Genomic DNA, 57,671 nt, shown 5'->3' with positions numbered 1-57,671 from the left:
GTTTTGTGTATTTGGGTTGCATTACACCAAGTTCAGCGAGCTTATGGGTGTTTGATTTGAAGTTTATACAGTCGCCACTTTGTAAAGCGTGGCCATGAAATCCACCAAATTGTGCCTGTAAGTCGGTAGAGTATGAATCCAAAGCGGGTTTAAGCTCAAAGCCTCCTTGAATGGCTAAATAGGTGCGTTGTGCATTGGCACTGGTTGCAAACGTCAGTCTATCTCCCGCAGAGGCAAAGTAGCGCCAGCCGGGGTAGACGGGGGTACCTGCTAATTTGGCGTTGAGGTGGCCACCTGTCAGTGCAAAGTTACATGGTTGAGTAAATTCAAACTCCGCTAAGCCAATGGTGATTTCTATAACTGCATTATGGGGTTCGTTATCAAGTAAAAAGTTTGCTAGACAGACCGCAAAAGGGTCAAGTGCGCCGCTGCGACCAACGCCATAATGACGGTAACCAAATCGACCGATATCTTGAATACTGCACATAACGCCGCTTTTGATGACTTTTAACATACCCCCTCCTTAGTTGGGATAAATTTAATCTCATCGCCTGGCGCAAACAGGCTTGGAGGGTTTTTCGTCGCGTCAAATAAGACATTGGTGCAGTTTGCTATCAAATGCCAACCACCTGGGGAGCTACTTGGATAAATCGCGCTAAGATCTTCGGCGATGGCAACCGACCCTTTGGGCACTTGTTTACGCGGTATAGATCTCCTTGGCAATTGTAAGGCTTGGGGGAGTGTGCCTAGATAGGCAAAACCGGGTAAAAATCCTAAAAACTCTACTTGATAAGTACAATCACTGTGTAACTCAACAACTTGTTTTGGGCTTATTCCTAATTTAAGGGCGACGTCATCCAAATCAGGTCCAAATTCACCACCATAAGTGACATGGATTTCGTGCCTTGTTTGCCTTAATGCGACCTCTGCTGCTTCTTCCCACAACAACATCGCTTTTTTAAGCCAGTATTGATATTGACTAGGGTCCGCTAAATAAGCGGTCACTGAAGATTTTGCAGGCACAACATCGATGAAGGCTCCACTGTGTTGCAAACTGATTGTTAGAGCGAAAAGCCGTCGCTGCTCACTGGGAGAGGGCTTATCGGTTTGCAAAGCCACGACAATGGCTGTTTCGCCTAAAAGGTAACTATACGCATCCATCATAACGATTTTCTTTTTTATTATCTTGCCCCTAGTATAGCTAACCAATAAGGGGGCTATGCAAGAGATATAAAAAAGCCATGCATTGCATGGCTAAAATGTTAGTTGTTAGACAACAACCATTCACTTAACAAACGCACACCATATCCGGTGCCTCCTGTTGCAAGTTCACCTTTAGGTAACTCGTTCAAGGCATTACCCGCAATGTCAATGTGTACCCAGCGAGTGTCCCCAGCAAAATGTTGTAAAAAAGCAGCTGCAGTTGTCGCACCAGGGCCTTCATATGCCACATTGGTAATGTCAGCAATATTCGACTTAAGTAAGTCTTTGTAGCCAAGAGGTAAGCGCCAAACCTGCTCGTTGACTTGTTTACCAGCAAGCGTCAGTTCTTTAATCAGGTGCTCATCGTCAGAGAAAATGGCGCTATAGCGATTACCAACGGCGCGTATTTTTGAGCCTGTGAGAGTTGCAACATCAATCATGATCTCAGGTTTGAAGTGCTTTCTTGCATACCACATCGCATCACTGAGCACTAAACGGCCTTCAGCGTCGGTATTAAGTACCTCAACACTGATGCCTTCAGCGGTACGCAGAACATCACCGGGCGCGATTGCATTTTCAGATACCATGTTAGCGGCCATGCCCATAACGGCAACGACATTTACATCAGCTTTACTTAAAGCCATCGCCTTAACCGTACCAAGTACAGCAGCTGCACCAGCCATATCAGACTTCATGCGGGCAATAGATTTTCCGGTTTTAATGCTATAACCACCGGAATCAAACGTGATCCCTTTACCAATGAGTGCGATTGGTGCGTCATTGTTACCTTGATAGTGTGCAACAACCAAACGCGCACCATCTTTACTACCGCGGCCTACGCCTTCAAGTGCACCCATACCTAGTTCTTTGATTTGTGCAGGTTCAAGAATGGTGACTTTCACACCATACTGTTCAAGCGATTTAGCTGCATTGGCAAAATCGACGGGCGTCATTTCACTGGCAACTTCCGACGTTAAATCACGGGCTAAAAATACACCTTGCTGCACATGCTCAAGTGCACGGTATGCTTTGCTAGCGGCCTTGCTATTGTCAACTTCAACCGCATAACTGAGCGTGGATGTATTCGGTGACTTCTTGTAAACCTCAAACTCATGATCGCGTAGGTTCGCGCCATGAGCAAATTGTGCGGCGAGTTCGCTGTTATCAATCTGGCCTTTGACATTTTCAAATGCGATAGCCACTTTATTGGCTTTGATATTCTCTAAATGTGCGTGAATATCGCCACCAAGCTCAGCCATTTTTGCGCTATTCAGCTCATCCGTTTCACCTAACCCAACAACGACAATACGTGCATAGTCGCTATCAACTGGTGCGAGTAACTCGATGTGAGCGCCGAACTTTGCATCAAATTGCGCCGTTTTAAGCGCCTTTTCTAGCTGTTTACGTGTGTCTTTATCAAGAAATCGATATTGCTCGTTGTTATTTTTGCTTTGTAACAACAGTAAGGTATCGCCTTTGAGTAACTTATCTGTAAATTGAAATTCTGCTGCATTCACATTGCTTATGCTAAGCGCTGTGAGTGACAGCGCAGCAAATTGCGTTAATCTTTTCATAACGGTGTCCTGTGGTCATTTTTATGCATGCGTTTTACCCTAAATCTGTTTGCAAAGTAAGAAGAAGTCGTTAAAGCGCCAATTATTGTCGTTCAGTTAAAATCTGAAATTTGTTTCAAACGTTTAAGGTCTACTAACGTACAAAGCTTATAAAAATTGAAAGGAGCAGATACATGTCGTTTCTGTACAAGTGTATGGGTGTGGTATTGATTGTTGCAGCGGCTTCATGGTCGTTTGCACAAACACCACCAGTAAACAAAGTTGAACAAGCAAGCATACATGTCAAAACCTTAGTGCTCGGCTCGGGCTGTTTTTGGGGCGCAGAAAAGCGTTACGAACATATGGAGGGCGTTTTAGATGCAGTATCTGGTTATGCGGATGGTCATGGCTTTTCACCTACCTACAAAGAGATCACAAAGCACCACAGACGTTTTGATGAGAATAATTATGCGGAAGTGGTCAAAGTCACATACAACGCTAACGTGATTAGTACAGAGCAGTTATTAAAAGGTTACTTTGAGAGCCATGATCCTACGCAAAAAAATCGACAAGGCAATGATGTGGGCACGCAGTACCGTTCGACCATTTTATTTACCGATGACGAACAAAAAACGGCTGCGCTCAAACTCAGAGATTTATATCAGGTTAAATTAACACAAGCCGGCTTTGCTGAAATTCAAACCAAGATAAAGAAACTGGATACTTTTCACCCCGCCGAAGCATATCACCAAGATTATTTAGCGAAAAATCCCAATGGATATTGTCCTGACCACGCAACGGGCGTTGTTTTTGATATGCAGCAGCAAGAAGAAATTGCAAATAAGGCTTTATTGGCGGGTAAGCATATTGTTATCTTGGATGCCAAAGGATATTGCCCTTATTGTGAAAAGCTAAAAAAGACAGTGATAAACGACTATGAAGGCACTATTGCGCTTCATTTCAGACATGCTGACCAACTGCAATCGCTCGAGATAAAAACACCCACTTGGGCGACACCCACCATTATCTTTATTGAAAATGGTAAGGAGGTGTATGCGCACCAAGGGTTTATGGACAAGCCAACTTTTTACAAAGCACTTGGCGCGTTCAAACTCGGTGATTCAGAAGCATTTCGCGTGGCTTTTAACAGCTCAACCGATGCGCCATTTTGTAAGCAGTATGATTTGTTCAAAAAAACGGGTGAGGGTGTGTTTATCGACAAACTCAGTGGCGCTCCTTTGTTTGATACCAAGGATAGGTTTAACTCGGGTACCGGGTGGCTGTCATTCAAGCATCCAGTTGAGGGCAGTGTGACTTACCACCAAGACAATAGTCATGGTATGCGTCGCACTGAGATCCGCTCAAAATCCAGTGGTATTCATTTAGGACATGTGTTTAAAAATGAAGGACCAAGAGGGGCTGACCGTTATTGCATTAATGCAACCGTATTGGAGTTTGTTGCCAGATAAACAACTTCTTCTGGATAAACGATATCCAAACTCGAAATTAAATAAAAAAAACCCCTCGTGAGAGGGGTTTTGGGTAACTCAGCGCCAATGGCACTGGGAATGAGGTCGGTACATTGTGTTAGGCAAATTGCATTTCAGGGATATCGCCTTCGACGATTAGCTTACCCGCTGTTTTGCTTATGATTTCATCAACACTAACACCCGGCGCGCGTTCTAGCAAATGGAATGCGCCGTCTTTTACTTCTAACACGGCTAAGTCAGTTACAATCTTTTTAACGCAATTCACGCCCGTTAGTGGCAAAGTACATGCTTCTAACAGTTTTGAATCGCCGTGTTTACTAGCATGGGTCATAGTAACGATAATGTTTTGTGCGCCGGCGACTAAGTCCATCGCACCACCCATGCCTTTGATTAATTTTTTCGGGATCATCCAAGAGGCAATATTGCCTTGTTGATCGACTTCAAATGCACCTAGAACCGTTAAGTCTACATGACCACCCCTGATCATGGCAAAGCTATCTGCACTATTAAAAATTGCCGCACCTGTGGCAGCTGTCACGGTTTCTTTACCCGCGTTGATCATATCTGCGTCAACTTGGTCTTCTGTTGGGTACGGACCCATCCCTAATAAGCCGTTTTCCGATTGCAGCATAACTTCAATACCTTCTGGTACATAGTTAGCAACCAAGGTTGGAATGCCGATACCTAAATTAACGTAATAACCGTCTTGAAGCTCTTGAGCTACGCGCATTGCAACTTGTTCACGTGATAAAGCCATAGTGTTCTCCTTATTTACGCGTTGTCACACGCTCAATGCGTTTTTCAAAGCTGCCTTTGATAACGCGGTTAACGTAAATACCTGGGGTATGAATTTCGCTAGGCGCTAATTCACCAGGCTCGACAATTTCTTCAACTTCTGCAACTGTGATCTTACCCGCTGTTGCTGCCATCGGGTTGAAGTTCATTGCTGTGTGACGGAATACAAGGTTACCGTAACGGTCAGCTTTCCACGCTTTAACAATGGCGAACTCGCCAGTGATAGACTCTTCCAAAATATAAGGGCGGCCATCAAACTCTTTTACTTCTTTACCTTCTGCAACAGGCGTACCGTAGCCAGTAGCTGTGTAGAACGCAGGAATACCGGCACCGCCGGCACGCATTTTTTCAGCAAGCGTGCCTTGTGGAGTTAGTTCAACATCAATGATGCCATCTAGTAGTTGCTGTTCAAATAAAGCATTTTCACCAACGTAAGACGCAATGATTTTTTTAATTTGGCGATCATGTAACAAGATGCCAAGACCAAAATCGTCAACACCACAGTTGTTTGATACAACCGTTAACTCTTTTGTTTGTTTACGCTTAATTTCGCTGATCAAGCCTTCTGGGATACCACATAACCCGAAGCCGCCTGCAATGATGGTATCGCCATCTTTCAATCCATCCATCGCTTGCGCGTAGCTTGTAACAACTTTATCGAAACCGGCCATGAGCCCACTCCTAAAGATTATTTATTGTTCAATATGCATGAAACTATAATGCATATATATTATGTATACTTTTTAATCGCACTTCGCTTTTAAAGCCAAAGAAACTTTACTCACTGGGGGCTTATTGAGCGCCTCGCAAATTGCCCAGCCAGCTTTGGCTAGTCTTTCTAAATCAATTTGGGGGTCAATGCCAAGTCCTTGCAGTAAGTAAACTACATCCTCAGTGGCAACATTTCCTGACGCGCCCTTAGCATAGGGACAGCCACCCAGCCCAGCAACGGCACTATCTACGGTAGCAATTCCCATCTCAAGGGCTTTACTGATGTTTGCAAGTGCTTGGCCGTAAGTGTCATGAAAGTGCACCGCAAGCTTGTCAGCGCTGATATGTTGCAGTAATAAGTTAAGCAATTTATCGACTTTATTTGGCGTGCCGACACCAATCGTATCGCCTAGGCTAATTTCGTAACAACCAAGAGCCAACAATTGTTTACACACATCTAGGACCACTTCTGGTTCGACCTCACCCTGATACGGGCAGCCTAAAACACAGCTGACATAGCCGCGCACTTTTACACCATGTTCTTGCGCTAATGCCATGACGGGTTTGAATCGCTCAATACTTTCGTTGATGGTGCAGTTGATGTTTTTTTGAGTAAACGCTTCGCTTGCGGCGGTAAAAATCGCAAACTCTTTAATACCCACTTCAAGGGCTGCTTGCGCGCCCTTTAAGTTGGGGGTTAAAGCACTTAAATTAACCTTTTCACCAACATTCACATTCTTGATCACGTCGCTTGAGTCAGCCATTTGTGGCACCCATTTGGGTGACACAAACGCGCCGGCTTCTATGTCTGTTAAACCCGCGTCTGCAAGGGCGTTAATAAGCGTTACTTTTTGCTCAGTGGTCACACTCGCTTCGTTTTGCAAGCCATCGCGTGCGCCGACTTCGACAATGCGTACTTTTTTGGGGTATGACATTTACGCCTCCAAAGGCTCAACGATGGCAAGCATGTCACCGTGACTTACCAATTCGCCTTCCCCAAAACAGTAGCTGGTCAGCGTTCCGTCAAATGGGGCATTGAGGGTGTATTCCATCTTCATCGCTTCAATGACAACAACAGCGTCACCTTTACTTACTTGCGTATTGATTGCCTGTAAGTGTTTTACAACCGTGCCATTAAGTGGCGCAGCAAGCGGGGCCGCCTCGTGTTCATGTTCACTGATGTAATGCTTCGACTTAAGCTCAAAGCTGTGCGCGTACGCTTGATACATCACCGTAATCGTCTCTTCATTGAGTAAAACGCTGGCGGTGTATTTGCAGCCATTAATCGTCGTGTTGAGTGCTGTGCCATTCAAATTGGCGACTATATCGAATTGTTTGCCTGCAACTTCTACAATGATTGAGTCCCCGCTGAGCTTTGCTGTAATAGGCTCGTCAACGAAAGGTACTTCAACCGTGGCTACTTGATTGAGTCTAAAGCCAAGCGCATTTTGCCAAGGTGTTGTACCAGTTGGTTTGTTCGCAATAAAGGCTGCAACGGCGAGCAACGTCATTTGCTCAAGCGGTATTGGTTGCTGAGTTAACGTCTCTGTTTGGCTATCAATAAAGTGGGTATCCGGTGCGCCCGCAGAAAAAGTAGGGTGACCAGACAAGTGGTGTAAAAAGGCAATGTTACTTTTTACACCAGCCAAATGCACTTCTTCTAACGCATGGTGTAACTTAAGCAGGGCAGTTTCTCTGTCTGGACCATGGACGATCAGTTTTGCGATCATCGGATCATAGAAGGAGCTGATCTCCGCGCCTGTTTGTACGCCGGTGTCGATGCGCACGCCTGTATTCTCTTGAGGAAAAGACAAGTGCGTTAATTCACCAGAGAAAGGCATAAAGTTTTCACGCGGATCTTCAGCGTAAATACGCGCTTCAAAACTATGGCCGGTTAGGCTTACTTGTTCTTGAGTCAGTGGTAGAGTTTGGTTGTTGGCAACACGAATTTGCCATTCAACTAAATCTAAACCTGTCACCATTTCTGTAACAGGGTGCTCAACTTGTAGGCGCGTGTTCATTTCCATAAAGAAGAACTCGTCGCCACAAAGTAAAAACTCCACAGTACCCGCACCGCGGTAATTAATGGCTTTAGCACAGCGTACTGCCGCTTCACCCATCTCTTTGCGTAGTGTGTCAGATAAACCCGGTGCTGGCGCTTCTTCTATGACCTTTTGGTGGCGACGTTGCAATGAGCAATCGCGGTCGCCCAAATAAACACAGTTACCATGGTTGTCAGCAAATACTTGTACTTCGACGTGGCGAGGCGTATCCACGTAGCGTTCTAATAATACAAGGTCGTTACCAAACCCCGCTAGCGCTTCGCGTTTAGCCCCCTCAAGAGACGCTAAAAACTCTGAACTTTGACGGACCACTCGCATGCCTTTACCACCGCCACCAAAGGCGGCTTTGATAAGCACGGGATAACCAATTTTTTCAGCTTCTGCGGCTAAAAAATCACTGTCTTGCTTTTGACCGTAATAGCCTGGCACAAGTGGTACGTTCGCCTGTGCCATAATTTCTTTGGCACGGGTTTTTGATCCCATGGCTTCGATTGAGCTTGCCAGTGGGCCAATAAAGGCAATACCTGCTTTTTCGAGCGCTTCGGCAAATGTATTGTTTTCAGATAAAAAGCCATAGCCCGGATGAACACAGTCTGCACCAGATAGCTTGGCTACTTCTAGAATTTTGTCAGCCACCAAATAAGAGTCTTTACTAGGAGCTGGACCTATATGATAGGCTTCATCGGCTTGTTTCACATGTAGGGCATTTGCATCGGCATCAGAGTAAACAGCCACAGTTTTTAAGCCTAAACGCTTAGCGGTTTTCATCACGCGGCAGGCGATTTCGCCACGGTTTGCAATGAGGATTTTTTTCAACATGTTTGATCCCTTACTGTTTTGCCGCGTGTTGCCACTTGGGCGCACGCTTTTCGAAAAAGGCGCTCAAGCCTTCTTGTCCCTCTGGACTGACGCGAATTTCAGCGATACGTTTTGCTGTGTGGGCAATCAGTTCGTCATTGATGGCTTTGCCAGCTACCTCGTTTATGAGTGACTTTGCCGATTGAACCGCTGCAGGTCCATTGTTGAGCAAGGTTTCAATAAAGTACTGTTCGCTTTTCTCAAGGTCATCGCTCACTTCATGAATTAAGCCTAAAGATAAGGCTTGCTCAGCTTTAAATACTTCTGCTGTCAAGAAGTAACGGCGAGCTTGACGCTCACCAATGGCTTTAATCACATACGGACTGATCACGGCAGGGATAAGGCCTAATTTAACTTCGCTTAAGCAAAATTTGGCATCCGGTGTGGCAACGGCAATATCACAACAAGCAATTAAGCCAAGTGCACCACCAAACGCGGCGCCTTGCACTAAACATAAAGTTGGATGAGGAGATGTTGCTAGCACCGACATCAACTTGGCAAGCATGGCAGAGTCTGCCACGTTTTCTTCGTAGTTGTTGTCTGCCATCGACTTCATCCAACCCAGATCGGCACCTGCTGAAAAGTGCTTACCTTGGGTTTTTAGAACGAGTGCGCGGATCTCAAGGCTATTGGCATGTTCAATACACTGAATAAGTTCAGCAATCACGGCATCATCAAAAGCGTTATGTTTTTCGGGGCGACTTAACTCTAAAATCGCCACTTTTGTTTTTGTTATCGTTAAAGTGACCGACATAGTCTGCTCCTGTTACATTCTGAAGATGCCAAACTTAGACTCTTTGCGCGGCGCGTTTGCTGCGGCTTCAAGTGCTAAGCCTAGAACGGTACGCGTATCGGCTGGGTCAATAATGCCATCGTCCCAAAGGCGCGCACTGGCGTAATATGGGTGACCTTGCTTCTCATACTGCGCAATGATTGGCTTTTTGAATGCGGCAACTTCGTCGTCGCTCATGCTTTCGCCCTTACGGGCTAAACCGTCTTGACGCACTTGCGTGAGTACACCGGCGGCCTGCTCACCACCCATTACCGAGATACGTGCATTTGGCCACATCCACATCATGGTTGGCTCGTATGCTCGACCACACATGCCGTAGTTACCTGCACCGTAAGAACCGCCAATAAGTACGGTAAACTTAGGCACATCGGCACACGATACCGCAGTTACCATTTTCGCGCCGTGTTTAGCGATGCCTTCAGCTTCGTATTTTTGGCCAACCATAAAGCCTGTGATGTTTTGTAAGAACAGCAGTGGAATATCACGTTGCGTACATAGCTGAATAAAATGCGCGCCTTTTTGTGCTGACTCGGAGAACAAGATGCCGTTGTTGGCCACAATGCCTACTGGATGACCATAAATTTCAGCAAAACCGGTTACTAGGGTTTCACCAAAATAGCGTTTGAATTCATCAAACTGTGAATCATCAACAATACGGGCGATAACTTCGCGCACATCAAACGGCTTTTTAAGATCGGTGCCCACAATGCCATATACTTCACGAATATCGTAACGAGGCGGCTTCACATCTTTTAAAATGGGTCGAGTAGGGCGCTGATGATTAATGCGAGCAATACACTGGCGAGCGATTGACAGCGCATGCTCGTCATTTTCGGCGTAGTGGTCAGCCACACCTGAGGTTTTACAGTGTACGTCTGCACCACCTAAATCTTCCGCGCTTACTTCTTCACCTGTCGCCGCTTTTACAAGCGGAGGACCGGCTAAGAAAATAGTCCCTTGCTCTTTAACTATAATACTTTCATCGGCCATGGCCGGTACGTAAGCACCACCTGCCGTACATAAGCCCATTACCACCGCAATTTGCGGAATACCTTTGGCTGACATGCGCGCTTGGTTATAAAAAATGCGACCAAAGTGCAGCTTGTCTGGGAAAACTTCGTCTTGTTCAGGTAAGTTTGCGCCGCCCGAATCAACCAAATAAATGCAGGGTAAGTGGCAGCGCTCTGCGATTTCTTGGGCGCGAAGGTGTTTTTTTACTGTCAATGGGAAATAAGTACCGCCTTTAACAGTAGCATCGTTACCCACAATCATACATTCAACACCTTGCACGCGGCCGATCCCCGCAACCACGCCAGCGCAGGGAATGTCTTGTTCATACACGCCAAATGCAGCGAATTGTGAGATCTCTAAAAATGGTGAGCCTTCGTCTAGTAAGGTGTTAATACGGTCTCGAACAAATAATTTACCGCGGCTTTGATGACGCGCGATGAGTGCTTCACCACCGCCTTGAGATAATGTAGCGACTTTGTCGTTTAAATCTGCAACCAGCGAAGCCATGGCTTCGCTGTTTGCTTTAAACTGACTGTCGTGAGGGTTAACCGAAGAGTTAAGTACAGTCATGTTTCAATCCTTAGCGGCTTTCTGTGAAAAGCTCTCGTCCAATTAGCATACGGCGAATTTCAGACGTACCCGCACCAATTTCATAAAGCTTGGCATCGCGCAATAAACGACCCGTTGCGTATTCGTTGATGTAACCGTTACCACCGAGAATTTGAATCGCATCTAGTGCCATCTTGGTCGCAAGCTCCGCAGCATAAAGAATTGCACCAGCAGCATCTTTACGGGTTGTTTCACCTCGGTCACAGGCTTTAGCTACCGTGTACACATATGAGCGTGCGGCATTCATCTGCGTGTACATATCCGCTATTTTGCCTTGGATAAGTTGGAACTCACCAATAGACTGATTGAACTGCTTACGCTCGTGAATATAAGGTACGACGATGTCCATACAGGCTTGCATTATCCCAAGAGGACCCGCTGCAAGTACTACGCGCTCATAATCTAGGCCACTCATTAGTACCTTAACGCCTTCGTTTAAGTTACCAAGAATGTTCTCTTCTGGTACTTCACAGTCTTCAAATACCAATTCACACGTATTTGAACCACGCATACCCAGCTTGTCTAGCTTTTGTGCGGTTGAAAAACCAGGAAAGTCTTTTTCAACGATAAATGCGGTAATGCCTTTTGAGCCCGCTTGTAGATCTGTTTTGGCATAAATCACTAACACGTCTGCGTCAGGACCATTGGTGATCCACATTTTGTTGCCGTTCAATACATACTTATCGCCTTTTTTCTCGGCTTTAAGCTTCATTGAAACCACGTCAGAACCCGCATTTGGTTCACTCATTGCCAGTGCGCCAATGTGCTCACCGCTGATAAGCTTAGGTAGATATTTGCGTTTTTGTTCTTCATTACCATTGCGGTTAATTTGGTTAACACACAGGTTTGAATGTGCGCCATAGCTTAGACCAATAGAGGCGCTTGCACGGCTGATCTCTTCCATTGCCACTACGTGCTCTAGGTAGCCCATACCTGCACCACCAAATTCCTCTGGTACAGTAATGCCTAATAGGCCCATATCGCCAAACTGTGGCCATAGATGATTAGGGAAGCTATTTTCATGATCGGTTTTTTCAGCAATCGGGGCAATTTCAGCGCTTGCAAAGTTGTTAACATGATCGCGGATCATGTCTGCCGTTTCACCAAGGCCAAAATTCATTTCTTTATATAAAGATACTGTGCTCATACTGTTCCATCCTGTGAGAGGTTATTCTTCTAAATTCTTTAAAGTGTCAAGGCAGCGGCGCTCTGCGGTCACCAGCTCCATTAACACCACTTTAATGTCATCCATTTGCTGGCTTAAATCGGCTTTTTTCTCTTCGATAAGCTGCAACATGATCGTTAATTGTTTTGCGCTTGATTTATCCGCGTCGTAAAGCTCAAACAAGCGGCCAGTTTCCGCCAATGTAAAGCCCAAACGCTTACCTCTTAAAATGAGTTTGAGGCGAACTTTGTCACGCTTCGAATAAATTCTGGTTTGTCCGTGACGCTCGGGAGATAGCAAGCCCTGATCTTCATAAAAGCGTATACTGCGCGTTGTAATATCAAATTCTTTCGCTAAATCGCTGATTGAGTAGGTTTCTTCGTTTTGATTATCTTGCATGATGATTTTACACATTGACTTAAATACTGTTTGGTCCAATATAAGTGAAGTTTACGTAAAGGTAAAGTAAAGCGTTATAATCATACTTTAGTGGTAGAGTGTTGAGCTGGGTGTTTTTTGCTCTAGCCAATAATTTACGCGGTTTGGCAAGCAAAGTGTGCAACTTAAGTTTACAGAATCACTCAACGCAGTTTGCTTGATTTTAGATTTACGTTGGCGTAAACGTAAATATTATGTATGCTCAATTTAATTAATAAATCATTTAGAAAAGCGCGTTTTTTGAGCGTTTTCAACTAGGAGTTAGAAATGAGTAATGATGCTGTTGTCATTGTAGCTGCAAAACGTACCCCAATGGGTGGCTTTATGGGCGCTTTATCAGATGCAAGTGGTACTGATTTAGGTGCTACCGCGATAAAAAGCGTGATGGCTGAAACGGGTTTAAGCGACGCGTCAATTGACGAAGTGATCATGGGCTGTGTTTTGCCTGCGGGACTAGGCCAAGCACCAGCACGTCAAGCAATGCTACATGCTGGTTTAGCGCGTTCGACTGGCGCGACAACCATTAACAAAGTATGTGGCTCAGGTCTGAAAGCCGCGATGTTAGCGCATGACTTGATCAAAGCGGGCAGCATTAACTCAGCCATTGCTGGTGGTATGGAAAGTATGACTAATTCTCCGTACTTCATTCCAAAAGCGCGTGGTGGTATGCGTATGGGCCATGGTGAAATTAAAGATCACATGATGGCTGATGGCTTAGAAGACGCGTACGACAACAAAGCAATGGGTTGTTTTGCGCAAGATACAGCAGATCAATACGGCATTACTCGTGAGCAAATGGACGAGTTTGCATTAGCTTCACTGAGCAAAGCCAATGCAGCAATCGAAAATGGCAGCTTCCATAATGAGATTGCGCCGGTAACGCTTAAAACACGCAAAGGCGACGTTGAAGTCAGCATTGATGAACAACCAGGTAATGCGCGTCCAGAGAAAATTCCAAGCTTACGTCCTGCATTCAAAAAGGACGGTACTGTTACCGCAGCCAACTCTTCATCAATTTCTGACGGTGGTGCAGCGCTTATTTTAATGAGTGAGTCTGAAGCGAAGCGCCATGGTTTAACACCACTTTGTAAAATAGCGGCACACGCGACACATTCACAATTGCCTTCTGAATTTACACTTGCACCAGTGGGCGCAATGAACACGTTACTTGAGCGCACAGGTTGGAGCAAAGACGAGGTTGATCTTTGGGAGATAAACGAAGCATTTGCCATGGTTACTATGCTTGCCATTAATGAAATGGGCTTAGATAGCAGCAAGGTAAACGTAAACGGTGGTGCTTGTGCATTGGGTCACCCAATCGGTGCCAGTGGCGCACGTATTTTAGTGACGCTTATTCATGCATTACGTAACCGTGGCTTGTCAAAAGGTATCGCATCACTGTGTATTGGTGGTGGTGAGGCTGTGGCACTGGCGGTCGAAGTTTAAAACACATTCACACGGCACCAAATAAATAAGGCAAAACAATTATTACAGCCATTTGGTGCCATGACACATAATCTGGGGAGGAGTGCACAATGCACCAAGTACCTTTATACATCAACGGCGAATTCACACAATCATCATCTGAACAATGGATTGATGTTGTAAACCCTGCAACTCAAGACGTACTTGCTCAAGTACCTTGCGCAACCGAGCAAGAAGTACGTGCTGCAATTGATTCAGCGCAAGAAACTTTTAAAACGTGGAAAGAAGTACCTGTAACAGAACGCTCACGTATTATGATGCGTTACGCTGCACTATTAAAAGAGCACCATGATGAACTAGCGACCATCATCTGTCATGAGCTTGGCAAAACCTTTGAAGACGCTAAAGGTGACGTTTGGCGTGGTATTGAAGTGGTTGAACAAGCCGCCAATGCGCCATCGATGATGATGGGCGAAACGGTCGAAAACGTTGCCCGTAAAATTGATACCTATTCGTACATGCAGCCACTGGGTGTGTGTGCGGGTATTACACCATTTAACTTCCCAGCGATGATCCCACTTTGGATGTTCCCAATGGCGATTGTGTGCGGTAATACGTTTATCCTTAAGCCATCAGAGCAAGATCCACTTACGCCAATGCGTTTAGTTGAGCTATTTGAGGAAGCTGGCGCACCAAAAGGTGTATTACAAGTTATTCATGGAACTAAAGATCAAGTAGATCAAATTCTTGAAGCGCCAGAAATTCGCGCTATTTCGTTTGTAGGTTCGTGTGGTGTTGGTCAATATATTTACTCAAAAGGCACGCAGAATCTAAAACGTGTTCAAGCATGTGTTGGCGCTAAAAACCACATGGTTATTATGCCAGACTCTAAAAAAGAGCAATTGATCAATAACCTTGTTGGCTCATCAGTGGGCGCGGCTGGTCAACGTTGTATGGGTATTTCTGTTGCCGTGTTTGTTGGTCAATCGAAAGAGTGGGTAAACGACTTAAAAGAAGCGTTATCAAAAGTGCGCCCTGGCATTTGGAATGACCCAGAAGCTGCCTACGGCCCACAAACAACCCCACAAGCAAAAGCACGCATTTTGTCATTGATTGAAAGTGCGAAGCAGCAAGGCGCAACCTGTTTGTTAGACGGCTCTGATTTTACCGTTGAAGGTTACGAAAAAGGTAACTGGGTAGGGCCGACGTTATTCACTGACGTAACCACTGAAATGGACCTATATAAAGAAGAGATCTTTGGTCCTGTATTGGCATGTATGTTTGTAGATACGTTGGAAGAAGCGATTGCGCTTATCAACGCGAGTCCATACGGAAACGGTACTTCGTTGTTTACATCAAGCGGTGCCGCTGCACGTAAGTTCCAACATGAAATTGAAGTAGGCCAAGTGGGTATTAACGTGCCAATTCCCGTGCCATTGCCATTCTTCTCATTCACAGGTTGGAAAGGCTCATTTTATGGCGACCAACACACCTATGGTAAGCAAGGCGTGCGTTTTTACACAGAAACTAAAACTATTACCTCACGTTGGTTTGAAGACGATATCGCTTCAGGTCCAAACATGAGCATCAACCTGAAGTAATTCAGCGTTTCAAAGAATATTACAATAACTACAAACTAGGCCAGAGTCTCTCTGGCTTAGTCATCAACACAACAAGAGGTCTTTATGGACTTTAATCTAACCGAAGATCAACAGGCATTTGCTGATACCGCGTACCAATTTGCTATGAGCGAGCTTGCTCCTAACGCTGCCCTTTGGGATCGCGAACATATTTTTCCAAAAGACGTGATTAAAAAGGCGGGTGAACTCGGCTTTTGCGGTTTATACACGCCAGAAGAGGCAGGTGGACTTGGTTTATCGCGTTTAGACTCAAGCATTATTTTTGAACAGCTTTCAATGGGCTGTACAGCCACAACGGCCATGTTGACCATCCACAATATGGCAACTTGGATGATAGCCAGCTTTGGTAGCGATGCAGCAAAAGAAAAGTACATCGACCAACTGGTTATGGGCGAGTTGCTAGCTTCTTATTGTTTGACTGAGCCGGGCTCAGGTTCTGATGCAGCATCACTTAAAACCAAAGCGCTGAAAGAAGGTGATGAGTACGTATTAAATGGCTCAAAAATGTTTATCTCTGGCGCTGGCGAAACAGACGTTTTAGTGGTGATGGCGCGCACCGGGGAAGACGGCCCTAAAGGCATTTCAGCATTTGTTGTGCCTGCGGACGCAGCCGGTGTGGTATACGGCAAAGCGGAAGAAAAAATGGGCTGGAACGCCCAGCCTACGCGTTTAGTGACCCTAGAAAATGTACGTATTCCAGCTAACCACTTATTAGGCCAAGAAGGCGAAGGCTTTAAATTTGCCATGCAGGGTTTAGACGGTGGTCGTATCAATATTGCAACTTGCTCAATTGGTACTGCACAACAGGCTCTAAATACAGCGAAGCAATACATGCAAGAGCGAGAACAATTTGGTAAGCCACTTGCCGCATTTCAAGCATTGCAATTTAAGATTGCAGACATGAATACTGAGCTTGTAGCGGCGCGTCAAATGGTACGTTTAGCGGCATTCAAACTAGACACCAACGACAGTGAAAAAACCACTTACTGTGCCATGGCTAAACGCTTTGCGACAGATGTAGGCTTTAAAGTGTGTGACGATGCCCTGCAAATTCATGGTGGCTATGGTTACATCAAAGAATACCCATTAGAGCGTCACGTTCGTGATGTGCGTGTACATCAAATTCTTGAAGGTACCAATGAGATCATGCGTGTGATCATTGCACGTCGTATTTTAGCGCAAGGCGCGGCCAGCGTTTTATAAGGAGAATATCATGAGTGCACAACTTAAACTTGAGAAACAAGGTAATACAGCCGTTATCACCATGAGCAATCCACCTGCGAATACGTGGACTCGCGATACGCTTGTTGGTTTAAAAGAGTTAGTGAATGAGCTAAATGCCGATAAAAACATTTACGCGTTAGTGATCACCGGTGAAGGTGAAAAGTTTTTCTCAGCAGGGGCTGACTTAAACGTATTTGCCAGCGGCGATAAAGGCATTGCGGCGGATATGTCACGCGTATTTGGTGAAGCGTTCGAAACGCTGAGCGACTTTAGAGGTGTTTCCATCGCCGCGATTAACGGTTTTGCGATGGGGGGAGGCCTTGAAGTTGCCCTTGCTTGCGATATTCGTATAGCAGAATCGCAAGCACAAATGGCATTGCCAGAAGCCAAAGTGGGCTTGTTGCCTTGTGCTGGCGGTACACAAAACCTAGCATGGTTAGTTGGCGAAGGCTGGGCAAAGCGCATGATTTTATGTGGCGAACGTCTGAAAGCGGATAAAGCACAACAAATTGGCTTAGTTGAAGAGGTAGTTGAAACGGGCGAAGCGCTCAATGCTGCAATTGCACTGGCTGAAAAAGTTGGTGAGCAAAGCCCGGTAGCGGTAACTGCATGTAAAGCGCTGATCCAAAAAGGTCGCACAGGTACAATTAACAGCGCATTGCCATTAGAGCGTGAACTATTCGTTACTTTGTTTGACACGCAAGACCAAAAAGAAGGCGTGAATGCATTTTTAGAAAAGCGTAAACCAAACTGGGTGAATGGCTAATGGCTAATTTACAGTTACTCAATCAAGCTGACGCACCAGTGGTATTTGAGTTGGCTCAGTGTGAAAACGGGATGCAAATTGCCTTTGCCACACTGAACGTGCCAAAAGCCTTGAATGCGCTGAATTTAGACATGATCCGTTTACTTACACCACAGTTGGATGCTTGGGCGCAAGACGAGCAAGTAGCCATGGTGGTACTTAAAGGTGAAGGGGAAAAGGCATTTTGTGCCGGTGGCGACGTTGTAAGCTTGTACAAAGCGATGGCAGCAAACGATGGCAATGATTATCTACAAACCTTCTTCGCTGAAGAATACCGCCTAGACTACAAAATTCACACCTACGATAAGCCAATTCTACTTTGGGGTAATGGCATTATTATGGGTGGTGGACTTGGGTTGATGGCCGGAGCAAGCCATCGAGTGGTGACGGAAACTGCGCGCATCGCGATGCCAGAGATCACCATTGGATTATATCCTGACGTTGGCGGTAGCTACTTCCTCAATAAAATGCCACAAGGTGCAGGGTTGTTTTTAGGCTTAACTGGTGCATCAATTAACGCCAGTGATGCGCGTTATGTTGGTCTTGCGGACCACACCATTGATAGCAACAAATATACAGATCTCGTGAATGAGATGATTGCGATTAACTGGGGTAAAACAACCAGCTTAAACCATGAAAAGCTAAGCAATGTATTGCTGGAGTTAGATAAAAACTCAGCACAGCCACCAGTTAGCGAAGTTAAAGCAATTCAAGCGCAGCTCAATGAACTAGATGGTATTACAGCGCTTCAAGCGCAAGTGGACTTTATTTTAGCGCTGCCTAGCGACGACAATAAATGGTTAAGCCGCGCGCAAAAGTCGCTTAAACATGGCTCAGCACTAAGTGCTGTGCTTGTAAGCGAACAGCTAAAAGCGGGTAAAAACAAAAGCTTAAAAGAATGCTTTATGTTTGAACTGGGTATGTCAGTACAGGCTGGGCTTGCAGGCGAGTTTCAAGAAGGTGTGCGCGCGTTACTCATTGATAAAGATGGCCAACCTAACTGGCAATTTGCATCGGTCAATGACGTACCAGCAAGTACCATCGCAGCGTTTTTAACGCCAAAGTGGGATGAGCAAAACCATCCACTGGCGGATATGTAAGGAGCAGAACATGGCAAAGATTGGATTTATTGGCCTAGGCAACATGGGCGGCCCAATGGCCAGCAATTTGGTTAAAGCTGGCCACACAGTGACTGTGTTTGATTTAAGTGAAGAAGCGGTTGCACAGCTTAAACTACAAGGCGCGAACGCAGCAGCGAGCGTAGAGCAAGTGTGTGATGGCGCTGATTATGTAGTGAGCATGCTGCCTGCGGGTAAGCATGTACGCATGATTTACTGTGGTGAAAACGGTTTAATTAATCACCTCGACAAATCAACTTTGGTGATTGATTGTTCAACGATTGATGCTGAGTCGGCCCAGTTTGTGGGCGGTGAGCTGGCTAAAGCGGGCATTAGCTTTGTTGATGCACCCGTGTCGGGCGGCACAGCAGGTGCGGCAGCGGGCACGCTAACTTTTATAGTCGGTGGCAGTGATGCCGACTTTAACCGTGCTAACGACATATTGACCGACATGGGCAAAAACATTTTCCATGCGGGTAATATTGGCGCAGGTCAAGTCGCTAAAATCTGTAACAACATGCTGTTGAGCATTTTAATGGCGGGTACCAGTGAAGCATTGCAAATGGGTATTGATCATGGCTTAGATCCTAAAGTACTTAGCGAGATCATGCTAAATAGCTCGGGCCGTAACTGGACGTTAGAGCTTTATAACCCATGTCCAAATGTACAAGAAAATGTACCAAGCACCAATGGATACAAGCCGGGCTTTATGGTTGACTTAATGGCGAAAGATTTAGGCCTTGCGCAACAAGCTGCGCAGCAAACTAACTCGGCAACCCCATTAGGTGCAATGGCTAAAAACTTATACAACTTGATGCAAAATCAAGGCAAAGGCGCAGAAGACTTTAGCGCAATTTTTAAATTATACAGTGAAAAGTAAACCTATGGATATTAACAATAAAACCGTAGTGGTAACGGGTGGTGCGCAAGGCCTAGGCTTTGCAATGGCCACTGAAATGGCGAAGTTAGGCGCAAACCTTGCGGTGATTGATATGCAAGAAGATGTACTTGCATCGGCTCGCTCAGAACTAAGTAAGCTGGGTGTAAAAGTTGCTACTTATGTTGCCAACGTCAGCGTTGAGAGCGAAGTAGAAGCGGTATTTAATACAATTCAATCTGATTTTGGCAATATTACCGTACTTATTAACAATGCCGGTATTTTACGCGATGGTCTGCTGCTGAAAGCCAAAGAAGGCAAAGTGGTTGATAAAATGGCTTTATCACAGTTCCAATCTGTTATCGACGTGAACCTAACAGGCGTATTTCTATGCGGTCGTGAAGCGGCGGTTAAAATGGTTGAAGCGGGTGAGGGCGGCGTGATCATTAATATGTCGAGTGTGGCGCGTGCAGGTAATATGGGTCAAACTAATTATTCTGCTGCAAAAGCGGGTGTAGTTGCCATGACCACAAGCTGGGCTAAAGAGTTAGGCCGTTTTGGTATTCGCGTTGGCGCGATTGCACCGGGTGTTATTCGCACAACCATGACAGATGCCATGAAGCCTGAAGCCAAAGAGCGTTTAGTGAAGATGAAACCTGTCGGGCGTTTGGGCGAGGCTGATGAAATTGCCCATACTGCAAAATACATCATCGAAAACGACTTTTTTACAGGTCGAGTCGTAGAGATTGACGGCGGCATTCGTTTGTAATGTGCTCGCAACCTAATGACTAAAAGGCATGTAGGTTATATACATGCCTTTTTTATTTGTCGATAGGGCTGTTTGTGTAGGCAAAGGCGTCGCCAACTACATAGGTGGAAATTGGTATCACTAAAGTATCAATATCGTCTTTTTATGTGGGGATCTGCAAATGAGACATAGGGCTAACTACCCCCTGAGCGCCTTGCCCAATGACGTGAGTATAGATTTGTGTTGTACGTACATCAGTGTGACCCAGCTGCGCTTGCACAGTTCTGATATCTGCACCACTTTGCAGTAAATGCGTTGCGAATGAGTGACGCAAGGTATGCGGTGTTACATGTTTGGTGATCCCCGCCATTTTGGCTGCATTTTTGACTGCTCTTTGTACTTGCTTTTCATCAATGTGGTGCCGACGAAGTTGTTTTGTTTCTGGGTCAATACTGAGCTTGTGGGAAGGAAATAAATATTGCCAGTTTAAGTGCTTGTTGTGACCTTGGTACTTTTTTCTTAATTGATGAGGGAGCCAAACACCATTAAAAAGCGGGTTTTGAAGGTCTAGCTGCAAATGACTTTGAACTTGTCGAATTTGGTTGTTTAGCAATGGGGTAAGTTTTTTGGCAAGGGTAACTACGCGGTTTTTGCCACCTTTTCCATCCCAAATACGAATACACTGATAGTCAAAGTCAATATCTTGCACGCGTAAACGCATGGCTTCCATAAGCCTTAACCCGCTGCCGTAAAGTAGCGCGCAGGATAAATAATGACGCGAACTGCACATTTTTAATAGCGCCGCTACTTCATCTTTGGTTAAAACCACGGGTAACTTACGAGCACGCTGACTTTTATTAAATTTTAAATTTAAAGACATAGGTGTTTTGAGTATTTCTTTGTAAAGATAGCTCAGCGCATTTAACGCTTGTGCTTGAGTACCTTGTGCCACATTTTGTTGATTGGCAAGGTGACTAAGAAATAACTCAACTTCAGTGTTACCAAGTGTATTAGGGTGGCGCATATTGTTAAAACGAATAAAAGCGGCTATCCATCTAAGATATGACTCAATGGTACGTTTAGCGTATCGACGCATATACATGTGCTCTTGCACCATAGTTAAAAAGGGAGACTTCATAAACAATTCCATCTGTTAAAGGGTACTGTTTATATAGACAGTGGTTTTCTGTTTGTCCAATAACATTATTACCGCCCGTTTTGTCCAATTTTAACAGTGTGTTTTTTGAGCGGCTCTTGTGTTTTGTTTACATTGAAGTTTTTACATGTGAAAATAGGAACACGTAATATGGCCCGTTTTGTCGGTATTTATTCCGACATTTTGGGAGAGAATAAGCTGTTATGTTCATTTGCAAGGAGCGCACAAATTTTGAATCGCCCTAAAAAGTCTTCTGTATTTAATCCATTTAAATACATATTTGCTATTTACATGCCCTTTTTCATTAAAGCGACTTGGACTAATGAGATAGATATCCCTCTTTTGAGTAAAAGAGGGGGGCATGGTGAGGTTTTAACCTTTAATGATCCTTTAATTCCATTTATTACAGTTCCTTTGTTTATATATGGTATTTATTATTTCAGTAAGAGAATAAAGGCACATTGGAGATATGTAGAGGGGTTTGAAGCGAAAACCGGCATAATACTATGTATTCCATTTAGCTTACTTAGCATGTTATTTGCCTTTAATGGTGCTAATAATTTTATTATTTTCGTTTTCGCTGCTGTTGGCGCGTTTGGCTTTTTTGGTGTTGAATTTAATGCGTCTAATGAAACATAACAAGCGCCTCATGTTGCTCGTAAACTCGCAGGGACAAATTTTCGCGGGCTGTTCGCTTCGCTCTAGTTTAGCCCACTCAATTAGCCCCATAGGCGGGCGTTAGGCGACGGGTATAAAAATGAAAGATATCACCATCTGTTATGCATGTTTGGAGTGTAAAAAGGTCTTCAAGAAGCATAAGTATACCCAAGACCAACATGGCAACTGGCAGCCAGTTGAATACGAAGTTGTATGCCCTCAATGTGGTACTTCTATGTACGAAACAGGTTCAGCATTCAAAGCGCCTAAAGTTTCAAACACAAAAGAATGGGCGAAGCTAAAGCCGCTATTTGAGAGTGGCTATAAATTTAATCCTGATTTCGGTAGCCCATTCGAAGAGAAAGATCTGGAAAAAATAGCGTTACCTAAAGTCCCTGATTCGGAATTTAGAAAGCCCGCGAGAAAAAGGTCATAAAATGCCTAATCGGGTAGCCGAGGGTATCTAGCCCTCAGCCCCCACAACACCCTGCATGCGGGTCCGCACAGGGCGTTTCATCTAACAGATTACCCGTTTGGGTAATGCACTTTTATCCATCCGTCTCTGAGTGAATATAGTCCCTCATTTTTCAGATAATTTAAGCTTAAAGCCTGTTGAATACCGGGTGTTTTGGAACTGCGCCAAGGTCCTTTACTTGTGATGCCACAGGCAACGGCTGCTTGCACATGAACTCCACGCTTCATCAAGTTTCTTACTTTAGTTCTCGGTTTTCGCCATTGTCGCCAGTAACACATCCTGATCCTGCGCCTTATCCATTGGTCTAGGTCAACACATTGCTGGTATGCGTTCGCAATACCAAAGTAATTGATCCATCCGCTTAGATATTGGCTTAATTTAAACAACTGATATTGCATGCTCACGCCCCAATTACGGTTAGTTAAAATGCGTACCTGTCGCTTAAATTTATGCAGAGTTTTGTCATGCCATTTGATTGCTCCACGTTTAAAGGTAAACCCTAAGAATTTACTTTGTGTGGTGTTAACCACCTGACTTTTATCCGTGTTAACAAGCAATTTGAGTTTAGTTTCAAGGAACCGAGTAACGCTGGCAAGTACACGTTCGCCCGCACGTTTTGATTTTACTAAGATTATAAAATCATCAGCGTAACGGGCAAATTGGTGACCTCGTTGCTCCAATTCTTTGTCTAAATCATCCAACATAATGTTGGATAATAAAGGTGAAAGAGGGCCGCCTTGCGGTACTCCTTCTAAACTCGGAATTAGCGTGCCATAGTCATCAATTCCAGCTCTCAAATAACGGCCAATGAGTTTGAGCAAGCGTTTATCTTTGACATGACGTGATAAATTTCGCATCAATAAGTCGTGATTGACTCGGTCAAAGAACTTTGACAAATCGACATCTACCGCAATATTGCGTTTAGATTTAATAATTTGTTGAACTTGCTTCACTGCTTGTTGGCCGTTACGGTTAGGACGAAAACCAAAGCTGTTATCTGAAAATGTGTTATCAATGATGGGCGATAAAACCTGAGTAATGGCTTGCTGGATAACCCGGTCGACCACTGTGGGTATGCCGAGTTGCCGTTTTCCACCATCGGGTTTATCAATTTCAACGCGTTTGACCGGTTGTGGACGATAAGTCCCATTTTCGAGTTGAGCTTTGCACTGTTGCCAGTGTTGTTTTGCCCAGTCGATAAATTGGTCTATTTTCATACCATCTACACCCGCTGCGCCTTTGTTGGCTTTAACCTGCTTCCATGCGCGTTGAAGATTATCGTTTGATAAAACGTGTTCGAATAAATCAAAGTTGAAGGTTGATTGCACTGCATTACGCTGCATATCAGAACCACAGGGCTGTGGCGTATAGTTATGTAAGTAAGACATGAAGTATTCCTTCGGTTAAATGTTCAGGCCTTCACCGTGTCCCATCCATTACGATGGGTGTTTGGCTACTATGCCGTCTGCTGACTGCTGGATAATCACAAAATAAATTGCTCTAAATTGCGCTGCGTGCGTATCGGTGGGTGTTGCAGTGGTTTCGCTCGTAGTCTATTTCGCAACCAAATAGCACGCCAAGGGGTTGATTGACCAGCCACTTACTGGTATTTTCCGCAGCGATAGCGCAGGCCGCATGTTATCCAGCTCTCCCCGTGTTATCCAGCTCTCCCCGAATAAGAACATTAACTTTCATTGCACAACTGCATCATTTACGGTGGCCGTTAGATCACGTGACTTCGTTATCTTGTGCTAACTCGTCTTCAGCCTACGTCTAGTATGATGTTTTTGTTCATCAGCTCGCAATTTTGCTAGCGGCTTCCTCCATACAACCCCTCGCGGATTTGCACTTGCCATTCGCTAGTAGTTATCGTTTAATAACAATCAGTTATTTAAACGGTGATCTTCCTACAGAGGACTTTCACCTCATTAGTTAATGCCCATGTCGGGCGTACACAAGTGGTTTCAGGTGACGTCTACGGCGCACCTGAACCAAGCGTTAGGCATCTTTGTGAAAGTCGTCGTTTTAATTCTAAGTTTAATTTTATCGCTCCCAACATTGGTTTTGCACTTTATTATGCGCGTAAAAAAGCGTAGATAATCAAAATAAATTGCAAAGTACTATGGATATTTGATGTATCTCACATGGGTAGATATTGCAGGGTGAGAGCATACTTCGTTAACAACCATTAACCGAAGATAAGCTCTGCCCTAAATTCATCGTCAAAACTAGCCCGAACGCATTTACCACGTATCGAATCTTTACGGCCTGTGTGCTGTTTTACCAGATTGCGAACAACCCGTCTGAATAGCGCCATATTTTCCGCAGAAATCGGCTCACTTATCTGACAGGCATCTTCTTTAAACACCACGTCCAACACCCAGTGCTGTTGGTTCTCGATGTGCCAATGATGGCGGATGGCTTTTTGCAACATCTGCGCATCTGGCTCGACAGAAGTAACATAAAAGTGCGTATCTATTTTTGTTGTTGAGCCGGACTTGTTGTGTCTTTCAACCGCAACCAGTGAAGTGAGTCCAGGCCATTTTGCTTTTATCTCTTCAGGCAGTTTATCTGCTTTCAGTGCATAAGTGATGCGCGTTTCCTGACGCCCATGACCACTGCTGACTTGTACATCTTCAGGTAAATTCTCCTCTTGGGCAAAGGCAGTTTCAAAACACGAAGTGACTGCTTTATAGAGTGTTTTCTGGTTTGCTTTAACCTGAACCAGATAATCAGCCCCTCGTGAGGTAAGTTTTGATAGCGTCGCTTTTTGACAATGCAACGCATCCAATGTGACGATTGAATCTGAAATATCTAGTACATCCAATAGTACTCTGACTGCGGGAATTTCATTGGATTTATTCTCAACCGTGCGCTGGTATAAGGTTAGGCCGGACTCACAATCAAAGGCGGACACCAAGTGTAAGTTATCCTCACGTTTTTTACTGGCACCGCGCAAGGTTTTACCATCAAACGCAATGATTGGCTTATCAGATTGAGACCGTTGCTCGTTGACCCAACTGAACAAGGCCAAAACCAATGAATCAGTCTCCACTGTTTTAAGAATTCGTGCAATGCTATGTCGCGTTGGAATACCGTGTTTAAAGGCTCTGAACTGTCTGAGCCAAGGGAGTTTACTGTGCCCGAACACTTCAATATCTTTCCAGCCCTCACAACCGGATAAAACCGCCGAGATGATAAGAAACAAAACATCAGTAAGATCATGATGTTGATTGATAGAAGAACGCTTATCTTCAACAAGTTCAAGGTGGCTAAATAACGACATAATTAACAAGTAGATAGTGACAATGTGGGCGTTATTAGATCAGAAAAGAGGCGGGTGTTAAAGCCTTTTTACAAAGTGCGATCCCGCCGTGGTAGATATTGTTACTTTAAAGAAAGACAAATATATTCACTATCGCATGCATCAGCCCGTTGTTAGAAACGATAATAGTTTTTAAAAATGCGTTGTTCAGAACGATTTGAACGTGTTAAAAACGTTATAAATCCAACATTGAACGATTCATAACTTTTAGATTTTTACTGGAGTGAGTAGTGAAGTTTGATATTACACAAGCCAAAATAGAATATACTCATCAAATTACTCAGTTAACCGAAGAATTGGGCTATCAGGTGCAAGCCGATGAAACACATAAGTGGCTGGAAGAGTTGCTTGCTTCACCATCACACTATGTTTTTGTTGCCGTCTCCGAAGAGCAAGTGTGTGGTTGGTTGGTCGTAGAAAAGCGTGTTTTTCTTGAGTCTGGTTATAAGGTTGAGATCACAGGTCTGGTTGTTGGTAAGGCGTTTCGCAGACATGGCATTGCGCAGGCGCTTGTTAACGCTGCACAAGAGTGGGCAATAAGGCATGGTGCAGCGCAACTTGTTGTGAGGTCAAATACGCTGAGAAAAGAGTCTCATGAATTCTATCCAGCGATGGATTTTATACTCTCAAAAACATCACACGTTTATACAAAACAGCTTAATTACTCAGGTGCATAACCTATTTAAGGCTGTGTATTGTGCTTTAGAGCGTTGCATGCTCTGGGCAAACACGCCTTTAATGTTTGTTTGCCCAAGCACGATATGCAAATACTTTGCGGTAGAATAGAAAACGCTTCCTCAGCGGCGTAGTGATGGCCGCTTTTAATCCTTTAGCTCAATAATATATGCTGCGCCTGAGTCAGTGCCGTTATCGTCGCGATGTGGTACTGCAATGATTGCGTGATTGTTTGATAGAGCGACATTCCAGCCAAATTTGTCCTCTGGCTTAGCGTCATGTGCGACAATTTTTGATGAGAACTGCCATTCACCTTTCTGCTTTTTGAAAATATAAAGTGCACCGGTGTTATTACCGTTTGCGTCATGGTGCATTGCGCTGATCAAAGCGGTATTTTGTTGTAATGCGACACCACGGGCGAACCTGTCATCAGCTTTTCCGTCTGGCGCAACTAGTTTCTGTGTTTGTGTCCACTTTGCGTTATGTCGCTCAAAAATATACGCTGAACCCGCATCAATACCAATATTGTCCAAGTCATCCCTGCGAGCAGAGATAAGTGCAGTGTCGCCGGATAGCGCAACTCTTACGCCAAAAATATCGGTATTTGCTCCATCGTTCGCCATTAATTTAGCTTGTTCGCGCCAATGCTTGCCATCGTATTGATAGGCATAGACGGCCCCCGCTTTTTCGGCTTTTTCATCGTTGAGATCCGCACCAACTAGAATAGTATCGCCATCAATAGCGACACTGATCCCAAACAAATCGCCTTGGGCTCCATCACTTGCAATTAGCTTGGTTTGAAATTGCCAGTTAGCATTTTCTCGTTTGAAGATATAAGCTGAACCTGAATCTTTATGAGGAGCATCACTGTGCGGTGCACCGATAACCAGAAAGTGCTCTGTGAGCGCAATACTTTGACCAAATGCGTCACCAGCTTTACCATCAACGGCTGTTATTATTTGTTTTTGTAGCCAAGCAGTTTTGTTCTTTTCAAAGGCGATGACGGCACCTGAGTCTTTGCCTTTGTCGTCTCTTCTGCTTACTCCTAGCATTGCAAAACCGTTTTTTAGAGCAACTTTTCCGCCTAATGTATCTTGTGTATAGGCAGGGGTGGCTACGAGCTTTCCATTTTGTTGCCAACCATTCTTGCCCATAGAGTAAATGTAAGCTGCGCCGGAGTCCTCAATATTTTTTATATCTGCCTTGAGAGCACCAACTAATGCTGTTTTACCATCGATGGCGACCGCGTAGCCAAACTGATCATCAGCTTTTCCATCTTCCGCTAATAACTTGTGTTGGGATGCATAACTATGGCATGTGAATATTAGGGTTAAATAGGGTAATAGCTTACAAAGTGAACGTAGTTTCATAAATGCCTTTTAATGTATAACAAAACGAGAACCATGCTATTGGGAAGATTACGAATTAACAAGTGCTAATAGGGTAATTGATTAATAAAAATAGTAATTATCAATATTTAAATTGAAGCCAATGTTTAATTGAAAATTACGATGTGTATTTCGAACAACTCAGTTTAAATTGGTAATTTAAATGCGATGTTCTTTCATTTATCGGCAATGTAGGGTTATTTACCCTGAATGGTTAGGTCTCACTTTTGTTGAGTGTGAATGGCCGGACCTTACTAAGTTTTTTGTGTACAGTATGGTCATTGTGCATAAATAAGTCGCAAAATTGAAAAAAACGTCGCACGTCAAGATATGAAAGACCAGACCGAGGTGTTTTACGACAAACATGTCTCAAGGTATGGCGAAGATGGTGACTTAAATTGAGAGATGTTTACGATTACGCTAGTTTGAAAAGTGAAGGCAATGGTTCAATTGTTTTCAACTCGCTAAAAGTGCCGCTAGCGCTAAGCTACACTGGATTACGTTTGGTGTGATAGGTCTCGTTTTCTATAAGGCGCTATATGTTGTTTTATGATCACAGTAGATAAAATGGTCGCTATTTTTGTAGGCGTTATTTAGGTAAATGAGTATAATTGTAACTGTAACAGTCAGCTAGAGGGAGCTATCGTGTTTATCATTTCTTTAAAGTACAAAGTGCCACTAAATGAAGTGGACGATTACATTCCTGAACATATTGCCTTTTTAGATAAACATTACGCACTAGGACACTTTTTGCTTTCAGGCAGAAAAGAGCCTCGCACTGGAGGGTTAATCATTTCAAATATTTGCGATCGTGGCGTGCTCGACGAGATCCTCGCTCAGGACCCATTTTTTCGAGAAGGCTTGGCTAAGTATGAAATAACGCAGGTTGTTCCTACCAAGGCGTCATCTGAACTAGCATTTTTGTTGGAAAATTAAATACGCATATGCGTGTTGCTGCCTTCTGGCTTAAGTGACTATGCTAAGTCTCACTAAATAACATGGTGATGATTTAAAGGGATTTTTATGAATTATTGGATTTTATCTTCTGGACTACTTTGTTTTTTCACTGCACTCGTTCATATTTTTGCGGGGCAGTTAGACCCAGTTAGACCCTTTCTAAAATCGAGGCTTGCGCGAACACCTAAAGCGACATTGTTAGCCTGTTGGCATATGGTGTCAGCTATTTTGGTTTCTTCCAGTGCCTTGCTGATCTTTGCAAGTACCAAGTTACAAACCGATTTAAACGCGGTTGTTATATTTATTAGCGTAAACTTTATCGTGTTTTCTAGTGTGTTTTTAACAGTAGGGTGGCACTTTTTCAACTTTCAAACCTTTACTCGCTTACCTCAATGGACGTTACTTTTGCTTATAGGCTGTCTTGGGATGATTGGCGCTATGCTCAATCAATAATTGTTTGTTGATATATTTTTGCTCATGACTTAATAGTTCGGTAGCATCGAGCAATGCGAAAAAGCTGCATAATGTTAAACGGGTATGATAAATAAGCTTGAAAACAATAATAATTCAACTGCACGTCAGATATATACGCTATTTCAAAATGCTTATAAAGTTGAAGCTGCGTTGATTAGCGTGCCTGATGCACAATTTCCTCCGCTACAGCGCACTGTTGAACATATAAATCATGCCCCAACTTCATTTTTTGGGTATTTTGAAGGCACCTCATTAGCAGGGCTGATTGAAGTAACCTTTGAAGGTACTCAATTGGAAATAGACAGCTTAATAGTAAGTCCCGATTTTTTTAGAAGAGGGATCGCAGGCAAGTTAATTGATTATGTTTTGAGTGAATACGACTTTCATAGTGCGCAAGTGGAAACTGCACAACAAAACCTGCCAGCGATCAAGCTGTATAAAAAATATGGTTTTTGTGAGTTTAAAAAGTGGGTTCCTGCTCACGGTATACCTAAAGTCGCTTTGAGAAAAGACTGACTAGTTAAGATACTCATCTAATCTATTCAAGGATTGATTTATGAACATTTGTGAAACGAATAGACTCATGATCAGAGAGTTTACGCTTGCAGATATACAAGAGCTGAGCGAGATTTTGGCTCACCCTGAAGTAATGAAGTATTCACTGCGAGGGGTATGTTCTGCAAAACAAACGGAGGAATTTATTGATTGGTGCTTGGAGTGTTATCAAAATCTAGGTTTTGGTCCTTGGGCATTAGCTGACAAATCAAGTTCGAGGGTGGTTGGTTTTTGCGGTGTCTCATTGCAAGCTGTAAATGATGTATCAGAGTTAAACTTAGGGTATCGGCTTGCTCGCGATGAATGGGGTAAAGGGATTGCGCTCGAAGCAGCTAGTGCAGTGTTGGATCATTGTAAGAACAATCTAGGAATAACGGACTTGGTGGTTATTATTGAACCAGAAAATATTGCATCGCTGAAAGTTGCACAAAAATTAGGCTTTGATAAATATGTGCAAATACACTTTCATGGTCGTGATGCGCAACTATATCGTCGAACCCTGTGAAATGTGTGATCTAACGCGGTTATGGATAACATTTTGATTGCGTGTTATTTAACGTACATACAAAAGATGTGGAGAATAATAATATGTATGTTTTTAGAGATGCTCTGATTGGGGATATAAACGCAATAGCTGGTTTGCACGCTCAGAGTTGGCAGGAGAATTATGCGTCGGTACTGTCGCAAGATTATTTAGATAATCGCGTTCTGACTGAACGCCAGGCATTGTGGTCAACAAGACTCTCAACGCTCAGTGAAGAGCAGTTTATACTCGTCGTTGAAAGTGAAGGAGAGGTGATTGGTTTTGTATGCGCTTTTGCCAATCGACATGAAAAATATGGAACCATCATAGACAATCTTCATGTAAAACAGTTGTACAAAGGAAAGGGGTTAGGTTGTCAGTTAATGTCAAAAGCGGCGAAATGGGTGGCTGAGCGTTATGCTGAACAAGGATTTTTTCTTGAAGTACTGGAATGCAACCAAAAGGCCATTGAATTTTATGAGCGTCGCGGCGGACAACGAGTGGCTGAAGGTTACTGGCAAACGCCTTGTGGCAATAAGGCGAAAGAATATATCTATTATTGGGCGAGTCCGACTAAGTTACTATAATTGACATGAATCCTCCTTTCAGGCCTTTATTTACCAAAGCAAAATCGATGTAGAGAATAATAATGATAAAAGAAATGACGCGTTTGGAGTTCGAAGAGTTTTGGCCGGTGTTTAAGTCTGTGATTGAAGCGCAAGAAACCTACGCGTTTGACTCGGATATGACGTTAGACCAAGCCCATGATTTATGGTGTGCAAAGCCATTGAGATCTTTTGCATTTGTTGAAAATGGCAAAGTGTTAGGTAGTTACTATTTAAAAGCCAATGCGATGGGACCAAGTAATCACATTTGTAATTGTGGTTATATGGTTGATGAGCGCGCCACCGGCAGAGGGATAGCGAGGCAACTTTGCGAGCATTCACAGAAAGTAGCCGTTGATCTAGGCTTTGAAGCAATGCAGTTTAATTCAGTGGTATCTTCAAACTCAATAGCGGTGCGGCTATGGGAAAAGTTAGGATTCACGATAATTGGCACTATTCCTGATGCATATCGTCACCCTAAACTCGGTTATGTGGATAGCTATATCATGCATAAGCAATTAGCGAAGTAACTAATTTTATCCGTACAAGGAGTTATAAATGTCGAAGCAAATAGCCTTGAGTTGCCAATGCGGTAACGTAACAGGCAATGTATTAATTGATAGAGCAGCCTCATTTCATGTTCATTGCTTATGTTGTGATTGCCAGCGTTTTGCTCGCTTTCTAGGCCAAGCAGACAAGCTACTTGATGAATATGTGGGTCTGAATTGTTTCAAACTTATCCAGCCTATTTGACGATAACCCAAGGCGAGCATGAAATTGCTTGTGTTCAAAACAGCGAAAAAGGTATCTATCGTTGGTATACGCGCTGTTGTAATACGCCGCTGGCAAATACAATGCGTTCAGCAAACGTACCGTTTGTTGGCATTTCTGTAAAGGCGCTTCACTTTGAAGATGAACGTCACAAATTGGACGTACTTGGTCCGGTGACTTTAAAAGCATTTGGTAAACATGCGCTAAAACAAACGCCGTCGGATATACATCAACGCTTTCCAAAAACATTTTTGCCTAAAATTCTTTGGTTTATGGCCAGGGGTTTTATACGTAAAAAGTATCATCCATCACCTTTTTTTAAAGATGGCAAACCGATAAAAGAGTCAGAAATTTTAAGTGATAATGAGAGCGCATAGTTAAAAAATTTGCTATAAAACAATAATGTAAAATCAATTAAGGAAATTAAATGAGAGCAATAGGTAATCTTTTATGGTTTTTATTGGGCGGCGTATTTATGGGCCTGTTATGGTGCCTTTATGGTATTGTCGCGTTTATCAGTATCATTGGTATTCCATGGGGGCGAGCATGCTTTGTAATGGCAGGATTTTCGTTTTTCCCGTTCGGAAAAGAAGCCATCTCAAGAGATGAGTTAAACCATAAAGAAGATATTGGCACCAGTACGTTCGGGACGCTTGGTAACATTATTTGGTTTATCTTTGCTGGTATATGGTTAGCCATTGGGCATGTGATCTCTGCAATAGCATGTTTTGTAACTATCATTGGTATTCCATTTGCGATTCAACACTTAAAACTAGCTGGGATCTCATTAGCACCTATCGGAAAAACGGTGGTGAGCAAAGAAGTCGCTGCTGCCGCACGCATCTCTAATGCACAAGTGGAAGTTGATAATATCCGCTCAAAAAGATAACGTAAAAGCTGCCTCAGCGCAGCTTTTATATCTGCGCCGCTTTAATACCCGCCTTCAAATTTATATTGTCCTGTGAGTATGACAATTAGACAGAAAATAATGCGTTACAAATTGATACCGCATGTAATACCAACTCCCAATAACACTTAATCACTTTGAGGGAATTAACCTGGCGATAGCGAGGCGCGGTAGCGGTGCTCCGATCTGGTTTCTTGCCTAAAAATAGACTACTTAGTTATGCGGATTGTATAAGACACAAGAACAAAGTAATCGTGAATTGCTCTTAGGCGAATAGCCTACCTTTTAATTGCTAATGCTTGACACGCCATTGCTCAAAACTGTATAAAATACGTCCTCATAAAATAATCAATTCTTTAAATTATCTTTTTCATTTTATATAAGCGAAGGAAGCTAAATATGTACGCAGTTATTTTTAAAGCAAAAACGGGTGACCAAGACAAACATTATTCAGATATGGTTGGAATTATGCGAACACTTGCTTTTGAAAAATACAATTGCCAAGACTTTATTGCTGTTACCGAAGATGAGCAGGAAATTGCGATATCTTACTGGTTAAACGAAGATGATATTAAAAAGTGGCATTTAGATAGCCAACACGCAGTGGCTCAAAAACTTGGTCAAGAAAAATGGTATAAGGAATATACTGTTGAAGTCGCCGAGATAAAAAGGCGCTACTCAAGTAAATAATAATTTATAACAAGATATAAATGGAAGGGAATGAATCATAGAGCCTAACTTAGAATCAGTAAACACTTTTAATAAATGTGCAACGGCCTATCATGAGAAATTTATGAACTTTGAGTTGTATACTCGTTCATACGAAAAACTCAGTGGTTTTTTACCACAAAATAATCACTTAAAATTACTAGAGTTAGGCTGTGGTCCTGCAAATATTTCCACCTATTTAAAGAAAAAAGTACCTAACTTAGACGTTTATGGCATTGATTTAGCGCCCAACATGATTGAAATCGCAAAACAAAATGTGCCAGATGGACGCTTTGAAGTGAAAGATGTGAGGCGCATAAATGACCTTGCAGAAACGTTTGATGCTATTTTGTGTGGCTTTTGTATTCCCTATTTATCAAGCTCGGAAGTAATAAACTTATTTAAAGATAGTTACAAGTTGCTTGGTGAGGGAGGATTGTTTTATGTGAGTGCAATACTAGGAGATAACGCTGACTCAGGCTATCAAAGTTCGTCAAGAGGTGACAGGATGTATGTTCACTATTATGACTTAGAGTTTGTGTGCGACTTATTGGATCAAGCCGGTTTTGAGGTATCACAAAGCGATATTGTGGAATTCGAAACAGGACAAACTGAGGCATTCATTTATGCCCATCGAAAATAGACGTGGCCCTTAGCTGTTCGTAATTTCATCTATATTCCAGATTTTGATGCGAATAGGAGATTGTTGCAAGATCTGTTATTGTGCGATGCTTTTTTATCACCGAGTAGAGTAATTGAATTATGTTTGAAGTATTGGTTCTCGCGTTGGCGTTGAGCATGGACGCATTTGCAGTTTCAATAGGGAGGGCGTTCAGAATTCTGTGTCAGCTAATTTTGGCTAGATATCTAAGACATCATCCAAGCGCCCATCAAAATGAATCGCCAGTTGAGACAATGTCATATTCCAGTTTTGAATTGGCATTGTCCATTTCTTAGAAGCATTCAATATCCCAGCATACAGTAGCTTAAGCAAGCTGTTTTCGTTTGGGAAGCCACCTTTCGTCTTGGTCAGTTTACGGAACTGGCGATGTACAGCCTCAATAGCGTTCGTGGTATAGATGGCCTTGCGAACGTACTCTGGATACTTAAAATAAACGGACAGGTTTGCCCACTTGTTTCGCCAAGAACGGAGCACTATCGGGTAATGTTGACCCCATTTGGACTCTAAACGCTCAAGTTCCATCTCTGCTGCTTCTTTGCTCACAGCGCGGTAAACTGGTTTTAGATCAGCCATGAACTCCTTTTGATGTTTGGAAGCGACGTACTTCATAGAGTTGCGGATCTGATGAATAACGCATTGCTGAACTTCTGTATTTGGGTAAATAGTTGCAATAGCTTCAGGGAAGCCTGTCAGGCCATCCACGCAGGCTATCAGGATATCTTCAACGCCACGGTTATGCAGATCCGTTAGTACAGATAGCCAGTAGTTCGCGCCTTCTGACTCGGATAGATACAGACCAAGCAGCTCCTTCTTGCCTTCGACGTTTAAGCCTAAGATAGTGTACACCGCTTTGCTGACATAGCGGCCATCTTCCTTAATTTTGTAGTGGATAGCATCAAGCCAGACGAACGGATAGAGCGCATCTAATGGTCGTTGCTGCCATTCTTTCAATTCGGGTATCAAACAGTCGGTAACGCCTGTGATGGTAGCCTCAGAAACGTCAATACCATACATATCTTCAACATGGCCGCGGATATCACGATAGCTCATGCCAAGCGAAAACATGGATAAGATCTTGCGGTCGATCTCATCAGTTAACTTAGTCTGGTTTTTCTTAACTAGCTTTGGCTCAAATGAGCCTGCACGGTCACGCGGGGTATCCAGTTCGAAAGTGCCCACTGAAGACTTAACGGTTTTCTTACTAGAACCATTTTTACGGTTAGGCTGCTCGTCATCTACAAGGTGCTGTTCCAGCTCTGCTTTTAAGGCAGCTTCGGTGATCTGTTTGATAAGAGGGGTTAAGAAGCCATCTTTGCCTGTCAGATCTTGCCCTGACTGAAGGGCTTTAATGGCTTGTTCTAAATCGAAGTCTTTGGTCATGTGTCATTCCTGTTTTCTTAATGATACTGAAATGACACAGATTTCTAAACACTACCTCAATAGGGCTGGGATCAAAACAGAAGAGCAGTGTAAAGTTCCTTTCATTTAAGGCTGCTGTATATTTTGGGGTATTTCAGGGCTTAATGCCCTTGATTGGATACTATGGTGGTAGGGGGATTTTTTCTTGGGTAGAAACGTTTGCACATTGGATTGCATTTGCTTTATTGCTTCTTATCGGCGTTAAGATGATCTATGAAGCATTTTCCGAGGGAATTGAAGAAGATATTGCTCAAGTTACGCATCGCGTTATGTTGATTTTAGCAATTGCGACGAGCGTTGACGCGATGGCAGCAGGTTTTACACTCACATTGCTCGATATACAACCTGCCTTGGCGTGTTTGATCATTGGGCTCACGACATGTATGTTTAGCTGGTTGGGGGTATTGATCGGCAACAAAAGTGGCACTTGGCTCGAAAGTAAGGCAGAAATATTTGGAGGCGTTGTGCTGATCCTTATGGCGTTTAAAACGCTCATTTTTTAGATAAGAAGAATTCATGCTCAGTGGTTTAAATCACATAACACTCGCAGTCAGTGATGTTGAACGCTCATTAGCGTTTTATACACAAGTTTTGGGTTTTAAAGGTGAAGTCAAATGGCGCTTTGGTGCCTACTTGTCTTTAGGTGAACTGTGGCTTTGTTTATCTCATGACACACCGAGTAACAAAGATGATTATAGCCATATTGCATTTACAATATCCCAGCGCAATTTTGCTGAATTTGAGACACTTTTAAATATCAAAGGCGTACAAAGGTGGAAAGACAATAGCAGTGAGGGAAGCTCGCTGTATATTCTGGACCCCGATGGGCATAAATTGGAAATACACGAAGGTAATTTGGCCAGTCGCTTGGCATCTTTGAAAACGTCCCCTTATCAAGACCTGCAATGGCTGTGATGAAATTTATAGTATGAGCGAGTTACGCTTGTACTCTAGCTAGTTGATATATGAAGCCATTTCGAATATTTCTCGTATTAAATTTGCCCGTGTATAAATTGCACATTCATATTTAACGAGTATGCTTTAATCGTTTCGTTAATTTAAAAGGGCGAGTTATGAAATTAATATTGAGCGCTTTGTGTGCTACTTTTTTACTATCTGGGTGTCAATTGACGCGCGTTGAAGGTGAAGCTCAGGGCGTTAAAGTAAAAGTTGCGACGGAAGAAGACACTGAAAAGTCGAACAGTGAGAACAGTAAATTCTGCCCTCCAGGCCAAGCGAAAAAAGGCAAATGCAGTAACTAATCTACATCAATATAGGTGCCGCCTTGGAGCGGCAGCTATATTAACTTTTCTTAGAAGCGTACCTTACGGTAAAAACACACACCACACAGGAAGGCTAAGTAGAAACCTAAGCTACCACCTCCCTCACTTGAGCTTGTATTAGCATTTGAATTGGTCGTATTGTTGTCGCCCGACTTTTGGGTGCTTACTTCATTTGACCACTTGGAAGGATCAAGCGGATAGGCGTCATTTGTATCAAGGTGCCCATCATTGTCATCGTCGTTGTCGGCGTTATTGCCCAAGCCATCAGCATCGCTATCTAGCCACTCGCTTGGATCTAGCGGGAATATGTCTTGGACGTCATCGACTCCATCATTGTCATCATCAGAGTCTGTGTTATTACCTAATCCGTCATTGTCGCTGTCTAGCCACTCATTCGGATCTAGAGGGAAGTGATCAACATGATCTGGGTGGCCATCATTGTCATCGTCATTATCGATATTATCACCAAGACCATCTAAGTCGCTGTCCATCCACTCACTGGGGTCGGTTGGGAAAGCGTCTTGAGCATCTAGGTAACCATCATTATCATCGTCAGTGTCAGTATTATTGCCGATGCCGTCATGGTCGGAATCCAGCCACTCAGTTGAGTTATATGGAAATGCGTCTTGGCTGTCTAAGTAGCCATCATTGTCGTCATCAGGATCGGTGTTATCACCAATTTTATCGTTATCAAAGTCAGCCCACTCATTTGGATCGTTTGGAAACAAGTCTCGAAGATCAACATAACCATCAGAATCGCTGTCGACGGTGCTTTCAGTATATCTGCTCCAGTTACCTAGAGTAAATTCAACGTAATTGGTGGTGCCGTTATTATTAGCATCCAAGTGAGCATCATTTGCGTCATAAGGGTTAAGCGCATTTAAAAATTCATAGCCGTTACTCATACCATCATTATCGGCATCGCGGTCTTGAGCGTCGTTAATCCCATCTTGATCAGAGTCGTAACTGTATAGGTCAGTGAGAGAGCCACCCACAACAATAGAGTCGGTTAACCAAATGGTTTTGTGCAATTTATTTGTATACAGTTGAATTCTCATAGACCCTAGAGCAGGGCGGCTAAATTCGGGCAACTTAATGAGGGCTTTAACAAGCATGTCATTCTGTGTAGATTCGGTATTTTGTACTTCAACGTCAAGCTGACTCCAATGGCCATTTATATTAAGCTCAGCTTTCACGGAGAATTTACGTTCTGTCGCGTCACTTCTTTCAAGCTTGAACTCAAAAGGCACTGCTTGCATGCGTTGTGATTTGCTCGCACTTAAATATTCAAGCTTTGTAATTTGAATTTGTGGTTCCGTGTATGATGAATTCATTTGTAGCTGTGTAGCGACAAGAGAGGGAACACCAGCAACAAGGCTATTTGCGTAGACCGTATACTGACTGTTGTCGCAGCCGAGGGATTTATTGTACGCATTGGTATAGCCTGTTTTTTCATCGTTGATGGTTGAAACACTTTCATTCCTTTTTGCAATGATGAAGCTATCGCAAATGATAATGGCATCTTCAACATAGTCTGTATATTGCAATGCGTTTGCATCGCTGAGTTTGTCATTGAATGACAGGTAATCTGAAAAACTTGCTTGTTGGGCATCGGTAAAGAGTCCTTGCCAGTCAACCTTGAAGGTATTTTGTGGTGTGCGTTGTTTTCGATGCTTGATACCAGACTGTTTAAACCCAAAAGTAGGGGTTGCAACGTATTTGTGTGCATTGTCAGAGTCGTGTATTTCAAGCTTATATTCGCTCGCGAAGTCTGATTGCAACGGGTTACCGTGAATACTCAGTGTATAGTTTGCCTCTGCTGTACTCACACTTTGAGCTGCTTTACTAAACCCGATGCCTGAGCGTTCAGACCCAAGCACGTTACTTTTGTAGTCGAATTTATCGCGGGTAAAATTTAAGTGGTTATACAAATACCATTTGTATTGACCATTATACTTTGGCGTAATGTTAAAGGTGGTATTACTTAAAGTGCCATCAAGCGTGATTGGCGTATTTTCAGATATGCTGTCATAGCTATGTGACCACGTGTATAAGTGATAGTCGTCAAGTGCACTTTGTGTATCACCATACATTAAAGATATACTGAAAACGGTGTCTTTAGGTAAAGAGGTTGTATATATCGGCGAATCTACGTAGATGTTGTTGGCATACGAGTCAAAAAATTTACTCCATCGTGTTTTATCACGCGTGTTAGCGACATCAAAAAATACACCAAACCCATCTAGGCCATTTAAGCTTCTGGATACGCCTTCATGATCAACCCACTTTTCAACACTGATTTTGTGTTGCGCAAGTTCCGCTGAAAGACTGATACTTGAGGGTTTTAAAATGTCGAGTTCTTTAACAATAATGGCCTGCTTGTCAGCTAAGTCATACCACGTATTTAGCGTATATGTGCCAGGTCGTAGCAAATAATCTGCATCGGTCACGTAGTGACTTGTGTATGAACCATCACGATTGTGCTCTTTTATCCAGAGTTCTCTTGCATAGGTGTCTGAATGCACTGAATATTCAATCGCGTCGAGTAATATGATGGGTATAGAAACCGCGTTTGTTTTATGGGTTATTTGTAAGGATGAAACGTGCAAAAAGTCATCTGCGTAGTCAAGCTCTTTGTTTACAGTCATTAATATAGTGAAAACATTAACTTCATTGGGCGCGAGTGTCATTTCACTGTTGTCTTTAATTTGGAATGACAAACCTGGCTTTACTTCTTTGTTTTCTATTGCTGCGTTCAACGTAATTGGATGATCGGAGATATTTTTAATCGCAACGGTTTGTTCGATGGCGTTGGCATCACTTGAACGCTCCAGTCTGCCAAACATAAGTTGTGACTTAGAAGTAAGTAGTGTGGCGTTCATTACTGGGTCCATTTGCATCAAACCATTTCCTTGCTTGATGAAAGGCGCATTAATATTACGCGCGTGAGTAACAATCAGTGATTTGATCTCCGTTGGTGTCAATTCGGGATATTTAGATTTTGCAAGTGCCGCTAAGCCCGCCACATGGGGTGCAGCCATTGAGGTACCCGACATGAGCGTTTGTTCCCAATGAAGGGCTAGGGAGTTAATCATGTAGCCAGGAGCAACAAGATCAGGTTTTTGGTAGTGGTTTGAAATAACAGGACCTTGAGAGGTAAAGTCGGAAATTTCTTCAATGCTGTTATAAGTGCCCGAGGAGCCGACTGTTATTGCCAGTTCAGCGTTTGCTGGGCTTCCTATTGACTGCGGTCCAGCTTGCCCCGTATTACCAGCAGAGACCACCACAGTGACCCCTTTTTTCACAATGTTATTAACGGCGATAGTAAGCGGGTCATTGATATCTCCACTACCACTTAAGCTCATATTTATAATGTCTGCGCCGTCGTCGGTGTTTGGATCGCCATCGGGATCAAGCGCATGTTCAAGCGCTTTCAAAATGGCGCTGACTGGACAAGTTGTGTTACACACCTTGTATGCCAAAATGTTCACATCAGGCGCAATACCTGCATATTGTCCATTTGCTGCAATGATGCCGGCAACATGTGTACCATGGCCATTTTTATCCATGGGATCACCGTTGTTTTCAAGGAAATTGTATCCACCTGAAACCTTGCATCCCTTACCGAAGCAGCCACCTAATGCGGGATGAGTATAATCGACCCCTGAATCTAACACCGCGACGGTAACACCCAAGCCTGTATTTGCTGAGCTTTGCTTATTTAACTGCGTTAAAGACAGGGAAGAGAATCCGGCCATGAGTTTTGAATTGTCAACAACATCAAGTGGCGGAAGCGCTTTGTCTTCTAAAATACTCACATTTTTTACCATCGGTAGGCGTTTTAATGCCTGAATGTCAGTTTGGCTGCCATCGACAATTACGCCATTGATAATATCGGAATACTTAGCAGTTATTCGCACATTCAGGTTTTGCTTTTTAGTTGCCTTGATGAAGCGATTTTGTAGCTGCACCATACGTTGCTTAATACTTTCAGCGCGAGAGCTGGTCGCCCCTTTTGTGTTCAAGTCATTCTTAAACTCAACAAATAGTGTGTGACTATAGTTAACTGTCGCTTTAGACTCAGTATGATTTGAAAAGCCATACACTAAGGGGATATAGCAAAAAACAATTGCGATAAGCGTTTGACTAGATTTTATAATGGGCTTGATTAATGACACTACTTTTCGATCCTGGCTAGCTAGCTTTAGTGGCCTCATTTTAGTTACATGTGTCTTTATTAGGTATGGCAATGAGCGTTATTTTGTGAACTACTGTAAACAGAAAGGAGGAATTGATGTGTAGTGCTGTTTCGAATATTTATGTGGCGATTTAAAACTGCTAGGTAGATTGAAAATGAGTGAATAGGGTGCTATCAACGTAGTAGACACAAATAGGAGAGCTTGAATGTTAAACTTATTTATTCGCGCAACCGTATTTTTACTTATTATTACTTGCTATTCCATACACGCCCAATCGTCTATTACCCAGCAGGAGTTGCTAGTGAATCAAATGTCTACTTCCGCATATGTCATCATCGATGTCCGCTCAAAAGAGGAATATGACGAGGGGCATATCAAAGGAGCGATTAATATTCCCTTCAACATGATCGATATGCACAAAACATTTATCGATAGCCTTGGTTCAACGCCGGCTGTTGTGTATTGCCGTTCGGGCAGGCGTGCAGGTATATTTATTGATGCTTTAGCGCCTAAGGGGTTAAATTTGTTGCACTTGCAAGGTGACATGAACGCATGGAAAAAAGCAGACTTGCCCGTTGTAAAATAACTGTTTTTGAGCTCGCGAGTGTGACATTCACGACGATTGTGTTTTATTGTACTTACATAACAGCAACCGATATGCACAAGATTATAAAAACGATCGCGTAATTATGGGCGAACTTTGCATACCAAGTAGGAATTACAACGTGCGTTGATTGTTGTTGTGCGAGGCTTTTTGCAAGCCATATTCCATATAGCCAGCCAAGTATATTGTGTGTGATGTAGAGGGTAGGTATCAATGCTTGATATTGGGTCAGTGGAAGTTTGCTAAGCGCAGCGACAGAAACAAAAAACCAAATTAATTCAATCGTTGAAGTGAACAGTGTGAATCTGTTTACACCTACTTCTTGCTCGCGCAAGATATAGCGCGCTTCAATCAAAAGTATAAAACCGATAAATAGGCTAGTTATTAAATAGAGTTCGGTCATAAGGTTTTTCTAGTGAAAGAAGGAGACATGCACGGATCATATCTCCTCTAATTTTGCTTACATTGCGTCGTATTCATCCTGCCAGAAGAATTTCTCTTCTCCAAATGCCGGCTTTAAGTCATCCAGCCAAGTGGCTGTTTCATCATACTTTGCAAAAAATGGTCGTTGCACCCAATCAGGGTTACGCGCTTGAATAAATCGCAGTGCAAATACTTTTTCGCCATGGATTTCAGTTACGCCGGAGATCTCTACTTTACCAGGGCCTGCACTCATAGAAGGGCCGCGAACAGTTCGGCTTATCCCTGATACATTTTTGTACGCATCGCGGAATATTTCCCATGTGCGATATAAAGGCAGTTCAAAATATCGTTTAGCACCAGTATCACGTTCGATGAACATGTAATACGGGATCATGCCAAGCTGGGTTTGTTCTTGCCACATTTGAGACCACATTTGCGCATCTACATTGATATTATTTAGCAAAGGCGCTTGCGTCCTGATCTGCGCACCGGTTTTGCGGATCAAGCGAATGGCTTCTCTGGTAATATCAGTGCGCAATTCTTGCTTGTGATTGATGTGTGCCATGATGGAAACATGTTTACCCGCATCAACCAGTTCTTTTAATAAAGTGAGTAACGCTTTCGCATCGGGATCGGTGACATATCGAAACGGCCAAAAAGTCAGTGATTTAGTACCGATACGTATTGTTTTAATATGATTAAAGCGTGGTTCTTTCAATGCTTCCAAATATTTACGTAGCTTAACTGTACGCATAACCATAGGATCGCCACCAGTCATCAGTAAGTCGGTGACTTCTTTATGTTCGGCTAAGTAATTGTGGAGTAACTCTTCGTCGTTATTGTTAAATCTAGAGGCTTTACCTACAAACTGAGCCCAGCGGAAACAAAAGGTACAATAAGAATGACAGTATTGCCCTTGAGCTGGGAAAAATAGTACGGTTTCTTTGTATTTGTGCTGAATACCCTCAACGCGCTGGCCATCAAATTGCGGCACGTTCTTTTCCATTTGCCCAGCAGGGTGTGGGTTTAGTTTTTGGCGTAATTGTGTTGCCAAGTTGAATACATCATCAGGCGTATGGTCACTTTTCAATAGTGTCGCCATTTGTTCATAAGATTCGTCATCGAGCATGCCTCTTTGTGGGAAAGTAAGCTGAAAAACCGGATCGTTTGGCACTTTGTGCCAATCAATCAGTTCCTCAATCACGAAGTTATTAACTCTAAAAGGAAACACATTCGCGACAACTTTCATTTCAAAGCGCAATTGTTCAGGGAGTTTATCTAATTGCTCTATTTTGTCGATTTGACGGTGTTGATAAACTTTGAACCTTGGTGCTTGATAAGCTTCAGCAGGCTGTAATTTGACGGTTTGCTGCATAATTCCTCATACTTTTACTCTTTGCTGTTGTAAAAGCGATGCATTGTAACAGCAAACACAATGCAATTCTGGTCGTTGTTGCAGAAATCGCTACATTGACATGAAAACTTAATAAAACAGCGCAATTTTCCAGCTACAGCATTAGTACTGCTGTCGCTGGATAGCTTTGTATATTACTTTTGAGAGCTTTTCAATGTCTTTCGACGGGGTAATATAAGGCGGCATGATATAGATGAGTTTACCAAAAGGTCTTATCCAAACGCCTTTAGAAATAAAGTACTTTTGTATTTTACCCACATCAACGGACCGGTCGACTTCTACCACACCAATCGCCCCTAAAGTTCTGACATTAACTACATCGTTAAGCTCATCACAGGCTTGCAGCGAAGTTTTCATGGCTCGATTAATTGCATTGACTTGGCGCTGCCAATCGTTTTCAAACAACAGCTCAATACTGGCATTTGCAGCGGCGCATGCCAGCGGATTTCCCATAAATGTTGGTCCATGCATTAATACACCAGCTTCTCCTTCACTGATCCCAATGGCGACTTTTTCAGTCGTGAGTGTTGCGGAGAGCGTCATAGTACCCCCGGTAAGTGCTTTACCAATACACATAATGTCAGGGGAAATATTGGCATGCTCACACGCAAACAATTTACCTGTACGGCCGAAGCCTGTCGCAATTTCATCTAATATAAGTAGTACTTCATACTTATCACATAGTTCGCGAAGCTTGGCTAAGTATGCGCTGTTGTAAAAATTCATCCCTCCCGCATTTTGTACGATAGGCTCAATAATGAATGCGGCAGCATGCTGATGATGGGCGATGAAATAGTTTTCTAGTTCGTCTAGCTCTTGTTGGTCAACGTCCTCATTGAATTTTGCTTTTGGCGCAGGTACAAAAATATGCTCAGGTAAAAATCCCTGATACATGCTGTGCATTGAATTTATGGGGTCGCATACGCTCATAGCGGCAAAGGTATCGCCATGGTAGCCTTTTTGCGCGGTCATTAACTTGTTTTTATGTTTGTTGCCTTTACTTATCCAGTACTGCAAGGCCATTTTGATTGCGACCTCAACACTCACCGAGCCGCTGTCAGCTAAAAACACTTTTTCAAGTGGAGCGGGGGTAATGCTAACGAGCTTTTTACACAGTTCTACTGCTGGCGCATGGGTGATCCCGCCAAACATGATGTGGCTCATGGTTGCTGCTTGCGTTTGAATGGTACTCACAAGCTTAGGATGATTGTAGCCGTGTATCGCGCTCCACCAAGATGCCATGCCATCAATGAGTTCTTCGCCAGTGTCGAGATAAATTCTATTACTGTCCGTATGTGTAACGCCGTATGACGGTAACGGATTTAGCATGGAGGTATATGGATGCCAGATATGTTTTTTATCGAAATCTTTATCTATTGATTGAAAATCACTCATTGGTAAACCTGTGTTAACTGGTAAGCGTTGACAATAGTAAAGCAGAAAGTAGACTAAGCCAATCACCGTCGAGTTAACTGCATTATTTTTAAGCAGTAATTTAAACAATAAAGAGAAAAGAATATGACTACTGTTCGTCACGATTGGACTTATGAAGAAGTAAAAGCATTGTTTGAAATGCCGTTTAACGATTTGCTATTTAAAGCTGCTAGTGTTCACCGTGAGTCTTTTAATCCAAATGAAGTGCAGATCTCGACGCTTTTATCGATTAAAACAGGTGCCTGCCCGGAAGATTGTAAATATTGTCCGCAGTCAGGCCACTATAAAACAGACCTTGAGCGTGAGCGCTTGATGGAAGTGGAAAAAGTAGTAGAACAAGCGCGATTAGCTAAACAAAAGGGCGCTACTCGTTTTTGTATGGGCGCAGCATGGTCGGATCCTAAAGATCGTGATATGCCCTATATTGAGAAGATGGTACGTGAAGTAAAAGAACTCGGGTTAGAAACCTGTATGACATTAGGCATGTTAGACAATGAAAAAGCGCATGCTTTAAAGGACGCAGGTCTTGATTACTACAACCATAACTTAGATACGTCACCTGAGTATTATCAGCAGATCATCACCACAAGAACCTATCAAGACAGGCTCGACACCATCGATAATGTGCGCGATGCAGGCATGAAAGTGTGTTCTGGCGGCATTGTTGGTATGGGTGAGCAAGCGGCAGACCGTTTTGGCTTATTGATGCAACTTGCAAACTTGCCGCAACAACCAGAAAGTGTGCCTATTAATATGTTGGTAAAAGTCAAAGGTACTCCTCTTGAAGATGTTGAAGACTTAGACCATTTTGAATTTATTCGCACCATAGCCACTGCGCGTATCATGATGCCAAAAAGCTACGTACGCTTATCAGCGGGCCGTACAGCGATGAATGAGCAAATGCAGTCAATGTGTTTCTTTGCCGGCGCTAATTCGATTTTCTACGGTGATAAGCTACTTACCACTGAAAACCCAGAAGCCGATGCAGACATGAACTTACTTAAAAAGCTAGGCATGAAGCCAGAAGAAAGACATGATTACTCTGACGAAGCGTATGAAGCATCGCTGTCTTCGGCAATTGCTGACAAAGCAACTTCCGAGCTATTTTACGAAGCAAATTAATGGCGTTTGAGTTTTTACAGCAAGCACTGAGTGAGCGCAAATCCCAAGCGCTACTCAGAACGCGCGTTTGTGTTGAGCAAAGTAGTGCACGCTATATTCGTATCGCGGGAAAAGAATATCTCAATTTTGCGAGCAATGATTACTTAGGACTTGCGGAGCAGCCTCTACCCGATATGAGATGCAGCACTGGCAGTCGTAGTTCTGCGTTGGTGACAGGCTATCAACAATGTCACAAGGCGTTCGAAGCTCGCTTGTGTGAGTTATTAGGATACGACAGTGCGCTTTTGTTCAGCACGGGTTTTAGCGCGAATTCGAGTGTGCTCAAAACCTTGTTCAGCGATTCTGAGCATGGTAAATCTGGGGCTATTTTTCAAGATAAGCTTAACCACGCCAGCCTGATAGACGGCGCATTGCAAAGTAGCGCTAAACATATTCGCTTCAACCATAATGATATGAATCATCTGCGTGCGCGTTTAGAAAAATCGAACGCGGCGCATAAGCTTATTGTCAGCGAAGGTGTATTTTCTATGGATGGCGATACTGCGCCGTTAACTGAATTATATGCTTTAAAACAAAAACACAATGCATGGCTAATGTTGGACGACGCACATGGTTTTGGTGTGGTTGGGGAACATGGTTTGGGTTCTATATCACTCAGTAAAGAAATGCGACCAGATATTTTAGTGATCACATTTGGTAAAGCAATGGCAGCCCAAGGTGCTGCCGTGCTCGCTAGTAAACCGCTCATAGATTACATGCTGCAATTTAATCGTGATTATATTTACTCGACGGCAATGTCACCGATTATGGTTAGCGCTGCACAGTTCCAGTTGGAAAGGTTGATTAAAGCCGACGAGCAGAGAGAGACTTTACGTAACAATATTACGCAGTTTAAAAGGCTGTGCCAAGAAGCCAACATTGCAGTGATGCCTTCCGATACGTCAATTCAGCCCGTGGTATTAGGCAGTGCAGAAAATGCCTTGTCTGCTCAATCTAAATTGAAGCAACAAGGGATCTGGTTGACTGCAATTCGTCCACCTACTGTACCGTTTAACACCGCAAGGTTACGTATTACTTTGACTGCAGCGCATCAACAACAAGATATTAGCTACTTGGTAGAGCAGCTTAAGGCGGTACTATGAATGCATTGGCAGCTAAAATTGAGTTAGAACCCGCTGATAAACAGCATACCGCGCAGTGCTTTTCAAAAGCGGCAAAAAGTTACAAACAACATGCGCGTGTTCAACAGGCGACAGCGGATAAGTTGTTTGCGCTATTAAAAGGTGGCAATCAACATATTTTGGATTTAGGGGCTGGCCCGTTATTACACCACTCAGCGCTTAAACTCAAAGCTGAGCAAGTGTTGCATGTCGATTTAAGTCATGCCATGTTACAACAAGGTACATCGAACAGCTGGCGTGTTTGCGCAGATATGGACTGCTTACCTTTATTAAGCAATTCTTTGGATGCCGTGTTTTCAAACTTTGCGATTCAGTGGAGTAGTGCACCATCAGTGCTGTTCAAAGAACTACATAGGGTTTGTAAATCAGGTGGGACAGTTGTGATGTCGTCAGTGCTAGAAGGATCACTCAAAGAGGTCGCTCATGCATGGCAAGCCATTGACACTCGATGTCATGTAAACCAGTTTCTTACACTTGAGCAAATCAAGCGATTTGCTCAGCTAGCGGGGTTTGACGTGAAACTGGCTAAGCAAATATGTTTAAAAGATGAGTTTGACTGCGCAAAAGACGCTTTAAAATCAATCAAGCATATCGGCGCGAGTCATATTCAAACCGGTGAAAACAAGCAAGTTGGGCTAATGGGAAAAAAGCGATTTAACCATTTACTCAATAGTTATCCGCTGGAGAATAATAAAGCAAAGGTTAGCTATGAAGTTGCCTTATTGGAGTTAATAAAACCATGAGTGCATTTTTTATAACCGGTACAGACACCGAAGTGGGTAAAACGCATGTGAGTGCGTTACTACTCAAATTTTTAGCGCAACATAAACGCACTGCAATTGGATTTAAGCCTATTGCCGCAGGCGCTGAAGAAGCGTTTGGACAACTCGTGAACGAAGACGCATTGACCTTGATGGAATGTGCTACGGTCCATGGCAAGTACGAACAAATAAACCCATTTTGTTTTGAGCCACCCATTGCGCCTCATATTGCAGCAGCACAAGCTGGGGTGGATATCACGCTTGAAAAACTGAGCCTTGCGTATCGTGAACTGGCAACTTTAGGTGCTGAGTTTACTTTAGTAGAAGGTGCTGGCGGTTGGGCCCTGCCAATAAACGATAATCAATATCTATATGATTGGGTGAAAGTAGAGCAGTTGCCCGTCATTCTTGTTGTGGGTATGAAACTAGGCTGTTTGAATCATGCCTTGCTCACAAGCCAAGTGTTAAAAATGCAGGGGATCAAATGCATTGGCTGGGTAGCAAATCAAGTGGACCCAAACATGGCAAACTTTGATGAAAACTTACAAAGTTTACGTAAGCGTTTAGATGCGCCACTGTTAGCTGTAGCACCATACTCTGAAGACAAAGCGAAGTTACAAGTTTACTCGGCTTTAACTGACTTGTTTGGTATTAACCTGTAATGCAAATAGACTAATTTGAAGGTGTTGATTGCTTAGCGATAAAGTTAGGCAATAATTCTTCAACAATCTTTTTGGCTGCAATGGTGTAACGAACACCGTTAAACATGACTGAGGTTTGTTCATGGATGCCGGTAATACCCGTTAGCGTCCAACCTTCTCCTAGTTCTGGGCAAAAAACTTTGGTTGTTGGGGGAATAACTTTAAATTCGTCTGACATTACAACTCCAAGTTAGACTTTATTTGCTGCGCTAGTTTATACTAATTTCGCAAATTGCCAATCGAGATCCACAACGTTGTTCGTTTCAACACGCCTAAAACTAAAACCGATCACCTACAAAGATACGTCTGCATTACTGCAAATTTTAAATGATCCACAAGTATCAAAATACAATGACTATGGCGCAGTGCTCACCCTCGAAGAAGTCAAAGCCATGATACAAGCTGACTTAGAACAACATTATTTAGGAACTGGGTGTAGGCTGGGTATTTATGTGTCAGAAAACAAACTCATTGGTAGTCTGGGCTTGTATGATTATGATGATGTTAAAGGCGCAGTGAAAATTGGTTTTGAGCTTTCTCCTCAATATTGGCGACAGGGCTTAATGCGTGAGGCACTACAAACGATGTTTAAACACATGCCTCAACTAATTGAAATGAAAAACACTGTTCAAATTATCGCGGTAGTTCATCCTGAGAATACAGCGTCAATCCACTTACTAGAGCGGCTCGGATTTGGTTGTGATGCAAGTGGTGATTACCTTAACACATTTGAGTTCTAAATTTATCTTTCATTGGAACACATCTTACTGAATGTATTGCAGCTTATTACTCAGCAATCGAACCAATTGGTCTGCTTTACAACTATCATCGTTCAATCCATGCAATAAAGTCATAAAGTAGCAATCCATCATGATGTCGGCTTTATGAGAATCATAGGGCTGACCTTCAAATAACATTACCTTAAAACTCTCTAGTTGCGCGTCAAAATATGATTGTTGCCAAATAATGCCACCCAGCAACTCTTTACTAAACTCGCGGTTGGCTAAATAAAAAGCATATAAGAACTGTGCGTAGTGCCTCAGACGCAGGCGAGGGGTATGTGCTTTTTCAGTTTGCGATGCTTTAACTATGGTTTGTTCAATTTGATCATGCATCGCGGTTTTTAAAATATCGAGTTTGGTCGGAAAGTGAGAAAAAACTGTGCCGGTAGCAACACCTGCAAGCTGTGATATTTGTCTGGTGGAGGTTTGCGCATAGCCAACGTCATTGAACAGAGCCCAACTGGCGTCAAGAATTTTTTGTTTGGTTGTAGATTTTTTATTCATATTTATTCCAATCAGTTACAGCAAAAGAGTTTAGCACGCCTCATTGGTTTGCAAAAACTGGTTGAAATTGAGCACGCTCATAAAATATAATGAGCGTGCTCAATTTTGAGCTGGTATAAGGAGTGTTGTTATGAATATCTTAGGTTACATATTGTTTTTGCCGTTTATTTTTTTCTACAGTTATATTTTGGGCCCAGCGCTTAAATGTGTACTGATCCCAGGTGGTCTCGGTTTACTTTTATTGATAATGGGACCGAAACAATTTTTCTATCATTTAGAGTTAGCAAAACAGCATGACAAGGAAACTTCGCCACAACTTTCGTAGTGTTACGCGTCAGATTAGTTTAAAATTGGGTTTTTAGGCTTAGTCAATGTTCCTAGGAGCCCACTATTTTAAGCGCAGCTAATGTCACCATGCAGTTTGGTGCAAAACCACTTTTTGAAAATATTTCCGTTAAATTTGGCGATGGTAACCGTTACGGTTTAATCGGTGCTAACGGGTGCGGCAAATCAACCTTCATGAAAATTTTAGGTGGTGAGCTTGAGCCAAGCACGGGTAACGTGAGTGTTTCGCCAAATACCCGATTAGCAAAACTAAACCAGGATCAATTTGCCTATGAGCAATTTAGCGTAATTGATACTGTGATCATGGGCCATAAAGAACTTTGGACCATCAAAGCTGAGCGTGATCGTATTTACTCATTACCAGAAATGAGTGAAGAAGATGGTATGAAGGTGGCTGACTTGGAAACCGAGTTTGCCGAAATGGATGGTTACTCCGCTGAATCAAAGGCGGGGGAATTACTACTCGGTGTTGGTATTCCAACTGAGCAGCACTACGGCCCAATGTCTGAAATTGCCCCGGGTTTTAAACTCCGAGTGCTATTGGCTCAAGTCTTATTTGCTGACCCAGATATTATGCTGCTGGACGAACCAACCAACAACTTGGATATTTACACGATCAAATGGTTGGAAGATGTGTTAAATCAGCGTGATTGTACGATGTTGATTATTTCCCACGACCGTCACTTCTTGAACTCTGTGTGTACGCACATGGCCGATATTGATTATGGTGAGCTGCGTGTCTACCCAGGTAATTATGATGAATACATGTTTGCCGCAACGCAAGCACGTGAAAAATTATTAAGCGAAAACGCGAAGAAAAAGGCGCAAATAGCTGAGCTTCAGCAGTTCGTATCTCGATTCTCTGCGAATGCATCAAAAGCGAAGCAAGCGACATCACGTGCAAAACAGATTGACAAAATTCAGCTAGATGAAGTGAAAGCATCTTCACGTCAGTCACCGTTTATTCGTTTTGAACAGTCTAAGCAGCTGTTTAGAAATGCGCTAGAAATTAATAATTTATCACAAGGCTATGAGGACTTGTTATTCTCTGGTCTTGAAGGCCTTGTTGAAGTGGGTGAACGCATTGCAATTATCGGTGAGAACGGTGTTGGTAAAACCACGTTACTTCACACGCTAGCGGGTCGCATAGCGCCTAAGTCAGGTGAATTTAAATGGTCTGAAAATAATAACATTGGTTATTATGCTCAGGACCATGCTGATGAATTTGAAAAAGACCAAAATGTGTTCGGCTGGATGGAGCAATGGCAACAAGCCGGTGACGATGAACAAGTGGTTCGTAGTTACCTTGGTCGTATGTTGTTCTCTCAAAACGACATTAACAAATCGGTAAAAGTGCTATCTGGTGGTGAGCAAGGTCGCATGTTGTTCGGTAAGCTTATGATGCACAAGCATAATATCTTACTAATGGATGAACCAACAAACCATATGGATATGGAGTCTATTGAAGCGTTGAACCTAGCGCTTGAGCAGTTTGAAGGCACGTTATTCTTCGTGTCGCACGATAGACAGTTTGTTTCATCGCTCGCAACACGTATTTGGGAAATCAAAGACGGTAAGGTGATAGACTTCAGAGGTACATACGAAGAATATCTAGCAACGCAAGAACAAGCTAAATAAGCTGATAAAAACCGCGCATTATGCGCGGTTTTTTGTTATTTCTTTCAATAAACGTACACAACGTTTCCTTCAATATACCATTCCCATCGTTTAGCGGTCTCACTCATCAAGCCAAAACAATGACATCCTAAATGGACTTAGGTATAATTACGCGCACAATTTTTGCCGTTTTAAGTCCCCCAATTATTGCTTAAAACGCGTTTATTTTATGTATCGTTTAACTTAAATACCGAGGAAAGATTATGACGGTTGGCATTATTATGGGTTCTAAGTCAGATTGGCCTACTATGCAACACGCAGCAGACATGTTGGACAAATTTGGCATTGAATACGAAACAAAAGTTGTTTCTGCACACCGTACTCCTCAATTATTAGCCGATTATGCATCAAGTGCGGCTGAGCGTGGCATTAAAGTGATTATTGCGGGCGCCGGCGGCGCGGCCCATTTACCGGGTATGGCTGCGGCATTTACCAGCTTGCCAGTGTTAGGTGTACCTGTTAAGTCAAAAACACTGAATGGCGTTGATTCATTATTGTCTATCTGCCAAATGCCTAAGGGTGTTGCGGTGGGTACGTTGGCTATCGGTGATGCTGGTGCGGCGAATGCTGGATTGTTAGCGGCACAGATTTTAGGTTGTCAGCAACCTGACATTTTTGCAAAAGTTGAAGCGTTCCGTAAAGAACAAACAGAAACAGTGTTAGCTAACCCAAATCCAGCTGAGTAATATGAATATTCTAGTATTAGGGGCAGGGCAACTTGCTCGTATGATGAGTTTGTCGGCCACTCATCTTGATTTACATGTGCTCGCTTATGATGTGGGTACGCAAAAAGTTTTGAATCCGGTAACGCTAGAAGTTGCGCCTTTTACACTCGAACAAGCAATTGCTAGAAGCGCAGCTATTACTGCAGAGTTTGAGCACATTCCTCACGACGTGTTGGAAGTATGTGCGCAAAGCGGTAAGTTTTATCCAGGTGCTGAAGCCATTGCAACGGGTGGGGACAGAGCCAAAGAAAAAGCCCTGTTAGACAAAGCTAAAGTCGCTTGTGCGCCATACCAATTGCTCACAGAAAAAGCGCACTTTTTGTCTGCCATTGAACGCCTAGGTATGCCTTTGGTCGTGAAGACCTGCCAAGCGGGATATGACGGTAAAGGCCAATGGCGCGTTAAAAGCAATGACGAAGTGGAGCAGATTTGGTCAGAAATGGCAGAATTTCTGTCATCTGGCACAGAGGCTTTACCTCACTCAATCATTGCAGAACAAATGATCCCATTCGATAGAGAAGTATCTATCATCGGTGTTCGTGATAAAAATGGCCAATGTAAGGTTTATCCATTAACTGAAAACCAACACACAAATGGCGTTTTGACCTTGTCTGTCGCGGGCAAAGCGAAGCCAGCAATTCAACAACAAGCCCATGATGCGTTTAATGCGCTTGCAAATGAGCTTAACTATGTTGGTGTGTTGGCAATTGAGTTTTTTGATGTGCAAGGTACTTTGTTGGTTAATGAAATTGCGCCACGAGTGCATAACTCTGGTCATTGGACGCAACAAGGTTGCCATGTAAGTCAGTTTGAAAATCATATGCGCGCTGTCGCTGGATTGCCAATTGGCTCTACAGAGTTGCTCAGGCCAACAGCCATGATTAATGTACTAGGTCAAGCGAGTATTCCCCAAGCTGTGTTAGAGGTCGCAGACACAACCAGTCACTGGTATGGAAAAGACGCTAAGCCTGGACGTAAAATGGGTCACATTAACGTATCAGCAAACGGTCTAGTTGAGTTAGGCGAGCGTTTAGTACAGTTGTCAGATGTACTTGCGGAAGCTGACTATCCTGGCGTTGAACAAACCGGGCGAAGTTTAAGTCGCGCAAACTAATGAAATAGGCCGAGCAATGCTCGGCTTTTTTATACCTTGACTTAGGTTGCTGTCATGATGAATACGACACGAATTCAATATGCATTTTTAGCGTTATTCTTGCTGTGTTTAACGCCGGTGGTCAACGCGGTTTCTGCACTCGCGTTGGGCATCGTGTTTGTTTGGTTTTTTGGTAATCCGTATCAATCAACAAGCGATATGATGAGTAAGTGGCTGCTTAAACTGGCGGTTATCGGCTTAGGTTTTAACGTTAATATTCATGATGTTATTGAAGTTGGGCGTAGTTCGATTATTTTAACGATAGTGAGTATTACGGCGATTATTGGCTTGGGTGAAATCCTCACACAAGTATTTCGTATTAATAAAAATACTGGTGTACTGATCTCTTTTGGCACAGCGATTTGTGGGGGCAGTGCGATTGCTGCAATGGCGCCGGTGATTAAGGCAAAGCAACACGAAATTGCAGTTGCCTTGGCGGTGGTATTTTTACTCAATGCGGTCGGTTTATTGTTATTTCCATGGCTTGGTAAGTCGCTCGCGCTGAGTGACCAACAGTTTGCCATGTGGGCTGCACTTGCGATACACGATACGTCGAGCGTCGTTGCTGCAGCGGCCACTTTTAGCCCGCTGGCAGTCGGAATCGCAACGACTATAAAGTTAACCCGTGCAATGTGGATCATACCTTATACTGCACTTGCGGGAGTCTTTTGGAAAAGTGAAGAGCGTGCCAGCATTCCACTGTTCATATTTGGCTTTCTTCTTGCTGCATTGTGTAATAGTTACCTGAATGAATTTCAAAATGTTTGGCAAACTATTTATTTTGGCGCAAAACATTTACTTGTTGCTACCTTGTTTTTGATTGGTGCCGGAGTGTCGAAAACAGTTGTAAAACAAACGGGATGGCGCCCATTTATAATGGCTATCTTACTATGGGCCATTGTTAGCACAACCATACTGTTACTCATTTTGGATGGATTGATTAAATAAAATGAGTTTTTATTGAACTGTTTTTGAAAGGCGTAGTCTTATATTTTGAGGCGCGGATAGGCCTCATTTCATAATCGTTGTCCATCAACGACTATGTGAGCGCAGAGAGTATTTGGCCAGTATCTTTTACTGGCCTTTTTTTTGTCTTAAATCTTGGTAATTAGTCTTAATTTTATCGATATTTTTACATTCATTTGCTTTAATTGCAGCAAAACAAATAACCAAAAGAAGCGCTATGATCAAACAATCCATCCTTTCACTTGCGATTGCCTCAAGTTTGTTGCTCACGGGCTGCCAAGTAACTAGCCAATCTTCAAATAAACCAGTAAAAAATGAGCTAAATCAGACTACAACGCCTGCGGTTGTGGCTACGCCTATTGATTTTGGCGGTGAAAACATCACGCTAGAACAGGCGATGGCTCATCCAGATTGGATCAGCCGAAAACCAGAAGGGGCTTTTTGGTCAGCCGATAGTCAAACTGTGATTTTTGAACAAAAACAAAGTGGCAATGAATTACGTGATACTTTTATGGTAAGCGAAAACTCAGCCCCATCAAAAGTGATGCTAAGCCAATTGCATACCTTGGGTGCTGACAATGCGATTTATTCATCTGATGGAATGTTTCAGGCTTACACCTTTGAGGGCAATGTTTTTGTAAAGAATATTGCTAGCGGCAAAATTTCGCAGCTCACGCATAGCTCGGATCGAGAGTCAAACTTGCAGTTTCTGACCTCGGGTGAGCTTGCTTATCGAGTTGGCAATACCTTTTTTAAACTCGACGTTGAAACAGGGCGCTCACAGGAACTTGTTAAACTGCATTTATCGGAAAAGCCGAAAGGTTTACAAGATCCTAGCTCGTTTATTGCTAAAGAACAGCACCAGTTAATCGAATTCGTTGCGCTACAGCATAAAAATCAAGCTGACAGCGAGTCGCGCGATAAACAGTTAAAAGCGCAAAACAACACGATTGCAAATAGCCATTTTTATTTGGGCAAAGGTAAGCAAATAGAAGAGGTTATGCTCTCTCCTGCTGGTGACAAATTGGTGGTCGTGGTAGCTGATGCTAGATCTTGGCGTGAGCAAGGCGACATCATGCCTAACTATGTTAGTCAGGATGGCCATATTGAATCAGTACCTGCACGCAGAAAAGTTGCTGACTCAAAAAGCTATTCATCAGAGGTTATCTTCATTGATATTGCAAAGCAAACTCAAACTACATTGAGTTATGACTCGCTGCCAGGCTTCGATGAAGACGTGTTAGCTGATGTTAAAAAAGAAAATGCACAACTTAAGGGCGAAACGTATAAATCGGTTAAAGCTGCGCGAGATATCAATTTAATTACTAATTGGAGCTCCGCACAACGCGTTCAGTGGAACAAAGCGGGTGATAACGTTGCGCTCATGTTAGAAGCTTGGGATAACAAAGACAGATGGATCGCAACTGTAGATTTTGAAAACAACAAGCTTGTTTCACAGCACCGATTGCACGATGACGCTTGGGTAAACTACGCTCACAACGACTTTGGTTGGCTAAATAATTCAAATACTTTGTATTATTTGTCTGAACAAAGTGGCTACAGCCATATTTATACCAAACCGCTTGGCGGTAAAGCACGCCAGCTAACCAAAGGTAATTACGTTGTTTCCGATTTAACACTATCAAAAGACGATAAGCACATTTACTTTAAGGCAAATGTAGAACACCCTGGCCTGTATGAAATTTTCCGTATCAATACGCAGACTGGGGAACGCGAGCAATTAACTGACCTCGATGGCATGACGGATTACAGCTTAAGTCCTGATGAGCAAAAGCTGCTACTAACTCATTCCAAAATTATGAGTCCAGAAGAGTTATACGTTGTTGATGTTAAGCCAAACAGCGTAGAAAAGCGTTTAACTAATACTATCTCTGATGCGTTTTTAAACAAAAAACTGATCGCGCCTAAGATAGTGCCTGTGCCATCAAGTCATGGTGATGAGCCAGTTTATGCGAAAGTTTATTATCCAGCTGATTATGTTGAAGGGGAAACAGGTAAAAAACGCAAAGCGGTTATCTTTAACCACGGCGCTGGGTATACGCAAGATGTGCATATGGGTTGGTCATATTATTTCAGAGAATTTATGTTCCACTCACTACTTGCTAGCGAAGGCTATGTGGTGATGGATATGGATTATCGGGCATCAAAAGGTTATGGTCGAGATTGGCGTACCGCAATTTATCGTCACATGGGTAAACCAGAAATTGAAGACCTAGCGGACGGCGTCAAATGGATGGTTGAGAATACCAATGTTGATGAACAAGCGGTCGGTACTTATGGTGGTTCTTATGGTGGCTTTATGACCTTCATGGCGTTGTTTACTCAGCCTGATTTGTTTAAAGCGGGTGCAGCTATTCGACCAGTAACCGATTGGGCATATTACAATACGGGTTACACGGCGAACATACTCAACCATCCTGATATTGATCCTATTGCCTATAAACGTAGTTCACCAATTTATTTTGCTGAGGGTTTGAAGAATAAACTGTTAATTAATGCCCCTATGCTTGATGACAATGTGTTCTTCCAAGATGTAGTGAGACTTGTTCAACGCTTAATTGAGCTTGAAAAGC

At 43.1% G+C, this 57,671-nt stretch carries 56 protein-coding genes and 1 pseudogene (2 of these 57 only partly in view); 35 read left to right on the top strand and 22 right to left on the bottom strand.

Annotated features, from left to right (window positions below; genetic code table 11):
- The 3 genes from AC5FX4_RS12570 to AC5FX4_RS12560 all read right to left on the bottom strand — a co-directional run.
- A protein-coding gene (locus AC5FX4_RS12570; protein ID WP_493606723.1) for a 5-oxoprolinase subunit C family protein crosses the window boundary here: on the bottom strand, positions 1–514 show its 5' portion. The gene continues 413 nt to the left of window position 1, outside the view; the window shows 514 of its 927 coding nt (coding positions 1–514); it begins with the start codon at positions 512–514; its stop codon lies off the left edge, out of view.
- Complete coding sequence (pxpB, locus tag AC5FX4_RS12565; RefSeq protein WP_493606722.1) at positions 508–1,164, bottom strand: 5-oxoprolinase subunit PxpB; 657 nt, start codon at positions 1,162–1,164, stop codon at positions 508–510. Before pxpB ends, AC5FX4_RS12570 begins: the two co-directional genes overlap by 7 nt.
- Before the next feature lie 98 nt (positions 1,165–1,262).
- Positions 1,263–2,777: a leucyl aminopeptidase family protein gene (locus AC5FX4_RS12560; RefSeq protein ID WP_493606721.1), complete on the bottom strand. Its 1,515-nt coding sequence runs from the start codon at positions 2,775–2,777 to the stop codon at positions 1,263–1,265.
- Positions 2,778–2,950: 173 nt separating this feature from the next.
- On the opposite strand from AC5FX4_RS12560, the gene msrA reads away from it, so the two are divergent.
- Positions 2,951–4,225 carry a peptide-methionine (S)-S-oxide reductase MsrA gene (gene msrA / locus AC5FX4_RS12555; protein ID WP_493606720.1) on the top strand — a complete coding sequence of 425 codons (1,275 nt, stop codon included), beginning with the start codon at positions 2,951–2,953 and terminating at the stop codon, positions 4,223–4,225.
- A 118-nt stretch (positions 4,226–4,343) separates the two neighbouring features.
- On the opposite strand, the gene AC5FX4_RS12550 is transcribed toward msrA, so the two are convergent.
- From AC5FX4_RS12550 to AC5FX4_RS12515, 8 genes are all read right to left on the bottom strand, one after another.
- Positions 4,344–5,003, bottom strand: a complete 660-nt coding sequence (locus tag AC5FX4_RS12550) for a CoA transferase subunit B (RefSeq protein ID WP_493606719.1) — start codon at positions 5,001–5,003, stop codon at positions 4,344–4,346.
- 10 nt (positions 5,004–5,013) lie between these two features.
- Entirely contained in the window at positions 5,014–5,712 is a 699-nt protein-coding gene (locus AC5FX4_RS12545; protein ID WP_493606718.1) for a CoA transferase subunit A, read from the bottom strand.
- Positions 5,713–5,784: 72 nt separating this feature from the next.
- Positions 5,785–6,687, bottom strand: a complete 903-nt coding sequence (locus AC5FX4_RS12540; protein ID WP_493606717.1) for a hydroxymethylglutaryl-CoA lyase — start codon at positions 6,685–6,687, stop codon at positions 5,785–5,787.
- A complete protein-coding gene (locus tag AC5FX4_RS12535; RefSeq protein WP_493606716.1) occupies positions 6,688–8,634 on the bottom strand; it encodes an acetyl/propionyl/methylcrotonyl-CoA carboxylase subunit alpha in 1,947 nt (648 codons plus the stop codon). It abuts the gene before it with no gap.
- 10 nt (positions 8,635–8,644) lie between these two features.
- Positions 8,645–9,427, bottom strand: a complete 783-nt coding sequence (locus tag AC5FX4_RS12530) for an enoyl-CoA hydratase-related protein (RefSeq protein WP_493606715.1) — start codon at positions 9,425–9,427, stop codon at positions 8,645–8,647.
- Positions 9,428–9,439: 12 nt separating this feature from the next.
- Complete coding sequence (locus tag AC5FX4_RS12525) at positions 9,440–11,047, bottom strand: carboxyl transferase domain-containing protein (protein ID WP_493606714.1); 1,608 nt, start codon at positions 11,045–11,047, stop codon at positions 9,440–9,442.
- 10 nt (positions 11,048–11,057) lie between these two features.
- Positions 11,058–12,233 (bottom strand): isovaleryl-CoA dehydrogenase, encoded by a 1,176-nt coding sequence (locus AC5FX4_RS12520; RefSeq protein WP_493606713.1) that lies wholly within the window; start codon positions 12,231–12,233, stop codon positions 11,058–11,060.
- 21 nt (positions 12,234–12,254) lie between these two features.
- On the bottom strand, positions 12,255–12,650 hold the full coding sequence (locus AC5FX4_RS12515) for a MerR family transcriptional regulator (RefSeq protein ID WP_493607819.1): 396 nt from the start codon (positions 12,648–12,650) through the stop codon (positions 12,255–12,257).
- A gap of 306 nt (positions 12,651–12,956) precedes the next feature.
- Between AC5FX4_RS12515 and AC5FX4_RS12510 the strand changes: the two genes are divergently transcribed.
- The 7 genes from AC5FX4_RS12510 (at position 12,957) to AC5FX4_RS12480 (ending at position 20,547) form a co-directional block, all read left to right on the top strand.
- Entirely contained in the window at positions 12,957–14,135 is a 1,179-nt protein-coding gene (locus AC5FX4_RS12510; RefSeq protein ID WP_493606712.1) for a thiolase family protein, read from the top strand.
- Between the two features lie 89 nt (positions 14,136–14,224).
- A complete protein-coding gene (locus AC5FX4_RS12505) occupies positions 14,225–15,715 on the top strand; it encodes a CoA-acylating methylmalonate-semialdehyde dehydrogenase (protein WP_493606711.1) in 1,491 nt (496 codons plus the stop codon).
- Positions 15,716–15,799: 84 nt separating this feature from the next.
- Positions 15,800–16,957: an acyl-CoA dehydrogenase family protein gene (locus AC5FX4_RS12500; RefSeq protein WP_493606710.1), complete on the top strand. Its 1,158-nt coding sequence runs from the start codon at positions 15,800–15,802 to the stop codon at positions 16,955–16,957.
- Between the two features lie 10 nt (positions 16,958–16,967).
- Entirely contained in the window at positions 16,968–17,744 is a 777-nt protein-coding gene (locus AC5FX4_RS12495) for an enoyl-CoA hydratase (RefSeq protein ID WP_493606709.1), read from the top strand.
- Positions 17,744–18,883 (top strand): enoyl-CoA hydratase/isomerase family protein, encoded by a 1,140-nt coding sequence (locus tag AC5FX4_RS12490; protein ID WP_493606708.1) that lies wholly within the window; start codon positions 17,744–17,746, stop codon positions 18,881–18,883. The genes AC5FX4_RS12495 and AC5FX4_RS12490 overlap by 1 nt, the downstream gene beginning before the upstream one ends.
- A 10-nt stretch (positions 18,884–18,893) precedes the next feature.
- Positions 18,894–19,781 (top strand): 3-hydroxyisobutyrate dehydrogenase, encoded by an 888-nt coding sequence (gene mmsB / locus AC5FX4_RS12485; protein ID WP_493606707.1) that lies wholly within the window; start codon positions 18,894–18,896, stop codon positions 19,779–19,781.
- A gap of 4 nt (positions 19,782–19,785) precedes the next feature.
- Positions 19,786–20,547: an SDR family oxidoreductase gene (locus AC5FX4_RS12480; RefSeq protein ID WP_493606706.1), complete on the top strand. Its 762-nt coding sequence runs from the start codon at positions 19,786–19,788 to the stop codon at positions 20,545–20,547.
- A gap of 142 nt (positions 20,548–20,689) precedes the next feature.
- Here the strand turns inward: AC5FX4_RS12480 and AC5FX4_RS12475 are convergent, their stop codons facing one another.
- Positions 20,690–21,664 carry an integron integrase gene (locus tag AC5FX4_RS12475; protein WP_493606705.1) on the bottom strand — a complete coding sequence of 325 codons (975 nt, stop codon included), beginning with the start codon at positions 21,662–21,664 and terminating at the stop codon, positions 20,690–20,692.
- Between the two features lie 168 nt (positions 21,665–21,832).
- Between AC5FX4_RS12475 and AC5FX4_RS12470 the strand changes: the two genes are divergently transcribed.
- Together AC5FX4_RS12470 and AC5FX4_RS12465 are read left to right on the top strand one after the other, a co-directional pair.
- Positions 21,833–22,321, top strand: a complete 489-nt coding sequence (locus tag AC5FX4_RS12470) for a hypothetical protein (RefSeq protein WP_493606704.1) — start codon at positions 21,833–21,835, stop codon at positions 22,319–22,321.
- 118 nt (positions 22,322–22,439) lie between these two features.
- The gene (locus tag AC5FX4_RS12465) at positions 22,440–22,775 is read left to right on the top strand and encodes a hypothetical protein (protein ID WP_493606703.1); all 336 of its coding nucleotides are present in this window, start codon (positions 22,440–22,442) and stop codon (positions 22,773–22,775) included.
- 89 nt (positions 22,776–22,864) lie between these two features.
- On the opposite strand, the gene ltrA is transcribed toward AC5FX4_RS12465, so the two are convergent.
- Together ltrA and AC5FX4_RS12455 are read right to left on the bottom strand one after the other, a co-directional pair.
- Positions 22,865–24,202: a group II intron reverse transcriptase/maturase gene (gene ltrA / locus AC5FX4_RS12460; protein WP_493606702.1), complete on the bottom strand. Its 1,338-nt coding sequence runs from the start codon at positions 24,200–24,202 to the stop codon at positions 22,865–22,867.
- Positions 24,203–25,002: 800 nt separating this feature from the next.
- Entirely contained in the window at positions 25,003–26,100 is a 1,098-nt protein-coding gene (locus AC5FX4_RS12455) for an ISAs1 family transposase (protein ID WP_493605927.1), read from the bottom strand.
- A 269-nt stretch (positions 26,101–26,369) separates the two neighbouring features.
- On the opposite strand from AC5FX4_RS12455, the gene AC5FX4_RS12450 reads away from it, so the two are divergent.
- Positions 26,370–26,816, top strand: coding sequence for a GNAT family N-acetyltransferase (locus AC5FX4_RS12450; protein WP_493606701.1), 447 nt, complete (start codon positions 26,370–26,372; stop codon positions 26,814–26,816).
- A 144-nt stretch (positions 26,817–26,960) separates the two neighbouring features.
- Here the strand turns inward: AC5FX4_RS12450 and AC5FX4_RS12445 are convergent, their stop codons facing one another.
- Positions 26,961–28,184, bottom strand: a complete 1,224-nt coding sequence (locus tag AC5FX4_RS12445; RefSeq protein ID WP_493606700.1) for an FG-GAP repeat protein — start codon at positions 28,182–28,184, stop codon at positions 26,961–26,963.
- A gap of 663 nt (positions 28,185–28,847) precedes the next feature.
- Between AC5FX4_RS12445 and AC5FX4_RS12440 the strand changes: the two genes are divergently transcribed.
- The 10 genes and pseudogenes from AC5FX4_RS12440 to AC5FX4_RS12395 all read left to right on the top strand — a co-directional run bounded on the left by AC5FX4_RS12440 (position 28,848) and on the right by AC5FX4_RS12395 (position 34,345).
- Complete coding sequence (locus AC5FX4_RS12440) at positions 28,848–29,138, top strand: YciI family protein (RefSeq protein ID WP_493606698.1); 291 nt, start codon at positions 28,848–28,850, stop codon at positions 29,136–29,138.
- An 87-nt stretch (positions 29,139–29,225) separates the two neighbouring features.
- Entirely contained in the window at positions 29,226–29,612 is a 387-nt protein-coding gene (locus AC5FX4_RS12435; protein WP_493606697.1) for a hypothetical protein, read from the top strand.
- Between the two features lie 84 nt (positions 29,613–29,696).
- Positions 29,697–30,149: a GNAT family N-acetyltransferase gene (locus AC5FX4_RS12430; protein WP_493606696.1), complete on the top strand. Its 453-nt coding sequence runs from the start codon at positions 29,697–29,699 to the stop codon at positions 30,147–30,149.
- 40 nt (positions 30,150–30,189) lie between these two features.
- Positions 30,190–30,693 (top strand): GNAT family N-acetyltransferase, encoded by a 504-nt coding sequence (locus tag AC5FX4_RS12425; RefSeq protein ID WP_493606695.1) that lies wholly within the window; start codon positions 30,190–30,192, stop codon positions 30,691–30,693.
- An 83-nt stretch (positions 30,694–30,776) separates the two neighbouring features.
- Positions 30,777–31,298, top strand: coding sequence for a GNAT family N-acetyltransferase (locus tag AC5FX4_RS12420; protein WP_493606694.1), 522 nt, complete (start codon positions 30,777–30,779; stop codon positions 31,296–31,298).
- 62 nt (positions 31,299–31,360) lie between these two features.
- Positions 31,361–31,846, top strand: a complete 486-nt coding sequence (locus AC5FX4_RS12415; protein WP_493606693.1) for a GNAT family N-acetyltransferase — start codon at positions 31,361–31,363, stop codon at positions 31,844–31,846.
- A 28-nt stretch (positions 31,847–31,874) separates the two neighbouring features.
- A pseudogene (locus tag AC5FX4_RS12410) lies at positions 31,875–32,464 on the top strand (DUF6151 family protein).
- 50 nt (positions 32,465–32,514) lie between these two features.
- Positions 32,515–32,976 (top strand): YccF domain-containing protein, encoded by a 462-nt coding sequence (locus AC5FX4_RS12405; protein ID WP_493606692.1) that lies wholly within the window; start codon positions 32,515–32,517, stop codon positions 32,974–32,976.
- A 417-nt stretch (positions 32,977–33,393) separates the two neighbouring features.
- Complete coding sequence (locus tag AC5FX4_RS12400) at positions 33,394–33,684, top strand: antibiotic biosynthesis monooxygenase family protein (protein ID WP_493606691.1); 291 nt, start codon at positions 33,394–33,396, stop codon at positions 33,682–33,684.
- 34 nt (positions 33,685–33,718) lie between these two features.
- Complete coding sequence (locus tag AC5FX4_RS12395) at positions 33,719–34,345, top strand: class I SAM-dependent DNA methyltransferase (protein ID WP_493607818.1); 627 nt, start codon at positions 33,719–33,721, stop codon at positions 34,343–34,345.
- 216 nt (positions 34,346–34,561) lie between these two features.
- Here the strand turns inward: AC5FX4_RS12395 and AC5FX4_RS12390 are convergent, their stop codons facing one another.
- On the bottom strand, positions 34,562–35,764 hold the full coding sequence (locus AC5FX4_RS12390; protein WP_493605020.1) for an IS256 family transposase: 1,203 nt from the start codon (positions 35,762–35,764) through the stop codon (positions 34,562–34,564).
- Between the two features lie 59 nt (positions 35,765–35,823).
- Between AC5FX4_RS12390 and AC5FX4_RS12385 the strand changes: the two genes are divergently transcribed.
- From AC5FX4_RS12385 to AC5FX4_RS12375, 3 genes are all read left to right on the top strand, one after another.
- Positions 35,824–36,306: a manganese efflux pump MntP gene (locus AC5FX4_RS12385; RefSeq protein WP_493607817.1), complete on the top strand. Its 483-nt coding sequence runs from the start codon at positions 35,824–35,826 to the stop codon at positions 36,304–36,306.
- Between the two features lie 13 nt (positions 36,307–36,319).
- On the top strand, positions 36,320–36,718 hold the full coding sequence (gene fos / locus AC5FX4_RS12380) for a fosfomycin resistance glutathione transferase (protein ID WP_493606690.1): 399 nt from the start codon (positions 36,320–36,322) through the stop codon (positions 36,716–36,718).
- 158 nt (positions 36,719–36,876) lie between these two features.
- Positions 36,877–37,065 (top strand): hypothetical protein, encoded by a 189-nt coding sequence (locus AC5FX4_RS12375; protein WP_493606689.1) that lies wholly within the window; start codon positions 36,877–36,879, stop codon positions 37,063–37,065.
- 50 nt (positions 37,066–37,115) lie between these two features.
- Here AC5FX4_RS12375 and AC5FX4_RS12370 read toward each other — a convergent pair whose 3' ends face one another.
- On the bottom strand, positions 37,116–41,264 hold the full coding sequence (locus AC5FX4_RS12370; RefSeq protein WP_493606688.1) for a S8 family peptidase: 4,149 nt from the start codon (positions 41,262–41,264) through the stop codon (positions 37,116–37,118).
- Between the two features lie 226 nt (positions 41,265–41,490).
- On the opposite strand from AC5FX4_RS12370, the gene AC5FX4_RS12365 reads away from it, so the two are divergent.
- Positions 41,491–41,871, top strand: coding sequence for a rhodanese-like domain-containing protein (locus tag AC5FX4_RS12365; protein ID WP_493606687.1), 381 nt, complete (start codon positions 41,491–41,493; stop codon positions 41,869–41,871).
- A gap of 52 nt (positions 41,872–41,923) precedes the next feature.
- Here the strand turns inward: AC5FX4_RS12365 and AC5FX4_RS12360 are convergent, their stop codons facing one another.
- The 3 genes from AC5FX4_RS12360 to bioA form a co-directional block, all read right to left on the bottom strand.
- Positions 41,924–42,292 carry a hypothetical protein gene (locus tag AC5FX4_RS12360; protein ID WP_493606686.1) on the bottom strand — a complete coding sequence of 123 codons (369 nt, stop codon included), beginning with the start codon at positions 42,290–42,292 and terminating at the stop codon, positions 41,924–41,926.
- 57 nt (positions 42,293–42,349) lie between these two features.
- Positions 42,350–43,687: a KamA family radical SAM protein gene (locus AC5FX4_RS12355; RefSeq protein ID WP_493606685.1), complete on the bottom strand. Its 1,338-nt coding sequence runs from the start codon at positions 43,685–43,687 to the stop codon at positions 42,350–42,352.
- 141 nt (positions 43,688–43,828) lie between these two features.
- Positions 43,829–45,121, bottom strand: a complete 1,293-nt coding sequence (gene bioA, locus AC5FX4_RS12350; RefSeq protein WP_493606684.1) for an adenosylmethionine--8-amino-7-oxononanoate transaminase — start codon at positions 45,119–45,121, stop codon at positions 43,829–43,831.
- A gap of 123 nt (positions 45,122–45,244) precedes the next feature.
- Between bioA and bioB the strand changes: the two genes are divergently transcribed.
- Genes bioB through bioD form a run of 4 tightly spaced genes read left to right on the top strand, consistent with a single transcriptional unit; the run spans position 45,245 to position 48,886 of the window.
- Entirely contained in the window at positions 45,245–46,282 is a 1,038-nt protein-coding gene (bioB, locus tag AC5FX4_RS12345) for a biotin synthase BioB (protein WP_493606683.1), read from the top strand.
- Positions 46,282–47,424, top strand: a complete 1,143-nt coding sequence (locus AC5FX4_RS12340) for an aminotransferase class I/II-fold pyridoxal phosphate-dependent enzyme (protein ID WP_493606682.1) — start codon at positions 46,282–46,284, stop codon at positions 47,422–47,424. The genes bioB and AC5FX4_RS12340 overlap by 1 nt, the downstream gene beginning before the upstream one ends.
- The gene (locus AC5FX4_RS12335; RefSeq protein ID WP_493606681.1) at positions 47,421–48,206 is read left to right on the top strand and encodes a methyltransferase domain-containing protein; all 786 of its coding nucleotides are present in this window, start codon (positions 47,421–47,423) and stop codon (positions 48,204–48,206) included. Before AC5FX4_RS12340 ends, AC5FX4_RS12335 begins: the two co-directional genes overlap by 4 nt.
- Entirely contained in the window at positions 48,203–48,886 is a 684-nt protein-coding gene (bioD, locus tag AC5FX4_RS12330) for a dethiobiotin synthase (protein WP_493606680.1), read from the top strand. The genes AC5FX4_RS12335 and bioD overlap by 4 nt, the downstream gene beginning before the upstream one ends.
- A 10-nt stretch (positions 48,887–48,896) precedes the next feature.
- On the opposite strand, the gene AC5FX4_RS12325 is transcribed toward bioD, so the two are convergent.
- Complete coding sequence (locus AC5FX4_RS12325) at positions 48,897–49,103, bottom strand: hypothetical protein (RefSeq protein WP_493606679.1); 207 nt, start codon at positions 49,101–49,103, stop codon at positions 48,897–48,899.
- A 76-nt stretch (positions 49,104–49,179) separates the two neighbouring features.
- On the opposite strand from AC5FX4_RS12325, the gene AC5FX4_RS12320 reads away from it, so the two are divergent.
- Entirely contained in the window at positions 49,180–49,665 is a 486-nt protein-coding gene (locus AC5FX4_RS12320; RefSeq protein WP_493606678.1) for a GNAT family N-acetyltransferase, read from the top strand.
- Between the two features lie 24 nt (positions 49,666–49,689).
- On the opposite strand, the gene AC5FX4_RS12315 is transcribed toward AC5FX4_RS12320, so the two are convergent.
- Positions 49,690–50,211, bottom strand: a complete 522-nt coding sequence (locus tag AC5FX4_RS12315) for a TetR/AcrR family transcriptional regulator (RefSeq protein ID WP_493606677.1) — start codon at positions 50,209–50,211, stop codon at positions 49,690–49,692.
- A 390-nt stretch (positions 50,212–50,601) separates the two neighbouring features.
- Between AC5FX4_RS12315 and AC5FX4_RS12310 the strand changes: the two genes are divergently transcribed.
- The 5 genes from AC5FX4_RS12310 to AC5FX4_RS12290 all read left to right on the top strand — a co-directional run.
- Positions 50,602–52,194 (top strand): ABC-F family ATPase, encoded by a 1,593-nt coding sequence (locus AC5FX4_RS12310; RefSeq protein WP_493607816.1) that lies wholly within the window; start codon positions 50,602–50,604, stop codon positions 52,192–52,194.
- 242 nt (positions 52,195–52,436) lie between these two features.
- Positions 52,437–52,919: a 5-(carboxyamino)imidazole ribonucleotide mutase gene (purE, locus tag AC5FX4_RS12305; protein WP_493606676.1), complete on the top strand. Its 483-nt coding sequence runs from the start codon at positions 52,437–52,439 to the stop codon at positions 52,917–52,919.
- Position 52,920: 1 nt separating this feature from the next.
- Positions 52,921–54,072 (top strand): 5-(carboxyamino)imidazole ribonucleotide synthase, encoded by a 1,152-nt coding sequence (locus AC5FX4_RS12300; protein WP_493606675.1) that lies wholly within the window; start codon positions 52,921–52,923, stop codon positions 54,070–54,072.
- A gap of 54 nt (positions 54,073–54,126) precedes the next feature.
- On the top strand, positions 54,127–55,059 hold the full coding sequence (locus tag AC5FX4_RS12295) for a YeiH family protein (protein ID WP_493606674.1): 933 nt from the start codon (positions 54,127–54,129) through the stop codon (positions 55,057–55,059).
- A gap of 235 nt (positions 55,060–55,294) precedes the next feature.
- Positions 55,295–57,671, top strand: partial view of a S9 family peptidase gene (locus AC5FX4_RS12290; RefSeq protein WP_493606673.1) — the 5' portion only. Its footprint extends 110 nt past the window's final position; the window shows 2,377 of its 2,487 coding nt (coding positions 1–2,377); its start codon is at positions 55,295–55,297; the stop codon falls past the right edge of the window.

It is taken from the genome of Pseudoalteromonas sp. ATL1, assembly GCF_058933015.1.
Note: the sequence above shows the minus strand (reverse complement) of the source record. Positions and strands in the feature narration are given on the sequence as shown.

Excerpts from the sequence above, each read along its gene's own strand:
- bioA (WP_493606684.1), bottom strand. The coding sequence starts at position 45,121 with ATGAGTGATTTTCAATCAATAGATAAAGATTTCGATAAAAAACATATC.
- AC5FX4_RS12500 (WP_493606710.1), top strand. The coding sequence starts at position 15,800 with ATGGACTTTAATCTAACCGAAGATCAACAGGCATTTGCTGATACCGCG.
- AC5FX4_RS12455 (WP_493605927.1), bottom strand. The coding sequence starts at position 26,100 with ATGTCGTTATTTAGCCACCTTGAACTTGTTGAAGATAAGCGTTCTTCT.
- AC5FX4_RS12400 (WP_493606691.1), top strand. The coding sequence starts at position 33,394 with ATGTACGCAGTTATTTTTAAAGCAAAAACGGGTGACCAAGACAAACAT.
- AC5FX4_RS12325 (WP_493606679.1), bottom strand. The coding sequence starts at position 49,103 with ATGTCAGACGAATTTAAAGTTATTCCCCCAACAACCAAAGTTTTTTGC.
- AC5FX4_RS12435 (WP_493606697.1), top strand. The coding sequence starts at position 29,226 with ATGAATTATTGGATTTTATCTTCTGGACTACTTTGTTTTTTCACTGCA.
- AC5FX4_RS12365 (WP_493606687.1), top strand. The coding sequence starts at position 41,491 with ATGTTAAACTTATTTATTCGCGCAACCGTATTTTTACTTATTATTACT.
- AC5FX4_RS12360 (WP_493606686.1), bottom strand. The coding sequence starts at position 42,292 with ATGACCGAACTCTATTTAATAACTAGCCTATTTATCGGTTTTATACTT.
- AC5FX4_RS12560 (WP_493606721.1), bottom strand. The coding sequence starts at position 2,777 with ATGAAAAGATTAACGCAATTTGCTGCGCTGTCACTCACAGCGCTTAGC.
- AC5FX4_RS12425 (WP_493606695.1), top strand. The coding sequence starts at position 30,190 with ATGAACATTTGTGAAACGAATAGACTCATGATCAGAGAGTTTACGCTT.
- AC5FX4_RS12490 (WP_493606708.1), top strand. The coding sequence starts at position 17,744 with ATGGCTAATTTACAGTTACTCAATCAAGCTGACGCACCAGTGGTATTT.
- AC5FX4_RS12335 (WP_493606681.1), top strand. The coding sequence starts at position 47,421 with ATGAATGCATTGGCAGCTAAAATTGAGTTAGAACCCGCTGATAAACAG.
- AC5FX4_RS12475 (WP_493606705.1), bottom strand. The coding sequence starts at position 21,664 with ATGAAGTCTCCCTTTTTAACTATGGTGCAAGAGCACATGTATATGCGT.
- bioB (WP_493606683.1), top strand. The coding sequence starts at position 45,245 with ATGACTACTGTTCGTCACGATTGGACTTATGAAGAAGTAAAAGCATTG.
- AC5FX4_RS12420 (WP_493606694.1), top strand. The coding sequence starts at position 30,777 with ATGTATGTTTTTAGAGATGCTCTGATTGGGGATATAAACGCAATAGCT.
- AC5FX4_RS12315 (WP_493606677.1), bottom strand. The coding sequence starts at position 50,211 with ATGAATAAAAAATCTACAACCAAACAAAAAATTCTTGACGCCAGTTGG.
- AC5FX4_RS12465 (WP_493606703.1), top strand. The coding sequence starts at position 22,440 with ATGAAAGATATCACCATCTGTTATGCATGTTTGGAGTGTAAAAAGGTC.
- bioD (WP_493606680.1), top strand. The coding sequence starts at position 48,203 with ATGAGTGCATTTTTTATAACCGGTACAGACACCGAAGTGGGTAAAACG.
- AC5FX4_RS12390 (WP_493605020.1), bottom strand. The coding sequence starts at position 35,764 with ATGACCAAAGACTTCGATTTAGAACAAGCCATTAAAGCCCTTCAGTCA.
- purE (WP_493606676.1), top strand. The coding sequence starts at position 52,437 with ATGACGGTTGGCATTATTATGGGTTCTAAGTCAGATTGGCCTACTATG.
- AC5FX4_RS12545 (WP_493606718.1), bottom strand. The coding sequence starts at position 5,712 with ATGGCCGGTTTCGATAAAGTTGTTACAAGCTACGCGCAAGCGATGGAT.
- AC5FX4_RS12510 (WP_493606712.1), top strand. The coding sequence starts at position 12,957 with ATGAGTAATGATGCTGTTGTCATTGTAGCTGCAAAACGTACCCCAATG.
- AC5FX4_RS12480 (WP_493606706.1), top strand. The coding sequence starts at position 19,786 with ATGGATATTAACAATAAAACCGTAGTGGTAACGGGTGGTGCGCAAGGC.
- AC5FX4_RS12405 (WP_493606692.1), top strand. The coding sequence starts at position 32,515 with ATGAGAGCAATAGGTAATCTTTTATGGTTTTTATTGGGCGGCGTATTT.
- AC5FX4_RS12445 (WP_493606700.1), bottom strand. The coding sequence starts at position 28,184 with ATGAAACTACGTTCACTTTGTAAGCTATTACCCTATTTAACCCTAATA.
- mmsB (WP_493606707.1), top strand. The coding sequence starts at position 18,894 with ATGGCAAAGATTGGATTTATTGGCCTAGGCAACATGGGCGGCCCAATG.
- AC5FX4_RS12535 (WP_493606716.1), bottom strand. The coding sequence starts at position 8,634 with ATGTTGAAAAAAATCCTCATTGCAAACCGTGGCGAAATCGCCTGCCGC.
- AC5FX4_RS12515 (WP_493607819.1), bottom strand. The coding sequence starts at position 12,650 with ATGCAAGATAATCAAAACGAAGAAACCTACTCAATCAGCGATTTAGCG.
- AC5FX4_RS12300 (WP_493606675.1), top strand. The coding sequence starts at position 52,921 with ATGAATATTCTAGTATTAGGGGCAGGGCAACTTGCTCGTATGATGAGT.
- AC5FX4_RS12430 (WP_493606696.1), top strand. The coding sequence starts at position 29,697 with ATGATAAATAAGCTTGAAAACAATAATAATTCAACTGCACGTCAGATA.
- AC5FX4_RS12340 (WP_493606682.1), top strand. The coding sequence starts at position 46,282 with ATGGCGTTTGAGTTTTTACAGCAAGCACTGAGTGAGCGCAAATCCCAA.
- AC5FX4_RS12495 (WP_493606709.1), top strand. The coding sequence starts at position 16,968 with ATGAGTGCACAACTTAAACTTGAGAAACAAGGTAATACAGCCGTTATC.
- AC5FX4_RS12530 (WP_493606715.1), bottom strand. The coding sequence starts at position 9,427 with ATGTCGGTCACTTTAACGATAACAAAAACAAAAGTGGCGATTTTAGAG.
- AC5FX4_RS12295 (WP_493606674.1), top strand. The coding sequence starts at position 54,127 with ATGATGAATACGACACGAATTCAATATGCATTTTTAGCGTTATTCTTG.
- AC5FX4_RS12355 (WP_493606685.1), bottom strand. The coding sequence starts at position 43,687 with ATGCAGCAAACCGTCAAATTACAGCCTGCTGAAGCTTATCAAGCACCA.
- AC5FX4_RS12525 (WP_493606714.1), bottom strand. The coding sequence starts at position 11,047 with ATGACTGTACTTAACTCTTCGGTTAACCCTCACGACAGTCAGTTTAAA.
- ltrA (WP_493606702.1), bottom strand. The coding sequence starts at position 24,202 with ATGTCTTACTTACATAACTATACGCCACAGCCCTGTGGTTCTGATATG.
- AC5FX4_RS12375 (WP_493606689.1), top strand. The coding sequence starts at position 36,877 with ATGAAATTAATATTGAGCGCTTTGTGTGCTACTTTTTTACTATCTGGG.
- AC5FX4_RS12470 (WP_493606704.1), top strand. The coding sequence starts at position 21,833 with ATGGCCCGTTTTGTCGGTATTTATTCCGACATTTTGGGAGAGAATAAG.
- pxpB (WP_493606722.1), bottom strand. The coding sequence starts at position 1,164 with ATGATGGATGCGTATAGTTACCTTTTAGGCGAAACAGCCATTGTCGTG.
- AC5FX4_RS12540 (WP_493606717.1), bottom strand. The coding sequence starts at position 6,687 with ATGTCATACCCCAAAAAAGTACGCATTGTCGAAGTCGGCGCACGCGAT.
- AC5FX4_RS12415 (WP_493606693.1), top strand. The coding sequence starts at position 31,361 with ATGATAAAAGAAATGACGCGTTTGGAGTTCGAAGAGTTTTGGCCGGTG.
- AC5FX4_RS12550 (WP_493606719.1), bottom strand. The coding sequence starts at position 5,003 with ATGGCTTTATCACGTGAACAAGTTGCAATGCGCGTAGCTCAAGAGCTT.
- fos (WP_493606690.1), top strand. The coding sequence starts at position 36,320 with ATGCTCAGTGGTTTAAATCACATAACACTCGCAGTCAGTGATGTTGAA.
- AC5FX4_RS12505 (WP_493606711.1), top strand. The coding sequence starts at position 14,225 with ATGCACCAAGTACCTTTATACATCAACGGCGAATTCACACAATCATCA.
- AC5FX4_RS12520 (WP_493606713.1), bottom strand. The coding sequence starts at position 12,233 with ATGAGCACAGTATCTTTATATAAAGAAATGAATTTTGGCCTTGGTGAA.
- msrA (WP_493606720.1), top strand. The coding sequence starts at position 2,951 with ATGTCGTTTCTGTACAAGTGTATGGGTGTGGTATTGATTGTTGCAGCG.